The organism is Lysobacter sp. M15, from assembly GCF_022662515.1.
Lineage (GTDB): Bacteria > Pseudomonadota > Gammaproteobacteria > Xanthomonadales > Xanthomonadaceae > JAKPBU01.
The window spans coordinates 115,344-172,006 of the sequence record NZ_JAKPBV010000006.1 but is presented as its reverse complement, the minus strand read 5'-3'; the positions used below and the strand labels follow the sequence as shown (position 1 = coordinate 172,006).

52 protein-coding genes (1 of these 52 only partly in view) are annotated in these 56,663 nt (G+C 65.2%); 29 read left to right on the top strand and 23 right to left on the bottom strand.

Annotated elements, in window-relative coordinates:
* Nucleotides 1-40: 40 nt before the first annotated feature.
* From MC380_RS05980 to MC380_RS05965, 4 genes are all read left to right on the top strand, one after another.
* On the top strand, nt 41-343 hold the full coding sequence (locus tag MC380_RS05980; RefSeq protein ID WP_242163636.1) for a DUF3892 domain-containing protein: 303 nt from the start codon (nt 41-43) through the stop codon (nt 341-343).
* 29 nt (nt 344-372) lie between these two features.
* Complete coding sequence (locus MC380_RS05975) at nt 373-732, top strand: hypothetical protein (protein ID WP_242163634.1); 360 nt, start codon at nt 373-375, stop codon at nt 730-732.
* A 73-nt stretch (nt 733-805) separates the two neighbouring features.
* Nucleotides 806-1,717: a Pycsar phage resistance system effector protein PycTIR gene (gene pycTIR / locus MC380_RS05970; RefSeq protein ID WP_242163632.1), complete on the top strand. Its 912-nt coding sequence runs from the start codon at nt 806-808 to the stop codon at nt 1,715-1,717.
* A gap of 3 nt (nt 1,718-1,720) precedes the next feature.
* Nucleotides 1,721-2,416 (top strand): adenylate/guanylate cyclase domain-containing protein, encoded by a 696-nt coding sequence (locus MC380_RS05965; RefSeq protein ID WP_242163630.1) that lies wholly within the window; start codon nt 1,721-1,723, stop codon nt 2,414-2,416.
* A 77-nt stretch (nt 2,417-2,493) separates the two neighbouring features.
* On the opposite strand, the gene MC380_RS05960 is transcribed toward MC380_RS05965, so the two are convergent.
* Nucleotides 2,494-3,240 (bottom strand): hypothetical protein, encoded by a 747-nt coding sequence (locus MC380_RS05960; protein WP_242163628.1) that lies wholly within the window; start codon nt 3,238-3,240, stop codon nt 2,494-2,496.
* Nucleotides 3,241-3,369: 129 nt separating this feature from the next.
* Nucleotides 3,370-3,585 (bottom strand): helix-turn-helix transcriptional regulator, encoded by a 216-nt coding sequence (locus MC380_RS05955; RefSeq protein WP_242163627.1) that lies wholly within the window; start codon nt 3,583-3,585, stop codon nt 3,370-3,372.
* A gap of 119 nt (nt 3,586-3,704) precedes the next feature.
* Between MC380_RS05955 and MC380_RS05950 the strand changes: the two genes are divergently transcribed.
* The 5 genes from MC380_RS05950 (at nt 3,705) to MC380_RS05930 (ending at nt 6,950) form a co-directional block, all read left to right on the top strand.
* Nucleotides 3,705-4,091 (top strand): hypothetical protein, encoded by a 387-nt coding sequence (locus tag MC380_RS05950; protein WP_242163625.1) that lies wholly within the window; start codon nt 3,705-3,707, stop codon nt 4,089-4,091.
* Between the two features lie 171 nt (nt 4,092-4,262).
* On the top strand, nt 4,263-5,264 hold the full coding sequence (locus MC380_RS05945) for a transglutaminase-like domain-containing protein (protein WP_242163622.1): 1,002 nt from the start codon (nt 4,263-4,265) through the stop codon (nt 5,262-5,264).
* Nucleotides 5,264-5,956 (top strand): hypothetical protein, encoded by a 693-nt coding sequence (locus tag MC380_RS05940; RefSeq protein ID WP_242163621.1) that lies wholly within the window; start codon nt 5,264-5,266, stop codon nt 5,954-5,956. The genes MC380_RS05945 and MC380_RS05940 overlap by 1 nt, the downstream gene beginning before the upstream one ends.
* A complete protein-coding gene (locus tag MC380_RS05935; RefSeq protein ID WP_242163619.1) occupies nt 5,937-6,353 on the top strand; it encodes a hypothetical protein in 417 nt (138 codons plus the stop codon). The genes MC380_RS05940 and MC380_RS05935 overlap by 20 nt, the downstream gene beginning before the upstream one ends.
* Before the next feature lie 432 nt (nt 6,354-6,785).
* Nucleotides 6,786-6,950, top strand: a complete 165-nt coding sequence (locus tag MC380_RS05930; RefSeq protein ID WP_242163616.1) for a hypothetical protein — start codon at nt 6,786-6,788, stop codon at nt 6,948-6,950.
* 324 nt (nt 6,951-7,274) lie between these two features.
* Here the strand turns inward: MC380_RS05930 and MC380_RS05925 are convergent, their stop codons facing one another.
* The gene (locus MC380_RS05925; protein WP_242163614.1) at nt 7,275-8,150 is read right to left on the bottom strand and encodes an alpha/beta hydrolase; all 876 of its coding nucleotides are present in this window, start codon (nt 8,148-8,150) and stop codon (nt 7,275-7,277) included.
* A 482-nt stretch (nt 8,151-8,632) separates the two neighbouring features.
* Between MC380_RS05925 and MC380_RS05920 the strand changes: the two genes are divergently transcribed.
* From MC380_RS05920 to MC380_RS05910, 3 genes are all read left to right on the top strand, one after another.
* Nucleotides 8,633-9,139 carry a transposase gene (locus MC380_RS05920; RefSeq protein WP_242163612.1) on the top strand — a complete coding sequence of 169 codons (507 nt, stop codon included), beginning with the start codon at nt 8,633-8,635 and terminating at the stop codon, nt 9,137-9,139.
* 447 nt (nt 9,140-9,586) lie between these two features.
* Complete coding sequence (locus MC380_RS05915; protein WP_242163611.1) at nt 9,587-10,456, top strand: LytTR family DNA-binding domain-containing protein; 870 nt, start codon at nt 9,587-9,589, stop codon at nt 10,454-10,456.
* A gap of 85 nt (nt 10,457-10,541) precedes the next feature.
* Nucleotides 10,542-11,702, top strand: a complete 1,161-nt coding sequence (locus MC380_RS05910) for a peptidoglycan DD-metalloendopeptidase family protein (RefSeq protein ID WP_242163609.1) — start codon at nt 10,542-10,544, stop codon at nt 11,700-11,702.
* Between the two features lie 91 nt (nt 11,703-11,793).
* On the opposite strand, the gene MC380_RS05905 is transcribed toward MC380_RS05910, so the two are convergent.
* Nucleotides 11,794-12,294, bottom strand: a complete 501-nt coding sequence (locus MC380_RS05905; protein WP_242163607.1) for a GNAT family N-acetyltransferase — start codon at nt 12,292-12,294, stop codon at nt 11,794-11,796.
* A gap of 403 nt (nt 12,295-12,697) precedes the next feature.
* On the opposite strand from MC380_RS05905, the gene MC380_RS05900 reads away from it, so the two are divergent.
* The 4 genes from MC380_RS05900 to MC380_RS05885 all read left to right on the top strand — a co-directional run bounded on the left by MC380_RS05900 (nt 12,698) and on the right by MC380_RS05885 (nt 19,294).
* Nucleotides 12,698-15,220, top strand: a complete 2,523-nt coding sequence (locus MC380_RS05900; protein WP_242163605.1) for a TonB-dependent receptor — start codon at nt 12,698-12,700, stop codon at nt 15,218-15,220.
* Nucleotides 15,214-17,388, top strand: a complete 2,175-nt coding sequence (locus tag MC380_RS05895; protein ID WP_242163604.1) for a prolyl oligopeptidase family serine peptidase — start codon at nt 15,214-15,216, stop codon at nt 17,386-17,388. The genes MC380_RS05900 and MC380_RS05895 overlap by 7 nt, the downstream gene beginning before the upstream one ends.
* Before the next feature lie 272 nt (nt 17,389-17,660).
* Nucleotides 17,661-18,230 (top strand): sigma-70 family RNA polymerase sigma factor, encoded by a 570-nt coding sequence (locus tag MC380_RS05890; RefSeq protein WP_242163602.1) that lies wholly within the window; start codon nt 17,661-17,663, stop codon nt 18,228-18,230.
* 2 nt (nt 18,231-18,232) lie between these two features.
* Nucleotides 18,233-19,294: a FecR domain-containing protein gene (locus tag MC380_RS05885; protein WP_242163600.1), complete on the top strand. Its 1,062-nt coding sequence runs from the start codon at nt 18,233-18,235 to the stop codon at nt 19,292-19,294.
* Between the two features lie 166 nt (nt 19,295-19,460).
* Here MC380_RS05885 and MC380_RS05880 read toward each other — a convergent pair whose 3' ends face one another.
* Together MC380_RS05880 and MC380_RS05875 are read right to left on the bottom strand one after the other, a co-directional pair.
* Nucleotides 19,461-20,429, bottom strand: a complete 969-nt coding sequence (locus MC380_RS05880; RefSeq protein ID WP_242163599.1) for a transporter — start codon at nt 20,427-20,429, stop codon at nt 19,461-19,463.
* A 531-nt stretch (nt 20,430-20,960) separates the two neighbouring features.
* Nucleotides 20,961-24,356, bottom strand: coding sequence for an autotransporter outer membrane beta-barrel domain-containing protein (locus tag MC380_RS05875; RefSeq protein WP_242102510.1), 3,396 nt, complete (start codon nt 24,354-24,356; stop codon nt 20,961-20,963).
* A gap of 599 nt (nt 24,357-24,955) precedes the next feature.
* Here MC380_RS05875 and MC380_RS05870 point away from each other — a divergent pair.
* On the top strand, nt 24,956-25,684 hold the full coding sequence (locus MC380_RS05870) for a 2OG-Fe(II) oxygenase (RefSeq protein ID WP_242163597.1): 729 nt from the start codon (nt 24,956-24,958) through the stop codon (nt 25,682-25,684).
* Nucleotides 25,685-25,917: 233 nt separating this feature from the next.
* On the top strand, nt 25,918-26,937 hold the full coding sequence (locus tag MC380_RS05865) for an alpha/beta hydrolase (protein ID WP_242163595.1): 1,020 nt from the start codon (nt 25,918-25,920) through the stop codon (nt 26,935-26,937).
* A 270-nt stretch (nt 26,938-27,207) separates the two neighbouring features.
* Here the strand turns inward: MC380_RS05865 and MC380_RS05860 are convergent, their stop codons facing one another.
* From MC380_RS05860 to MC380_RS05845, 4 genes are all read right to left on the bottom strand, one after another.
* A complete protein-coding gene (locus MC380_RS05860; RefSeq protein WP_242163593.1) occupies nt 27,208-27,681 on the bottom strand; it encodes a PaaI family thioesterase in 474 nt (157 codons plus the stop codon).
* Between the two features lie 220 nt (nt 27,682-27,901).
* Nucleotides 27,902-28,783: a sterol desaturase family protein gene (locus MC380_RS05855; RefSeq protein WP_242163591.1), complete on the bottom strand. Its 882-nt coding sequence runs from the start codon at nt 28,781-28,783 to the stop codon at nt 27,902-27,904.
* 18 nt (nt 28,784-28,801) lie between these two features.
* On the bottom strand, nt 28,802-29,089 hold the full coding sequence (locus tag MC380_RS05850; RefSeq protein WP_242163590.1) for a hypothetical protein: 288 nt from the start codon (nt 29,087-29,089) through the stop codon (nt 28,802-28,804).
* Nucleotides 29,090-29,143: 54 nt separating this feature from the next.
* Nucleotides 29,144-29,767, bottom strand: coding sequence for a hypothetical protein (locus tag MC380_RS05845; RefSeq protein ID WP_242102516.1), 624 nt, complete (start codon nt 29,765-29,767; stop codon nt 29,144-29,146).
* 189 nt (nt 29,768-29,956) lie between these two features.
* Between MC380_RS05845 and ompR the strand changes: the two genes are divergently transcribed.
* The 3 genes from ompR to MC380_RS05830 are packed head-to-tail and all read left to right on the top strand — an operon-like array spanning nt 29,957 to nt 32,783.
* Nucleotides 29,957-30,676: a two-component system response regulator OmpR gene (ompR, locus tag MC380_RS05840; protein WP_242102517.1), complete on the top strand. Its 720-nt coding sequence runs from the start codon at nt 29,957-29,959 to the stop codon at nt 30,674-30,676.
* Nucleotides 30,673-31,938: an ATP-binding protein gene (locus MC380_RS05835; RefSeq protein WP_242102518.1), complete on the top strand. Its 1,266-nt coding sequence runs from the start codon at nt 30,673-30,675 to the stop codon at nt 31,936-31,938. Before ompR ends, MC380_RS05835 begins: the two co-directional genes overlap by 4 nt.
* A gap of 47 nt (nt 31,939-31,985) precedes the next feature.
* The gene (locus MC380_RS05830) at nt 31,986-32,783 is read left to right on the top strand and encodes an alpha/beta hydrolase (protein WP_242163588.1); all 798 of its coding nucleotides are present in this window, start codon (nt 31,986-31,988) and stop codon (nt 32,781-32,783) included.
* A 195-nt stretch (nt 32,784-32,978) separates the two neighbouring features.
* Here MC380_RS05830 and MC380_RS05825 read toward each other — a convergent pair whose 3' ends face one another.
* From MC380_RS05825 to MC380_RS05790, 8 genes are all read right to left on the bottom strand, one after another.
* A complete protein-coding gene (locus tag MC380_RS05825) occupies nt 32,979-33,467 on the bottom strand; it encodes a VOC family protein (protein WP_242163586.1) in 489 nt (162 codons plus the stop codon).
* 643 nt (nt 33,468-34,110) lie between these two features.
* Nucleotides 34,111-34,542 (bottom strand): hypothetical protein, encoded by a 432-nt coding sequence (locus MC380_RS05820; RefSeq protein WP_242163584.1) that lies wholly within the window; start codon nt 34,540-34,542, stop codon nt 34,111-34,113.
* Nucleotides 34,539-34,871, bottom strand: a complete 333-nt coding sequence (locus MC380_RS05815) for an autorepressor SdpR family transcription factor (protein ID WP_242163582.1) — start codon at nt 34,869-34,871, stop codon at nt 34,539-34,541. The genes MC380_RS05820 and MC380_RS05815 overlap by 4 nt, the downstream gene beginning before the upstream one ends.
* Nucleotides 34,872-35,046: 175 nt before the next feature.
* Complete coding sequence (locus MC380_RS05810) at nt 35,047-35,871, bottom strand: nuclear transport factor 2 family protein (RefSeq protein ID WP_242163580.1); 825 nt, start codon at nt 35,869-35,871, stop codon at nt 35,047-35,049.
* A gap of 342 nt (nt 35,872-36,213) precedes the next feature.
* A complete protein-coding gene (locus MC380_RS05805; RefSeq protein ID WP_242163578.1) occupies nt 36,214-37,002 on the bottom strand; it encodes an SDR family oxidoreductase in 789 nt (262 codons plus the stop codon).
* A 116-nt stretch (nt 37,003-37,118) separates the two neighbouring features.
* Complete coding sequence (locus tag MC380_RS05800) at nt 37,119-38,120, bottom strand: NADP-dependent oxidoreductase (protein WP_242163576.1); 1,002 nt, start codon at nt 38,118-38,120, stop codon at nt 37,119-37,121.
* A 215-nt stretch (nt 38,121-38,335) separates the two neighbouring features.
* Entirely contained in the window at nt 38,336-38,914 is a 579-nt protein-coding gene (locus MC380_RS05795; protein WP_242163574.1) for a TetR/AcrR family transcriptional regulator, read from the bottom strand.
* A 291-nt stretch (nt 38,915-39,205) separates the two neighbouring features.
* Nucleotides 39,206-39,724 (bottom strand): methyltransferase domain-containing protein, encoded by a 519-nt coding sequence (locus MC380_RS05790; protein WP_343223544.1) that lies wholly within the window; start codon nt 39,722-39,724, stop codon nt 39,206-39,208.
* A gap of 492 nt (nt 39,725-40,216) precedes the next feature.
* On the opposite strand from MC380_RS05790, the gene MC380_RS05785 reads away from it, so the two are divergent.
* The 3 genes from MC380_RS05785 to MC380_RS05775 all read left to right on the top strand — a co-directional run bounded on the left by MC380_RS05785 (nt 40,217) and on the right by MC380_RS05775 (nt 44,555).
* A complete protein-coding gene (locus tag MC380_RS05785; RefSeq protein WP_242163572.1) occupies nt 40,217-41,329 on the top strand; it encodes an ABC transporter substrate-binding protein in 1,113 nt (370 codons plus the stop codon).
* 115 nt (nt 41,330-41,444) lie between these two features.
* Nucleotides 41,445-42,251: an arginase family protein gene (locus MC380_RS05780; RefSeq protein ID WP_343223543.1), complete on the top strand. Its 807-nt coding sequence runs from the start codon at nt 41,445-41,447 to the stop codon at nt 42,249-42,251.
* Nucleotides 42,252-42,482: 231 nt separating this feature from the next.
* Nucleotides 42,483-44,555: a GxGYxYP domain-containing protein gene (locus MC380_RS05775; RefSeq protein WP_242163570.1), complete on the top strand. Its 2,073-nt coding sequence runs from the start codon at nt 42,483-42,485 to the stop codon at nt 44,553-44,555.
* Nucleotides 44,556-44,686: 131 nt separating this feature from the next.
* Here the strand turns inward: MC380_RS05775 and MC380_RS05770 are convergent, their stop codons facing one another.
* Nucleotides 44,687-46,060: an amidohydrolase family protein gene (locus MC380_RS05770; RefSeq protein WP_242163568.1), complete on the bottom strand. Its 1,374-nt coding sequence runs from the start codon at nt 46,058-46,060 to the stop codon at nt 44,687-44,689.
* Nucleotides 46,061-46,342: 282 nt separating this feature from the next.
* Between MC380_RS05770 and MC380_RS05765 the strand changes: the two genes are divergently transcribed.
* Complete coding sequence (locus MC380_RS05765) at nt 46,343-46,993, top strand: glutathione S-transferase family protein (RefSeq protein WP_242102532.1); 651 nt, start codon at nt 46,343-46,345, stop codon at nt 46,991-46,993.
* A gap of 56 nt (nt 46,994-47,049) precedes the next feature.
* Here the strand turns inward: MC380_RS05765 and MC380_RS05760 are convergent, their stop codons facing one another.
* From MC380_RS05760 to gcvA, 3 genes are all read right to left on the bottom strand, one after another.
* Nucleotides 47,050-47,544: a nuclear transport factor 2 family protein gene (locus MC380_RS05760; protein ID WP_242163567.1), complete on the bottom strand. Its 495-nt coding sequence runs from the start codon at nt 47,542-47,544 to the stop codon at nt 47,050-47,052.
* A gap of 190 nt (nt 47,545-47,734) precedes the next feature.
* The gene (locus MC380_RS05755; protein WP_242163565.1) at nt 47,735-50,515 is read right to left on the bottom strand and encodes an alpha-L-rhamnosidase; all 2,781 of its coding nucleotides are present in this window, start codon (nt 50,513-50,515) and stop codon (nt 47,735-47,737) included.
* A gap of 197 nt (nt 50,516-50,712) precedes the next feature.
* The gene (gcvA, locus tag MC380_RS05750; protein ID WP_242163563.1) at nt 50,713-51,612 is read right to left on the bottom strand and encodes a transcriptional regulator GcvA; all 900 of its coding nucleotides are present in this window, start codon (nt 51,610-51,612) and stop codon (nt 50,713-50,715) included.
* A 160-nt stretch (nt 51,613-51,772) separates the two neighbouring features.
* On the opposite strand from gcvA, the gene MC380_RS05745 reads away from it, so the two are divergent.
* The 4 genes from MC380_RS05745 (at nt 51,773) to MC380_RS05730 (ending at nt 55,571) form a co-directional block, all read left to right on the top strand.
* Complete coding sequence (locus MC380_RS05745; protein ID WP_242163561.1) at nt 51,773-52,375, top strand: LysE family translocator; 603 nt, start codon at nt 51,773-51,775, stop codon at nt 52,373-52,375.
* A 21-nt stretch (nt 52,376-52,396) separates the two neighbouring features.
* A complete protein-coding gene (locus MC380_RS05740) occupies nt 52,397-53,260 on the top strand; it encodes a nuclear transport factor 2 family protein (RefSeq protein ID WP_242102537.1) in 864 nt (287 codons plus the stop codon).
* A 323-nt stretch (nt 53,261-53,583) separates the two neighbouring features.
* Nucleotides 53,584-54,777: a c-type cytochrome gene (locus tag MC380_RS05735; RefSeq protein WP_242102538.1), complete on the top strand. Its 1,194-nt coding sequence runs from the start codon at nt 53,584-53,586 to the stop codon at nt 54,775-54,777.
* Nucleotides 54,778-55,037: 260 nt separating this feature from the next.
* Nucleotides 55,038-55,571: a nuclear transport factor 2 family protein gene (locus tag MC380_RS05730; protein ID WP_242102539.1), complete on the top strand. Its 534-nt coding sequence runs from the start codon at nt 55,038-55,040 to the stop codon at nt 55,569-55,571.
* Nucleotides 55,572-55,774: 203 nt separating this feature from the next.
* On the opposite strand, the gene MC380_RS05725 is transcribed toward MC380_RS05730, so the two are convergent.
* A protein-coding gene (locus tag MC380_RS05725; RefSeq protein ID WP_242163559.1) for a DUF2268 domain-containing putative Zn-dependent protease crosses the window boundary here: on the bottom strand, nt 55,775-56,663 show its 3' portion. The gene runs 62 nt beyond the window's last position; the window shows 889 of its 951 coding nt (coding positions 63-951); its start codon lies beyond the right edge, outside the window; the stop codon is at nt 55,775-55,777.

The window sequence follows — 56,663 nt, the reverse complement described above, 5'->3', positions numbered from 1 at the left end:
CCTCGCTACAACACTGCTACCAACCAGCATAGGGGGCGACATGGCTAAGTGGGCGGATTACGGCATTTCGGCTGTTCGGTACAACGCGGCGCATACGCACATCGACCGTATACGGGCTCACCCGGACAACGAGGACACGATTGGGGCCGGCGCGGAGTACGACCGCGCAACCATCGTCAAAGCGATCAAAGATGGGGTCACGTTCGTGACCATCGTAATGAGTGGAGGAAGCTGGCAGAAGGGCCAACCCGTCTACATCATCAGAGTCAACGGGGTCGAGTACATCAAGACCGTAGACAACGGGAAGGAACGGGACAACCTCGAAAACTTGCCGGAGTTCTGACAGACGGGACCTCGGGCTATCTTGCGCACATGGCCAATCCGCGACTGACGCCCGGGCAGCTTGACCTCGCCCGCACCCTGCTAGATGACGTGCGAGCCCGGCTTGTAGACCTGAGCGGCGGCGACAAGGAATTGCTCTTTGCCTACCGCCGCAAGGTCTACAAAGAGCTGATGCACGATGAGCGCAGCAAGCCTATGGTCCGGCTTCGCTTGAAGCAACTCAAGATGAAGGAGCAGCAAGGGCTTTGCCCGCTCTGCAACAAGCCCCTGCCTGAGCGAGGGGCGGTGCTGGACCGTACCCGGGCCGTCGATGGGTACACGCCCGAGAACACCCGCCTGATTCACGCTGCCTGCGACGTGGCCCATCAGGCGGCGAAGGGGTACACCTGAGTCAGAAGCAGACCTTGAACGAAGGGTTCCAGCCCTCCATGCTGAGCGAACGTTAGGCGCCACGGGGGGCGTGATGATCGAGCGATTTCAAGGGGACGAGGGACGGCGGCGCTTGGTCGCCGTGGTGACGGAACATCGGCTGGTAGCGAATCGCCAGGAGCTTGCGGAGCGGCTGGTAGCCGCGGGCGAATTGATTGAAGTTCCGGCAGGCACGGCCGTCATCAATCAGGGAGACCAAACATCAGACGTTTTCTTCATCGTCGCCGGCAAAGTTGAAGTCCGGGTCAACGGTAAGGTCGTTGCAAACCGGTTCCCGGGCGATCCTATCGGCGAAATGGCCGCCATTGAACCCTCGCAGCCGCGAGCGGCGTCAGTCATTCCCCTTGAGACGACCGTCTTACTCAAGGTCAGCGAGGCCGAGTTCTCGGCGGCTGCTGAGCAGTTCCCCGACGTGTGGAGGCGAATTGCGGCAACGCTAGCCCGGCGACTCGCTGAGCGGAATCACTTGGTGACTGCCCAGCGCGAACGGGTCCGGGTGTTCATCATGTCCTCGGCGGAGGCGCTTCCCATCGTCGACTTGCTCATCAAGCAATTCGAGCATGACCCGTTCTTGGCGGTGGCGTGGAAGAACGGCGTATTTCGGGCATCGAACTACACGCTGGACGAGCTGGAGGCCGAGTTGGACGACTCGGATTTTGCTATTGCCGTGGCGCACGCGGACGATGTTGTTATCACGCGAGACGACGAATGGCCGACCATCCGCGACAATGTCGTTTTCGAGTTGGGCCTGTTCATGGGCCGGCTTGGGAGGCGTAGGGCCTTCCTGATGGAGCCACGGAACGCGGACTTGAAGCTGCCGAGTGACTTGGCGGGATTGACGACCATCCCCTATCGCTACGAGAAGGGGAAAGATGCGGAGCATTACATCGCGCCTGCGTGCGCGAGGCTACGCGAGTTGATAATGGCTGCCGGAGCGAAGGACTGAACAATGAGCCTAAAGAATGACCTTGAAGCTTACTGCGGTGACGTCTTTCGCTCCGCATGGACGACTCGCGATGGAACGGTGGTGCCGGATGAGAATTCAAAGCTAGGGTTGAAGAACGAAGCCATCAAAATCGACGGCACCGTGCTGTATGCGGACCTCGCCGATTCGACGCGGATGGTAGATAACGAGATCGCTGGCTTTGCTGCAGAGGTGTACAAAACTTTTCTCTACTGCTGCGCAAGGATCATTCCGCATCAGGGCGGTAATGTGACGGCCTACGATGGCGACCGAATCATGGGCGTATTCATTGGAAAGAGTAAGAATACCAGCGCTGTGAGGGCGGCGCTCAACATAAAGTGGGCGGTCGATGAGATAGTGATGCCAAAGATGAAAGCGGTGTACACAACCAAGAGCTTTCAGGTAAAACATGTCACGGGCATAGATACCAGCGAATTATTTGTCGCGAAGACCGGCGCACGCGGCGCGAACGACTTAGTTTGGGTAGGCCGCTCGGCTAACTATGCAGCAAAGTTGTCTGCGCTCGATCCGAGCTACACGTACATTACGCCGGATGTTTACAATGCGATGCATGATGACGTTAAGTTTTCCGACGGAAACCCAATGTGGGTCAAGATGATTTGGACCGAGTTCAATAACTCGTACATCTATCGTTCCAGCTATCGGCAGAGCTTCAGCTAGGGAAAGATCCACCGCGCGACCTAAAGGGGACGGGGCCAATTAATCCGTCACATTCCCGCTCGCACAGGAAAAAGGTGTCAGGGACAGTTTCCAATGGAAGGTGAATTCGAGGGGCCGGACGCTCCACCCGCACGACCGTAGGCATCGAGAACCCGCTGGATGTCCACGAATGGGTCTTCCTCCACATGGGGGCCCAGCAGGGTGACGTCCGCGAAGTTGGTGTCCAGCAGGTGTTGGCGGATCGCGTCAAACTGTTCTTGCCACAAGTGGATGAAGATGCGTTCTACATCCGCGAAGTGAGGCTCAAGCTGCTTGGCGATATCGGTACCCAGTGAGACAACTCGACGGTTGGCAGTTCCGATGCCGAGATACTCGAAATGCGCGGGGCGCTTCGGTGGAAGTGACAGGACCAGGTCCTTGCGTTCGCCTAAGCCGTCATCGTGCGCCATCATCTTGTCGCGCAGGTGCATGAGGTACTCATGCAGGTCCAATGCTTCCGTGCTTACTTGGGTTTTCAAGTGAGCAACCGCCCATGATCTTCCTAGCAGCTTTCGCGCGTCACTCCGCTTGAACGGCTTGCCATAGATGACGACCGCGCTCCACCAGAGCGCTTGGCTGACGGGGGAGTCTTTGTCGTCCCACTCGTCCTTGCAGCACTCCCGGATCATCGCCAGTGCGCTGGTCAGGTCGCGTCGCGTCCAGGTCAGGATCGCGAACCTTTCGATCGCGCTCGAAGACACGCGAAAGTTCCCACTCCATTTGTAGGCGCCTGCCTCGTCTAGTACTGAGCAGGGGAACGGCGGTTGTGGGTTGGCGGCGTTCATTCATTTTCTCGGGACGACACAGTTCGCGAAGCCAGCAAGGGCGTGTGATGAGCTCAACGATCGACTTAAGAGAACCGAGGCAATCAATTTGCGGTGACGTGCGGGCCAAGACCCGCCCTACGGGGCTGATTACAGCCCCTTGAACATCTCGCTTAGCGGCATGCGCAATGCCGTGCCCAACACTTCGATGGCATCGATGGAGAGACGGGCGGCGCCGGTCTCGATTCTGCTCATGTAGGCACGGGTGTAGCCGCACTTGTCGGCCAGGGCCTCTTGGGAAATGCCGCGTTCCTTGCGCAAGTCTTTGATTCTTTTTCCGAACCGCTGGCGCAAGGGGGCCTTCATGCCCACCTTGTACCGGTTGTGTTCTAACCGTTACACATACCAAGTGTTACATGTATACTAATCGTATCCATGGGTACTCGCCCCGGATAAGGAACCCGCGCAGCAAGGGAGTGCAGCAAATGGACCTTGGCATAGGCAACCTCGCAAACCTGCTCGACATCCTCCACGACGACACCGTCCCCAACCGCCCCCACGCCGTACTGGCGCTGTGCTCCTTGAAGGACCTGAGCACCATCGACCGCAGTGCCACCCGCCTGGGCGACCTGTGCGGCCTACGGGCGACGGAACTGTTCCAGGTCGCCGCCCACCTGTCCGGCACCGCGGGCGTGGACCGTGCCGACGTGTTGCGCCTGCTCGACCACGCCGCCACCGCCCTGGAAGAAGCCGAACACTGGGCCACCCTGGCCACCAGCGCCCGCACCTTCTACCAACACCCCAAACGCGCCCGCCACACCGCACGCGCCATCACCGCCGCATGGCCGGCGCTGCGCGACAACCCTGGGTAAGCCAGGGAACGGGGGCGATTAATTTGAAGTGGGGTGCGGCGCATCGCCATACCGATGGCGGGTCAAGACCCGCCCTACGGGGTTAGGATTCTGGCTGTCGCTGCTCGACGGATAGACAGGCTCGTTTCGGCGGGACTAGGATGTCGATGAACAGGGGGATGCAGGGAACGCATGGGGGCTCGAGTTCGCCGCTGGACCGCTTGGGGGCTGGGTTCGCTGTTTGCGTGCCTGGTTTCTGTCGCGTGGGCGGCCGGCGACCTCGCCCCGCTTCGTGCCCAGTTTCAACTGCCCGATGATCAGGTGAACTACGCTGCCGCCAAGCTGATGGTGGATCACCTTATTGACCCGAGCACCGATACGGCAGCAGTGCGCCGCGAACTTGACGTATGGGAGCGAGCCGTTCGCGGAACCGTGCCCGCTAACCCCACGGCGCGCCAAGTGCTCGATGCGTTGCTCAAGACCCTCTATGAGCCGGGGCCCTGGAATCAGGGCAGGCCGTTTAGCTACGACTTGTCCGACCCTCTGGGTAAGAACCCAAAGAACAAGCAATTGGCCACCTACTTGGCTACACGCAAGGGCAATTGCGTGTCCATGCCCATCCTGTTCGTCATCCTGGGCCAGCGGTTGGGCTTGCCAGTAGCGTTGGCCACGGCGCCCAACCACGTCCTGGTCAAGTTCGCCGACGACACGCAGCAGATGTGGTTGAACGTGGAGGCCACCGCGGGTGGCTTCAAATACGACAGCAGCTACCAGCGCGAAACGGGGATCTCGGAAGCGGCGTTGGACAATGGGCTGTACCTGCGACCCTTGTTGCCGCACGAGGGCGTGGGTGTCATCGCCAGTAGCTTGATGGAGCACTACGGGGCACGGAGGGACGCCGACGAACTCATGGCCGTGGCCGACTTGGCGCTGACCGCGAACCCCAAGGATCCGGTGGCCATGATCTGGAAGGCCAATGCCTACTACCTCCAGACGCAGCAGCGCATCACGTCCAAGTATCCCAACGCGGCGGACGTACCCCCGGAACTCCATGGGGAATACCGTCGCCTGACCCAAGAAAACCTGGCGTGGTTTGCCAAGGCCGAATCACTGGGCTGGGCGCAGAAGACGCCCGAGCAGGAAACGAGCTATCTTCAACACATCCAGCGCGAAACGGCGCGAAGGGGGCAGTGATGCGCAAGACCATTGCGGGACTGTTGGCAGCTGGGTTGTGCGTGTTGGCGTTTGACGTGTCAGCGCGGTTCGTTTCTACGGATCCTGTGCAGCCTAAGCCGAACACGGGCGAGAACTTCAATCGCTATTACTACGCCAATAACAGTCCCTACAAGTTCACGGATCCTGATGGTCGGGAAATCCGAGCTGTTAATCCCAGGGATCAAGCCCGCATCGAAAAGATGGTTAACTCAGTGGCTGTAGGCGTCTACAAGTTCGACAAGGGTGGCTCGCTGCAGCAAGTGCAAAGCGCAGGCGATACATCACGCTTTTCGCAGCATTATTCTGACCGTCTCAATCAAGCGATCTCTAGCGACAAGACGATCAACGTCCAGATCGCCGATACCTATGAGAATGCGTTTACCGGCGAGAATATTCAGGTGCAGGGCGGTTTAACCCAGGCGCTTGGGAACGGTCTATCGGATCAGAACGTTGTAGTCACAGGTCAGAGCTACACTGGGGATATGCAGACTTCGACCGGTGCACCTTTAACGCAGACGCCAGGCACCATCCTCATGCACGAGATGGTGGGCCATGCCATTCCCGGTGCAGTTGGCTCTGAAACGGGAAATGCTGTCAGCAACGAGAACAATGTAAGGATTCAGCTCCCCGATGCTGATCTGAGGATGCGGGATGAAAGCCACATTGAATAACTGGCTGCCGGTCCTTCTGCTGTCTTTACCTGCATGCATTGGCAATGCTTGTGCCGTGGAAAGGACTCGCCCCTCCATAGAGGAACGGGTCCAAAGCGCCGAACTGGTGGTCGTAACCGACGACATTGAGTTGCTGCCGAATACGGGTCAGGAGTTCGACAAATTCTTCCGGGTCAGGGCCCGGGTGGCAAGCGTTCTCAAAGGGCAGGTGGCAGTCGGTGATCGCATTGAAGTAGTGGTGGACAACACCATAGCGGAACGCCGGAATGACTGCTGTGTGCCGGGCAATGTCTATGTCTTGTTCCTGCGCGAACGAGCCGGCAAATACCATTTCGTCGGCAGCCCGTCGGGGGCAGTCCTAGTTGAACTTAAAGGGCGCAAAGTCGCCGCGCCATAACCAATCAAAGGCTCAACGAATACACCACGGTATTGCAGGCTGGCGGTATGACCCAATCGAATTTTCCTGCTGCACATGCCGCTGGCCTATCAGCGGAGAGTGCTGTCATGGGGGCCGCCGCTCGCACATCCACGGGGGTTCCTACGCCGGCTTCAAATTTTGGCGTGCAATACCAGGACGCCAGTGGTGCCACGGTCAAGTCCTATAACTTCCTGCTCGATCAGAACGGGACGCCTTGATGAAAGCGAGGCATTGCATCTTGGCGATTGCCCTCGCGGCTGGGGGGCATGTGCACCTACCGGTACTGATCGACAGGGTGACGCACTCCAAGATGCAGCCATCATTGAACGATCTGCTATCCCGCCATATACCGGATACATTCGCACCTGGATCCAGTTCAAGGTAAAGGTAAAGGCAAGCGGAGCGGAACTAGTGGTTTTGCTGCCGCACTTCGAAGACGGCAAGAGGATTCCGGAAGTCGGCGAGACCTGCCAGATCCGCTACCACGCTGAAGCGATTGAGGGGCAGGTGGGCGACAAGAACGTTCAAGAGGCGACTGCTAATGTCGTCGATCAGATGGAATGCGAGAGGGGCTAAGATTTTGAGTCGGACCTATGCCAGTAGCGCAAGTTCAGGGAAATAGGGGTCAGAGAACAATTTCACATTCACTGCCGCAGGAATTAGTTTTCTGACCCCTGCTTTTCGGAGATTGACGGCCGCGCCTTCAAGCAAATCGACGCCTCGGCCAGAGCGATGCCGAGCCGATGTAGAGCCCCGGTAATGGGGCCAGGCTCATTCTCTTGGCAGTGCTCGCAGGACGTGGTGGAATTCAAGGAAAGACCAGCACCGACATGCGCGTTGTCGGATGCAAGGATCGAGGTTGTTGTCCGAGGGACGGTCGCCACCAAGTGCCAGCAGGCATCACCCGCTACGCCGTTCTTTCGCCCTTCCTGTGGTACGCCCGATAAAGTCGAGCATCAACGACGCGGCCACGGCCGCATGCGTCTCGAGCAGCAGGTGGCCGGCGTCGAGGACATGGGCTTCCATCCTCGGCAGCGCGCGCATCCATGACAGCACCTCGGCGAGATCGAAGTAGATGTCATGCCTTCCCCAGACCATCAGGACAGGGGGCTGCCAGCGCTCGAGGTACTGGGCGATGGCGTCGAAGCGGGCGGCGTAGTTCGCATAGTCCGCAATCAGCGCGCGCTGCGTGTCCATATGACCCGGCAGGTTCATCACTCGCCAATCCTCTTCCCAGGGTTCGGCGGGGATCCGCTCGGCCACGTCCGCCGGAACGCCCGAGATATACGTGTCGCGCGTGCCTGCCAGGGTCAGATGCGCGGTGGCCGCCGCTTCGTTCTCCGCGCTGGGCTGCGCCCAGTAGGCTTGCGTCGCGGCCCAGCCCGGTCCCCAACCAGTCCGATGCGCGTTGGCGTTCTGGACGACGAGGCCCAGCACCTGCTCGGGCGCCTGCATTGCGATCTGCAGGCCCACCGGCGTTCCCCAATCATGCAGGTAAATGAAACGCGGCCCGATGCGCAGCCGGTCCAGCAGCTCGGAAATCGCGTCACCGATGGCGGCAAACGAGACCGCCGGCAGCGCGTCGGACTCGCCATGGCCGGGCAGATCGGGCGCGATCACGCAAGCGGACTGCGCCAGCGCGGGCATGAGCTCCCGGAACATGCGCGCCGAGTTCGGCGTGCCGTGCAGCAGCAGCACGGCCGGCCTGGACGTCTCGCCCGCCGTGGCGTACGCCAGCTCAGTACCGCCCGACAAACGAAGTCGTTCCATTTTCATGGATTGCCCTCCATCCGGAATGCAGGGCCGTTGATAGGTGTTGCGGCGTTACCAGTCGGTGAGAATCACAGCAACGCTGGCTAACAACTCGTGTATGGGCTTTCCCTGCAACAGAACAGATTGATCGTCACAGGCGCACGTTTCGGCGTAGCGCGCCGTTCCGCATGCGCTGCGATCTGCAGCATCGCCGCCATGCAGCGCGTGCAGCCTCAATGCACGTAGTTGAACGCGACCACCGGCGTCGCGGAGTTGGTGGTGTTGCGGCCGCGGATCAGGCGCGCGCCGAAGATAATGCCGAAACGCGTAAGGCGGGTTAAAACCTGCCCTACGGGCGACGCAATCCGCGGGGACGGGTGGAGCCAGCAAAGCCGTAGGGCGGGTCTCGACCCGCCATCGTCGAAGCGACGGAACCGGAATACTCCGACGCCCCTTCCAGCGTTCGTCCGATGGTGGCGGCTTCCGCCACGCGGCATGTTGTCTCCATGTCCAACTACCGACGCGCCTGGGTACGGGGCGGCACCTACTTCTTCACCGTGAACCTGCTGGAGCGTCGCCGGCGATTGCTGGTCGACCACGTCGACCTGTTGCGCGGCGCCTTTCGCGAAGCCAAGGCGTCACGCCCATTCTCTGTGGTCGCATGCGTCGTTCTGCCGGATCACCTGCATTGCATCTGGAGCCTGCCCCAGGACGATCTGGACATCGCGACGCGGTGGCGGCACATCAAGACGACTTTCTCGCGCTCTATACCACCTGCAGAACGACGTTCGCAGCGACGCATGGCGAAAGCCGAACGCGGCGTGTGGCAACGGCGCTACTGGGAACACCTTATCCGCGACGACGACGACTTGCGGACGCACATCGATTACATCCACTTCAATCCGGTCAAGCATGGGCATGTCGCCCGGGTGGCGGATTGGCCGTATTCCTCGTTCCATGGATATGTGCGGCTTGGGGTGTTGCCGGAGGATTGGTCGTGGGATTCGCAGTGACGTGCGGGCCGTCGCCATACCGATGGCGGGTCGAGACCCGCCCTACGGGTTCGCGCAAGCCGTCGGACACCGGCCTCCACCCAAATCCGTTTGCGGTTGATGTGTCGGAGCCTTGCGCGCAAGCCAAATTGGGTCGCGGTTGGTATGCCGGAGCCTTGCACGGAGACCACATCTGCCAACTAAAGGGGACGAAGGTAATAAAGTCCTTATTCGCCTCCGTCCCCTTTGCGTCCGACCACGTGTTGGCAGCATCATTCCGCCGTTGTTCGGCCGATTGACATTGGTACCGCGCGCGTCCGATCGCGTCACCGGTCGCCCGCCGCGTCCGCGCCGAGTTGCTATGATCGGAGCGAGCAAACGCCGGTGCGGGAATCGTCCCGCCGCCGCGCACGCGCGCCGCGCTGGAGCGTCCCGCCGCGTCGCGCCGACTATTCGATCCGGAATCGCATGCGGCAACGCGCCTGGCATCTTCGGTGGAACGCGGCCGTCCTCGCCGCCATCGGTCTGGCGTGGGCCGTCGTCGCGCTGGTGTTCGCCGCACAGGGCTACGCGATCAGCGCCTACCGGGGCGCGCCCCAGCCGTGGTGGCCGTCGCTAGGGTATTCGCTGGCGATCTTCTCGGTGTGGGCCCTGCTGACCCCGGCCATCGTGCAGGCCGTGGCCCTGATCGAGGCGACGGTGGCGCGGCGTTCCGGCCGCGTGCTGGTCTACGTCGCCGGCCTTCCGGTCGTGTCGGCGCTGCATGTCGCGTTGTTCGCGCTGCTTTACTGGCCCGTCTACAGCGACGGCGGGCGCGTGCCCACGCGTGCGGCGATGGCGGCGCGGATGTTCGTCCAGAACGTGGACACCAACACGCTGTTCTACCTGCTGGTCGTCGGTGTCGCCGTGGTCGTCGCGAGGCGTCGCCAGGAGGCGCGGCCCGCCGTGACGCCCACGGCCGCGGCACCCAGCGATGCGGCCGAACCGGCCCCGCTGCAGGTCAGGACCCGGGGCCGGCTGCAGCTGGTGCCGCTGGCGCAGATCGACTGGATCCAGGCGGCCGGCGACTACGCGGAAGTGCACGCCGGCCGCCATGCGCACCTGCTGGACGAGTCGCTGAGCTCGCTGGCCGAGCGGCTGCCGGCGGCGGAGTTCGCGCGCATCCACCGGCAGAGCGTCATCCGCGTCGACCGGGTCAAGGAGGTGCGCAGCCTCGGACGCGGCGACGCCGCGGTGGTCCTGGCGAACGGGACCGAGCTGCGGCTGAGCCGTCGCTACCGCGCAAACCTGCTGGGCCGGCTGCCGCGCCCCGCGCCCGCCGATCCCGCTCGCCGGTAGCGGTGGTCCCGCTCGCCGAAAACCCGTAGCGCGGCGGCACCGGCGGCGACAGCATCGCCGCACCTCCACTGCGGGACCCTGCGACATGTCGATCCGGTTCACTGCGGCCTGCGCCGCTGCCCTGGTGTTGTTGTCTTTTGCGGCTGCGGACCGGCCGCTGCACGCGCGCGAACGCCCTGCAGCGCCGGTGCGGCAAGCGGTCGACCTGCAGGTGCCGCATGTGCCGACCGCGCTGCGGACCGGCGATGAGCGGCGGCTGGTTTACGAACTGCACCTGACCAACTTCGCCGCCCAGCCGCTGACGCTGGCGCGGGTGCAGGTGCTCGACGGCGACACGCACTCCGTGGTCCTCGACCTCGCCGACGCACCGCTGCATGCCGCCGCCGCGCTGCCCGGCGCGCCGGAGGCCGAGCAGCGCGCGCGGTCGATCGCCGAGGGTCGCCGCGCGATCGTGTACCTGTCCGTCCCGGCCACCGACACGCGCCAGCGCCTGCTGCACCGGATCGAACTGTCCCCGCCCGGTGCGTCCGCGGCGCCGATCGAGGTGGTGGGTGGCGCGGTGCGGGTCGCGCCGGGTGCGGCACCGGTGCTGGGTGCGCCGCTGCGCGGCGGGCCATGGGCCGCGTTGTACGACCCGGGGATGGAACGGGGCCACCGCCGCGTGATCTATGCCGTCGACGGCCGGGCGCGCATTCCCGGCCGGCACGCGGTGGACTGGATGGTCGCCGGTCCTTCCGGCCGACACGGTGCCCGCAACCCGTGGGCGGAGAGCGACGGCTTCGGTGCGGACGTCCTGGCGGTCAGCGATGGCGTGGTGGCCGCCACGCGCGATGGCGTGCCCGAGCCAGAGAAGGGCGCGGTGCGCGCGCCCGTGGCCCTCGCCGACGCGCCCGGCAACTACGTCGCGCTCGACATCGGCGGCGGCCGGTACGCCTTTTACGAACACCTCGCCCCGGGTCTGGCTGTGCGGCCCGGCCAGCGCGTCCGCCGCGGGCAGGTGATCGCCCGCGTCGGCTCCACCGGGTCGGCGAGCCGGCCGCACCTGCATCTCCACGTCAGCGACGCCAGCGCGCCGCTGGCGGCGGAAGGTCAGCCGTTCGAACTCGCGGGCTGGCGCGCTCTCGGCGCGTACCGCTCAATCGACGCGTTCGACCGCGGCGAGTCGTGGGTCGAGTCCGCGGCCCCTGAAACGCAGCCCGCAGATGCCGGCTTCCCGACGCCCAACGCCGTGGTCGTTTTCGATTAGCGGTGCGCGAAGCGGAAAAACGGGGTGAAAACAGGGCTCGGAGTTGATTTTCCCGGTGAACCACGAGAAGCGCGACTCTGGCCCCTGCTCTTCATAGTTGGCTCGCGACCGCCTCTGGTGCGACGGCAGCTGGATCCGGGATTTCGAGCGTCATATAGGTGCTGTTCGGGTCCTCGACGTACGTGTCGAACGGCGCGCATTCGACAAAGCCGAACGATGCATACAGCCGCCGCGCCGGCTCGAAATAGCCCATCGAACCTGTTTCCAGGCTCACGCGCTGGAACCCGGCCAACCGCGCCTCGGCAAGCAGATGCTGCAGGATCGTGCGTGCCACACCTTTGCGCAGATGCGCGCGGGCAGTCCGCATCGACTTGATCTCGGCATGCGCATCGTCCAGTCGTTGCAACGCACCGCAACCCAGTAGCGCATCGCCTTCGTGAAGAGTCCACACGCAGACGTCCGGTTGACGCAGGCCGGCCAGGTCGAGCGCGTGCTGACTTTCCGACGGCGCGGTCGCCTCCATCGCAGCGCGGTGCTCTTCCAGCAGCGCGATAAACGCCGGACTGTCGAGGTCGGCTCGTTTGATCAGCATGGAGTCGTCCTCTGCGACTATCTGAAGGATTCGCAGGGTAACAAAGCAAGCGATGGGGACGGAGGCAATTAGCCCGCGTCGTCGCGACCGAAAGAGGGCCGGGTCACAAGCTGCGCTAGTTTCCTCCGTCCCTTGATTCGGTAACCCTCATGAATGTCGGGTCCTTTGGCTCCAGGCGCGGACTCACCCGCAGCCCCGTCTGAAGGAATGGCGCATCATCGAAACGGAACCCTACCCGCGTCGGCAGATGCCCTCCGGTCGCAAGCAGGTAGGGTTCTGGCGCCAGGCGACGCCATCAACAGGACAGCAGCTTTGCTGCAACTTTTGGGGGTGAACGCAGATGCGCTTTTCTCGAATGGGGATGGGTCGCCGAACATTGCTTGCACTGGCAATTGGCTGTTGTATGCAGGTGGCTCTGGCCCAGGGCCTGGAGACGCAGCGCAACTACGATCTTCCCGCTGGCCGGCTGGTCGAGGCGCTCGATGCCCTCAGCGAGCAAAGCGGTCTGCAGATCGTGTACGACCAGGCGATTCTCTCGAAGAGCAACGCCCAGGCGATTCGCGGCGTGATGACCGCGGAACAGGCCCTCAAGGCGCTGCTGCAGAAGCAAGGGCTGGAATTCGAGCATGTCAGCGAACGGACCGTGCGCGTAAAGGTGGCGACCCCGAGCAGAGCGCCAGCGCCGCCGCCACCGCCACCGCGCCAGGCGCAAGAGGCAGTAGTCGATCTGGACAAGATCACCGTCACCGGCTCGCACATTCGCGGGGTCCATGCGAGCGCTTCACCACTGCTGACGTTCGACCGCGAAGACATCGAGCGGAGTGGGTATACCTCCTTCGGCCAGTTCGTCGAGAGTCTCCCGCAGAACTTCGGTGGTGGCGCAAGCCAGGACACCGTCGGCACGGACGGCAGCGTTGGCAACGACGGCTTTGGCAGCGCGGCCAACCTGCGTGCGCTGGGCCCAGGCGCAACGCTGGTGCTCATCAACGGCCAGCGCCTGGCATCCGGCGGGAACTCGGGGCAGTTCGTCGACATTTCCATGATTCCGCTGTCCGCCATCCAGCGAGTCGAGGTGCTGACGGATGGCGCTTCGGCGCTCTACGGCGCAGACGCCGTCGGTGGCGTCATTAACGTCATCACGCGTGACGACTACGAAGGCGCCGAAACGATGCTCCGCTACGGCAATGTCACCAACGGTGATGCGCCGGAGGTCCTGGCCAGTCAATCGATCGCCGGTAGCTGGGCCACGGGCAACGCGATGCTGGTCGCCGAGTACGGTCGTCAGGACCCGTTGCGCGCGGGCGATCGCGATTTCGCTTTTGCCGCGGATCCGGATACGACGCTCCTCCCGCAGCAGCGGCGCAACAGCGTGTTCGGAAGCATCAGTCAGCAGATTTCAGGCAACCTATCGGTCTTCGGCAATCTGCTCTACACCAGGCGCGACTCGGAGCACGAGAAAGTTCTTCTCTTTCCCGACACGCTGCATGATCGTCAAACGGCCCGGAACACCCAGCTCACCGGTTTGATCGGGCTTCGCCTGGACACGGACAACTGGAACGGCGAGCTGGTCGCCAATCGCTCGGAATTCTCTTTCGATTCCGAGCTCAATCGTGAGGGCGAGATCACGCGGTCGGACGTTGACACCGATGTCAGCGCGATCGACGCCCGGATCAACGGCGCAATCGCCCGCACATCCGCCGGTGACATCAGCGTGGCGCTCGGGGCCGGCTATCGACGGGAAAACGTCGACACGATCTTCGACGACGTGCTGCCTACCCGAGACGTGCACGTGGCCTTCGGTGAGCTGTTTGTTCCGATTGTGGGACAGGGCAACCGGATGCGCGGCATCGAAGCCCTGGAGCTGAGCATCGCGGGTCGCTACGAGAAGTTCAGCGACTTCGGCAGCAAGCTAACGCCGAAATACGGTGTTCGATGGAGCCCGGTGCAGGGGCTGGCTTTGCGCGGCACCTATGGGAAGTCGTTCAAGGCCCCGACGATGGCCCAGCTTGCCGGCGGCACCGAGTCCTTTCTCGCCTTTATTCCGAGCGATTTCGGGATCAGTGTGCCTGGAGACCCGTTGATTCTCGCGCGCACTCAGGCCGCTCATCCAGACCTTGATGCCGAAGAGTCCACCAGCTGGACGGTCGGCTTCGACGTTCATCGGCCTGGCTCGCCCTTCAGGCTGAGCCTGAGCTACTACAACATCGAAATGAGTGGGCGAATTTCGGATCCCTTGGTGGCCGGGTTCGACGCTTTCTTCAATCATCCAGAGGCGTTTGGCGACCTACAGGTCAGGAACCCCTCGGCAGATTCCATCAACCAGCTTCTCGCCGGCGCGACATCGTTCCTGGATCTCACGGGCGGCGCGTTCTCGCCCGATACGGTCGGCATGTATGCCGATCTTTCCCTGACCAACCTGTCTTCGGAACGTCAGCGCGGATTCGATCTGGAAACGAGCTACTTGTTCGACACCAGGTGGGGCCAGATCGACGCCTCCCTGAGTGCGAACTACATCACCAAGTTCGAGAAGGCGGTCACCTCGACCAGTCCGGCCGTCAATGCACGCAACGTGTTATCCGCCCCGGTCGACTTTCGCCTGCGCGGCGGTGGAACATGGACGCGAGGGGCTTGGACGTCATCGCTGTTCGTCAATTACACCGACGATTATCGGGTGAGCGACGAACCGGGGACGGCCAAGATCGACTCCTGGACCACGTTCGATGCCAACGTGCGCTACGCCCTTGAATCGGAAGAGGGCGCCTTCTGGCATGGGTTGAGCTTCACGGTCGGGGTGCAGAACCTGTTCGACCGCAACCCGCCGTACGTGGCCACGCCGGTATTTCTCGGTAGCAACCCCGGCTATGACCCGACGAACGCGGACCCGCGCGGTCGGTTCGTGTCGTTGACGGTGGCGAAGTCATGGTAGGCGCAGGCCGGATTGCGCAGCGGATCCGGGTCCTGCTGATCGCGTCGCTTGCCTCCGGATTTGCAATGGCGTCCACACCAATGAGTCGCAAGGATGCTGCTCAAGCGGGAGGATTCGAAATTGCCGACTACTTCCGGTTGCAACGGGTATCCGAACTTGCACTCTCCAGTGATGGCGAGTGGCTGGCCTATATCGTCGAGGGGCAGTCGCTGGAGAAGAACGCGAGGACGCGCGAAGTTCGTATACGACCACTCACTGGACCCGAATCGGTCGCCCCCGAATCGGTGGCCGACGCGAGTGCGATCGCCTGGATCCCCGGCACCCATCAGCTCGCCTTTCTCTCGGATCGGGAGAGGGTGACGCAAGTGTTCTCCTTCGATGTGCAGACCAAGGAACTCCAGAAGCGTACCGCCAGCGATTTACCCATCGAGAGCTTTCTGTTCGCGCCTGACGGGGCGTCGATTGCCTATTTGGCGCGACAAACCTCCAGTACGGAGGCCTCCCTCTATACGCGATTTCGAGAAGACAACACGGGCATCGTCATCGATCCGGCGACCACAAGCTCCCACGACTTCGTCAATCCGAACTGGCACGGGCAAGTACGGCGATCGAATCCGACACTGTGGTTGCGCAGATCCGGGAAGCCCGCAGTGCGCATCCCGGTGCCTGGCGATCCGTCGGACAATGACGGTGCGTACCACTGGTCGTCTGATAGCCGATGGCTGTCGGTCACCTATCTGGCTACCGACCTGCCCGCAGCCCAGTTGCGCGATGAGCGCACGAGCCTGGGCGTATACGCACCGGGTACGGGAGCGTTTCGCGTGCTGGCGGAAGCAACGCCTCGCGAAGGCCAGAAGTTTGGAGAGAGCTTTGCGGGCGGCGAGTGGATTCCCGGGAAACGACGGATGCTCGTAAGGCGGGTCAAGGAGAGCGAACCTTGGGTCAGTTGGGACTTTCCTGAGTGGACCGTCGCCGATCCATTCGCGGAGCTGCCGCGAGATTCCTCGAGATGGCATGCCACGGAAATCTATCCCAGTGGCTTGAGGTTCACTGCCATCGACGACTCGAAGGTACTTGTCGAGAACACCGTGCAGGGGGTGCATTCCCTGTTCGCTCTGCTACCTGGGGGCCTGCGCCCGGCAGAAGTGGTTTCGACCCTGGACGGAAGCAGCTCATTGGTAAGATTCAGCGCGGACGCCAAGGCCGCGGTCTTCGTCAATGAGAGCCTCACGCGCCCGCCCGAGATCTACGCATGGCGCGAAGGTCGGCCGCCACGCCCGATCAGTGACCTCAACCGGTCCATCGCCGCGAAGGTCCACTTCCGTGCGCGAGAGGTGCGCTGGTCGGCAGCTGACGGGCAGACCATCCAGGGATGGTTGCTCGAACCGCCGGCGTCGGCCGGATCGCGTCCATGGCCGCTCCTGACGCATGTGCACGGGGGTCCCGACTTCCCGTACCCCAATGCATTCCAGGCCTATTTTCACTATTGGCCATATGCCCTCGAGGTACTGGCGGAGCAGGGGATTGCGGTCTTCCTGCCCAACTACAGAGGGACGCATACATTCGGCAAGGTGATCGCCCAGGCGCAGGGCAATGAGCCGGTCGACGACATTGTTACGGGCATCGACCGGCTGATCGCCGACGGAGTCGCTGATCCGGAGCGGCTGGCGCTATCCGGTCACAGTCACGGCGCGGTGGTCGGACCGCAGGTCATGGCCCGAGCGAAGCGCTTCCGTGCCGCAGCGTTTGCTGAAGGCAGTGCCAACAGTGTCGTGATGTACGAATTGATGAGCGAGCAAGCCAATCGTGAGATCCACGATCCTCTGATGGGCGTCAGTCTGTACGAGGCGCCGCAGCGCTACATCGACGATTCGCCTGATCTGCACTTTTCTGGAGTACCAACGGCGACCCTCTTCGAGGGCGGTGCCTACACCGCTGCAATCCATATGCTCGGTTATCCGAAAGCAGCCCGCCGGGCAGGAATGCCGACGAAGTTCATCATCTATCCCAAAACCCAGCACAACATAGCGCTGCCAAATCTTCAGAGGGAGTCCGCATCCCGATCCCTGGAGTGGTTCAGGTGCTGGTTGGCCGACCTTGATCGACGGAACCATGGCGCGCTGAGGCCCATACGCGATCAAGCACCGATCTGCGGCGTAACCGACTGAACTGCAGCGTCTTTCGAGTTGGGTTCCGGCTATCACGATGGCCGCTGGCGCGCACTTCGGGGGCGTCCGGAAATCCTCCTCCGAACGGGATGCTGCCGGCCCACTCTCGGCATTCCCCATGAAAACCTCGGGGTGGGGCTGGATTAGCCGCTTTTTGTCCCGCACCCATCGGGGCGCTCATGGCTTCCCAGGCGCAGTCGGGCATGGGAAGGTAGGGTCTGGCCCTGCCTGGCCGCCTTTCACCGTGGAAGGCGCAGAAGCGGGCGGTTCAAATGGTGCATGGGCAGGTGAAGCCGGGTGCGGACATTGAGGGCATCGACCGCGATGTTGCCGCCGGTGAACCGCGGCACCTTGAGGTCTGGTTACAACAGCTGCGCCCGGCGCTCATGGCATTCCTGCGCCGCAAATTGCACGACCCTGCCGATGTCCACGATGCCCTTCAGGAAACCAGTCTGCGTGTATGGAGCTACGCCGCCCAATCAGAAGTAAGGGCGCCGGTTTCAGTCTGCTTTCACATTGCAGGGCGCGTGGCGATCGACTTCGCCCGGGCCAAAAAGCGTGCGCCCTACACCGAGCAACCTGACGCGCTCGAGCAGAGGGTGGCTACGGAGCCCGGCCCGGAGCGTTCTGCCTCGGCAGCGCAGACGCTGGAGCTGGTGAAAGAAGTGATCGGTCGTTTGCCGCCGGGTTGTCGGCATGTATTTCTGCTCAGTCGCAGCAATGGATTGAGCAATCTCGAGATCGCGAAGCGCTGCGGCGTTTCCATCAAGCTGGTGGAGAAGCAGATCAGCCGCGCACTTCGAGAGCTGCGCGAGCATGCGCGTGTATGGGAAGGAGAATGACGATGACAGGGGCAGCTGTCGGCGACCTGCAACGCATCCAGATCGATTCCCAGGCGCGGGAGTGGCTCCGGAATGTCCAGCGCGGCGATATGAAGCAGGAAGAGCTCGAGGAATTCGGCCGATGGATGGCGGTGGCCGCGCATGCGGAGGCGTTTGCCGTCAGCGAGTGGAGCGGTGCCTGCATCGACGCGCTTGATCATCGACCCGACCCGCAATGGCGCCGCTGGAAGCAGGAGGCGATGCAGCGGGCAGTGCTCGGTACGCCCAAGGTCGAAGCGCTGGCCAACTGGAGCGACCTGGTGTTCTCGCCAACGTCGCGTTCCCGCGAGCGCGCAAGCACAGGATTCCTCAAGGCTGCGCTCGCTCTGGCGGCCACCTTGGCGGTAGTCGCCGTAGGCCTGCATTGGCAGCAGGCCGCAACGCCGAACGTACTGCATTACCAGGCTGACGAGACAACGCGCGCAGTGCTGCTGCCCGATGGGACGCGTCTCACCCTGGACGCGGGCACGGCTGTCGACTACGTGAGGCTTGGCGATACGCGCCGTCTTGTGCTGCCCGCTGGCCGCGTGTACCTCAATGTAACCAAGGATCCTCGGCATTCACCCTTCGTGGTGGCTAGCGGTCAGGTCGAGACGGTCGTCTTGGGCACGCGTTTCCAGGTCAGTCAGACCGCTGAACGTACAGAGGTCGTACTGGAAGAAGGAAAGGTGCTCATGCAGCGTTCCGGCAGCTCGTTGTCCACGACGCTTGCGCCGGGTCAGCGCGGTTGGTGGACGGTAGGGGCCTCCAGTTTCCAGACAGCTACAGCGAATCCATCCTCAACCTTGGCGTGGACACGCGGGCGTCTGTTGTTCGAGAACGTGTCCCTGGCCGAGGCCATCGTCGATGTGAATCGATATTCCAGACACGTCAAGATCGAACTGGCAGAACCGAAGCTGGGAGAGCTCAGAGTTAGCGGCAGTTATATGGCCGGCGACCCGGAACTCGTCGTCGCGGCTTGGGAAGCAACGATGCCGGTGCGAGCGAAGCACGTAGGCAATCGGATCCAGTTGATGCACAAATGAAGATTGGGCTTTAAGAGGACTGGACTGAAGGGAGCGGAAGGGGCAAGCCGCGCTGATCCCGTCCGTCCACTCCGGTTTGGCCCCCCGTCACAGGCGCACCTTTCGGCGTAGCGCGCCGATCCGCAGCCTCTGCGATCCGCGGCATCGCCATCTGGCGTCCCGCCGCTCAATGCACGTAATTGAACGCGACCACCGGCGTCACCGAATCGATGGTGTTGCGGCCGCGGATCAGGCGCGCGCCGACGAGGATGCCGAAGCGGGGGCTGAAGTTGTATTCCACCGCAGGCGCCAGGTACCAGGCTTCGCTGGAGCCGGATTCGAAGCGCAGCGGGATGGGCGTGGGGTCCTGTTCGCCGTCGCGGACCACGCCGCTGACCTTCGTGCTGTCGCTATGGCGGTAGGCCAGGTCCAGCGCCAGCACCCAGTTCCGGGTCAGGCTGTATTCCCAGGCGGCATTGACGTTCCAGCTGTCGCCCGGGCGGGCGTGGCCGCGGAAGCCTTCCGGGGTGCCGTAGACGCTGACGTCGCGCAGCCCGGCCTCGCGCGAGCGCGTGGCGCCCAGGTTCAGGCGCATGCGCAGGATGCGGCCGGTGGGCATCCACAAATAGGTCTGGGTATTGAGCTGCAGCAGGGTGCTGTGCGCGCCGCCGCCGAAACCGTCGACGCCGCTGGGATCGAGCCGGTCGTACTTGCCCGTCGGCAGGGTGTGTTGCAGCTGCAGGGAAACGGCGGGCAGCCAGCTGCCTTCCTGGTACTGGCGCAGGCGGTACTGCAGCAGCACGCTGGAATCGGCGAGTTCGGGGCCAGCGCTGTGCATGCCGTCGCCGCCGCCACCAACCTTGTTGTAGCCGAACACCGGTACCAGGCCGACGGTCAGCGCGTCGGTGGCGCCGTAAAGCATGAAGGTGAGCGAGCCGAAGCTTTCCGCGTCTTCGGAGATCACGTCGTAGAGATAAGGCTCGATCAGGTAATGGCCCTGCGGCAGGGTGACGGCGCTGTTGGCGATGATCGGCCCGGTCCACCAGGCGTCGTCCAGGGACTGGCGCAGCGGTGCATCCGCAGCGAGCGCGGGGATGGCGGCGGGCAGCAGCAGCGATGCCAGCAGCAAGGCAGACAGCAAGTGGCGTGGCGGCATCGGTCCGTGTGCGGTGGCGGAGCCAGCCCGGATTCTGCCCGCGCGGCGGCGTTGGCGGGCGCGAACGCGCGATTCCTGCTGACGGCGTGTTGGCAACATGTTGCATTCCCCGAATGGCGGCGCGGCGGCCGTTGGCGTGCCGGGCATGCTGGCAGGGCAGCGGGCGCGGAACTATCAAGTTCTTTCGCTGTTAACCCGACGGGGATGGAGTAAATCGAAGGGCGGCGTCACCCGGCTGAGTGGCCGGTGCCGCTTGCGGGCGCAGGTTTAATGGGAGGGAGCCCACATCGGCAACAAAAAAGTATCAGGGACGATTCATGATGCGCAGCGCGGCAGAAGATGTTTGGGATATTTGCTGCCTGAGGAAGGGGAAAATGCGTCAGGGGTGATTCCAAACTGGGCCTCTCGGAAACTGTCCCTGACGCCGTTCTCCCTTTCGGGCATCCGGTGCTCGACCTCAAATCCCGGCTGCGGCCTTTGGCCCTGCCCGGGGCTCTGCTACCGCTCGTTAGGCCCTGCGCGATCGTCCTGCTACCAGTTGAAGCGCACACCGGCCTGCGCGCCCCAGTCGCGCTCCGTGCCGTTGCCGGTCGCTCGCGACGCCTCGAAGAACACGCCGGCGCGCTTGCCGACGCCGAGGTTGGCACCCAATGCGAATTCGCCGCCGGCGCCGGTGCGGTCGACGGTGTCGGGGACGATGCTGCCGCCGTCGCGGGAGGCAGTGATGCGTGGGTCGTCGCCGAAATCCTGTCGTGCGGCGGCTCGGGCGTAGACGTCGCCGCGTAGCCGCTGGCCTTGCAATGTGCGGCCGATGGCGACGCCGGCGCGGACGTAGGAGGCGTCGTAATCGTCGTGGCGGACGAGCACGCCGTTGCTGGTGGTGTGCTCGCTGCCGTTGACGCGGCCGACTGACAGGCCGACCTGCGGTTCGATGTACCAGTCCTGCGCGACGTGGATTGGAAAGCCGCCTTCGGCATGGAGCCGGTGCGCACGCGTGTGGTAGCGGCCGCGGATTTCGGCGCCGGTGGAGTCGCGCGCGGCGTAGAGGTTCTCCAGTGAGGCGGTGTCCGCACCGACGAGCACATAGGCGCTGCTGTCGAAGATCCATGTGCTGTACAGGCCGAAGCTGGTACCGGTGAGTTCCCCGTCGCCGCCGGTGTAGTCGGCATTGGCGCGGACGCGGCCTACGCTGATGCCGGTGTAGTTGTCGCCGGCATCGAGCGCGAAGCGGCGGTCGGCGCCGATGGTGAAGCCGGTGTAGTCCTGCTGGTGCTTGCGCGCGTACGCGGCGTCTGCGGTCAGGCGACCGCCATCGACGCGTGCCCAGACGCCGCCGGCCTGCGCATCGCCGTGACCGCGCGCCAATCCCTGCATGCGCCGCTGGCTGCCGGATTCGGCGAGTGTCCACAGGTTGAGGACACTGTCCACGGCTTCGGCTGCGGTGAGGACGGTTTCAGAAGGGCGGATGTCGATGTCCGGACCATCGCCATCGCCGCCACTGTCGCCGTCGCCATCGCCGCCACTGTCGCCGTCGCCGCCATTGTCGCCATCACCATCACCATCACCGCCACCGTCATTGTCGCCATCACCATCGCCGCCACCGTCGCCATCACCATCACCGTCGCCGCCATTGCCGCCATCGCCATCGCCATTACCAGAACCCTGGATCTCGATCCCGGTCAGCATGATGGTGCTGCCGTCGGCGTCCAGTTCCACTTGCGGCGTATAGGTGAACTGCACCAGCGCGTTTTCGAAGGTGCCGCTCCACTGGCGGTCGAGGCCCGCTACTGCCGCGAACGCGGCCGCGCCGCCGGCGGCGGCGCTGGCATCGACGATGACGATCGGTGTCGTGGCCGGGATCGTGGTGCCGTCGCTCAGGGTGGTCTGATTGACCCATGAGGTGTCGTCGAGCACCGGGTCGTAGACGATGGCGATGCCCTGCGCGCCGGTCGCGGAGAAGTTGCTGATGCCACCGCCGAACACGATGCGGTCGGCGGTGGCGGTGCCGGACTGGCCGGTGATGTCGCTGAGCAGATGGAAGCGCGCGCCGTCGCCGAGCGCGACCGTGCCATTGCCCGTGCTGCTGTCGATGACCAGCGTGCGGTAGCCATGCGCGGGCACCGCGCCAGGTTCGAAGCCGCCCCAGTGCGCGGCCATGTCGATCGTGCCGCCGTTGCCGAGGGTGAGCGTGCCTGCGCCGACGTCGTTCGACAGCGTGCCGGCGCCCTGCGGCATCCACGCAGCGCCGTTCGCAAACGTGAGATCGGCGCGGCCGACGCTGTAGCTGGTACTGGTCTGCACGCCGCCGACCAGGCCGCGCAGCCAGGAGTCGGAGGTGTCGAAATTGATGTCGACCGAGCCGATGTTGTCGTTGACGGCTTCGGTCGCGGTCGCGATGTCGCCGTCGAGCTGCACGCGCTGACCGCCGGCCTGGTTGACGGTGACGCTGGCGTCCTGGATATCGATCGGTACGCTCCAGATCGAATACGCAGCGCCGGTGCCGAACGGGCTCGTCGACACGGTCAGTCCCCCGGCGACGTTGACGGTGCCGAAGTTGCGGATGCCGTACACGTCGCGGTCGCGGTCACAATCTGGGTGGTCGGGCGGGTTGCAAATGGCGGTGACGGTGAACGACACCGGCGCGGTGGGCGAGGTGAACTCGATGTGGCCGCTGCTGACCAGGCCGTAGGTTTCCGCCTCCGAAGTGACATCGACGTTCACTGCGCCCTCGAAGCGCATGAGCGCACCGGGGGAGCGGTCATTGTTGAGGCCGGAGGGATTGCCGAACGGCGCGTAGCCGTTTTCATTCCCTTCGCTGAACACACGCACGTCGACGTCGCCGTGCCAGATCATCCACGCGTTGCGGTGTTGGTTGGAGATGCCATGCGCGGAGCGCGTGCCCGTCACGCTGACGGTGGCATCGCCGAAGACCTCCATGTCGCCCTGGTTGCGCACGCCGAATGCGGTCGAGCCCGAGGCAGCCGTGGTCAGCGACAGGTTGCCGTTCACCGTCAGCACGCTGTTGGTGTTGTCGTTGTAGATCGCATGGGCGTTGTCGCTGGGCCAGATCGACAGCGCCGAGATGGTGGTGTCGCCGTTGAAGGTGATGTTGCTGCCTTGCGAGTTGTAGACCGCATCGAGCGTGCCGCGGCTCTCGGCGAGGATCGTGGTCGGGCCGTTGAAGATGATGGTGCTGGCTCCCTCGGCCCAGACCCCGCGCGCAAAGCCCTGCGTGCGGGCGTGGAAGTCGGTGGCGCCGTTGAAGACCGTGGTGCTGCCGCCGCGGCCGATCACCGCTTGCGCGCTGTTGCCGAGGCCCATGCCGTGATCCGTGTCGTCGGCGTTGGCGGAGATCCTGGTGTTGCCGTTGACGGTGACCGTATTGCCATCGTTGAGGATGCCGACAGCTGAGCCACGGACGGTGCTCTCGCCGCGGATCGCCGACAGCTCCAGCCAGCCGCCGCCGGCCACGTCCAGCACCACCGGCGGGTTGCCGCGGGTCACGGACATTGCATGCAGGTCGACGTCGACGCCTTCCAGCGCCACGCTGTCGCCGTCGGCGAACGCGTAATGCAGCATGCCATCGTCGTCGATGGCAATGTCGTAGCCGGGATCGTAGCCGCCGCTGCCGCCGTCGCGATCGTGTTCGGCGACGCCGGTGATCGTGTCGTTGTAGTCGACCGCATGCACCGCGCCGGGTCGTGCGAATGCGCCGGCAACCAGCGCCGTCGCCACGGAGAAAGACAATGTCTTCAGGCGGCGCTGCGACTCTAGGCGACGGGCTTCGAGCCGCGCGTTGTCGATCAGGGATTGTTGCCAGAGCGGCGGGAGTTGCGATTGCCGGATCGCTTGGTACGTGGTGCTCGGTTGGTACGCGGTGCGTGTTGCAAGCAGGCGCTGATCGCGCCTCGACCGTGGATCGGACATGGATCTCCCCAAAATGGTGCAAAGGACTGCATTGCTGGTGCATGCAGTCCGAAATTTCTCCCTTCAGAAAACTAGCATAGTGCCCGCAGAACTGATCGATACGAAGGTCGTTGTGTGACCGCGTTCGCGTGCAGCGGTATGTGGTGAGCAAACGTTGCAAGGGAAGTTCCACGCGCTAGGGCGACGTAGAAAAGCAGCGATCAAGGTTGGGCTTCTGATGCGCGGACATCCCGGCGGCGGGCCGCGCGCGCGCGGCGCAGTGCCCGCCCGATGGCGGATCACTACCTAAACGCGGACATCTTCAGGGCAGATGGCAAATCCGGAAGAGGTGTCGTGGACAATTCCTGAGCTGGTGAGTCCCGGCGCAAGAATCGGATATCACCCATCGTGTCTACCCCGGATCATGGAAGTGCTTGGAACGCATCTCTCGACCAAGTCGATAGAGGGCCTTCCACCGGTAACGCCGGCGCCGCAGTCGCGCGCAGTTCGAACGTAGCGCGCGAAGTCCCCAGGCGACAACGCAACCGGAACGCGTCGCATCACGCACTGGAGCATGCATGAAAGCAGGCACAAAACCCGCGGACGCAACCGAACGTGACGTGCGCTGCCTTGCCGGCAGTGCAGGTATTGGCAATCGCATTGATACGCTGGATTGGACCCAGATCGCCACGGATCTGGACGAGCAGGGCAACGCCCTGATCCCGGGCCTGCTCTCGCCAGGCGAATGCGACGCTTTGGCAGGGCAATACGACAACGACCATCTCTACCGGAGCCGGGTCGTCATGGCCCGTCATGGCTTCGGTCGCGGCGAATACAAGTACTTCCGCTATCCCCTCCCCAACATCGTCCAGCAGTTGCGCGCCGCGTTCTATCCACAACTGGTGCCGGTCGCCAATCGCTGGCACCAGGCCCTGAACATCGATGTGCGCTTTTCGGACAGGCACGAGGCATTCATCGATCGGTGCCACCATGCCGGCCAGGTGCGGCCCACGCCCCTGATCCTCAAGTACGGCGCAGGGGACTACAACTGCCTGCACCAGGATCTGTACGGCGAACATGTGTTTCCGCTGCAGGTTGCGATCCTGCTGTCCCAGCCGGAGCACGACTTCACTGGCGGCGAGTTCGTGCTCACCGAGCAGCGCCCGCGTATGCAATCGCGCCCGATGGTGGTTCCCTTGCAGCAGGGCGATGCTGTGATCTTTGCGGTGCACCACCGCCCGGTCAAAGGCACACGTGGCGCGTATCGGGTCAACATGCGCCACGGCGTCAGCCGCCTGCGCTCTGGTCATCGCCATACCGTTGGCGTGATCTTTCACGACGCGACTTGAGCCACGCAAACTCCCTAAGATACGCCGGGCACGGCGTTTGCGTCTCCCATCGGATCGTGCCGCGAGAGGAGGCCAAAAGCCCGCTGAGGCAATCAGTCGGGGCCGTGGGTTCGATCGGCTCCATCAGCCCAGCGTCTCTGGTTCAGGTCCTCCACGATGCTTGGTTGGCGGATGCGGCCCATGTGTTCTCGTCGTCCGCACGCCAAGGTTCGTGCCGGCCTTAGGCGGCGACCATGACGCCAGAACTGCAATGCAGACAGGATATGTCGCCGGCGTCCTTCGGAAATACCCGGTTACAACTGGCGCGGCAACACCGCTTGCACCTGTTCGCGGCGCCCGCCATCGTCCGGACCACACGACGCGGAACTCCCGGCCGCAGCAGAAGCCGAGCACCTGCCATGTTCAAACAACTCATCACTGTGATGTGCCTTCTTGTGGCGCAGTGCGCTCCCGGTATCGCCAGCGCAGCGGAAAGCAATGTGCCCGCGGGCACGCGGGTGCTGGCCGACATGGCGTACGGGCCCGATCCGCGCCAGCGCTTCGATGTGTACATCCCCCCCGAGGCCAGGAATGCCCCCGTCCTGTTCCTGGTGCATGGCGGCGGCTGGCGACGCGGATGGAAGGATCATCCCGGGCTGATCCCCAACAAGGCCGATTGCTGGCTGCCGAAGGGCTACATCCTGGTGTCAACGGGATACCGGCTGATTCCGGATGCGGACCCGTTGGCGCAGGCGCGCGATATCGCCCGCGCGCTGGCGGTCGCCCAGAAGGAGGCGCCGGCCTGGGGCGGCAATCCGGATCGCTTCGTGCTCATGGGTCATTCGGCGGGCGCGCATCTGGTCGCGCTGCTGAGCGCAGATCCCGCTGTGGGCCAGCCCTTCGGCGTGCGTCGGCCGCTGGGCGCCGTGTTGCTGGATAGCGGCGCGCTGGATGTGGTCCGGATCATGCGATCGCCACGCCACCCGCGCCTGTTCGACGAGGCATTCGGTGAGGATCCCGCGTTCTGGCGCGCTGCATCGCCGCAGCATCGCCTGACCCCGGCCGCGCTGCCGATGCTGGCGGTCTGTTCGACACGCCGCCCGGACGACCCTTGCAAACAGGCCCGCGCGATGGCGAACGAAGCCACCCGCCTGCGCACGCGCATGGAGGTCCTGCCGGCGGCTCTGTCGCATATGGCGGTCAATCGCGATCTGGGAGTGCCGGGCGCGTACACGCGGCAGGTGGATGCGTTCATGGAAAGTCTCTTGCACTGAGCACTCGGCTGAAGTGAGGCGACCCGCGGCCGCCCCGATGCGTTTGGAGTAGGCGTATCGATCCGCACTCCAGCGCGTTCGTGTCGCCCGCAAGCTTGGAGGTCGCGCTTGTGCGATGCGCTGCCTTGGCGGCAAACAGTTCCGGATCGAGCGCCCCGTGGGCTGTACGCCGAAACGGAGTGCTCAGGCTCGGTCAGATGTCCGCGGGTTACGAAGCCACGACACACGATCCACGACCGATTGCGGCGCCTGGGTTTCATCCCGGCTGCTTCATGCGACCGCGCCGCTCCGGTCCGGTCGATCGTGTCTTACCACGGCGGGCATCGCGCCTTTACGGTGACTGATCGCGGCAATGGTGCCTTGCGCAACCGCGCACAGAACCTCGCCATCCCTCCCCAGGCTTAAAACGTCGCAACGGCAGACGGCCTGCATGGCGCCCGCATGGACGACGCTCGCCCGGGCGATGAGCACATCGCCGACAGCTGGACGGACATAGTTGATCTTGAATTCCGAGGTGACCACGGACGGCCCCAGTGCATACCCACCGGCGAACGTGAGGGCGTTGTCCGCCGCGTAAGAGATGACCCCGCCGTGTACGAACCCGTACTGCTGTTTGAGGTGCTCCAGGATGGGAACATGCAGCTCGACCATGTTCTCCGAGAACCGCACAACTTCGGCCCCAAGGAGTTCACTGAATGGCTGAGCCCGCAACACCCGTTGCGCGGCTTCAAGAGAGATGGACATCGCGTTGGACCATTGGAGAGGAAGTGTGGTGACTGCTGGCAGGCTCGACAGGGCAGGGGCGCGCTCCAAGCCATGGCCTGGCTCGACCCAATCGGCAGCGCTCGATCCACGTGATGCAGGAGGCGCAGAACCTGCGCACCACCGAGACGGGCGCGGCGATTACGGGCACACGTCGCCTTCGCGCTGCCCGCGCCTAGGTAGCCGGGCGGATCGAAGTCGGTCAGTGTGCGTCGGTACCCGTCGGTGCGGCGGGAGGCGTGCTCTGGAAGGGTTTGTATTCCGGCGGACCGAACAGGACCTTGACCCGCTGTCCCCAGCCGCGCGCCTGTCGCATGTCGCGGAACATCGTGGTCCAGGCGTGGAAGGCGATGCGCACCGGATTGTAGGAGTGCAGTGGGCTGGTCAGGCCGTATCGCGGCGGTTCCTCTTCACGCTCGCGGCGGAAGCTGCCGAACAGGCGGTCGAACACGATCAGGATGCCACCGTAGTTGCAGTCGATGTAACCCGGGTTGCTGGCGTGGTGCACCCGATGGTGGGACGGCGTGTTGAAGATGTACTCGATCGGGCGCGGCAGCCTGCCGATCAGCTCGGTGTGCAGCCAGAACTGGTACAGCAGGTTGCCGGCCACTGCCGCCACCACCAGCGGTACCGGAAAGCCGATCCACACCAGTGGGGCAAAGATCACTGCTGCGCCGGTGATCTTGCCCGTCCAGCCGAGCCTGTAGGCCGCAGACAGCGTGTACTGGTTGGAACTGTGATGCACCGAGTGGTTCAACCACAGCCAGCGCACGCGATGATCGGCGCGATGCATCCAGTAGTAGCAGAATTCCTGCCCCAGGAAGAGCAGCGCCCAGTGCCACCAGCGATCCATGGGGAAGGTCGCCACGCGCCACTCCCAGACGGCGTACAGCACCACGCCGACGACGCCAGACTTCAGCATCAGGTTCACCGCGATGCGGCCTGCGGCGTCGCCCAGCGAGGCCCAGTAGGCTTTCCAGTCGTGGTCGCGGCCGATCCGCCGCAGCAGCCAGCCTTCGACCGCTGCGATCAGCGCCAGCAACGGCAGCGGCGTCAGCACCAGCGCGAACGGTGACACCTCCATGGCCCCAGCCCCTGACGTTTAGCGGCGGAACCGCTGGCGCGCCATGCTCGCGGCTTGCTTGAGTTCGTCGCTCGACAGCCTGCCGTCCTGGTCGGCGTCGAGCTGGTCGAAGCCCTTGGCCACGCGCGGCAGGCTGGCATCGGCCTCCTCGCGGTCGATGTAGCCGTCGTTGTTGGCGTCGGCGGCTTTCAGCTTGTCCATCATGGCTTGCCTGGCTTGCGCCCTGCGATCGCTGTTCTGCGCGCATGCGGTGGTGGACAGGGCGAGCAGCACGGCCGCGAGTACGTAAAGGCTGGATTTGGACATGGAAAGGTCTCGTGGGTTGAAGAAAGGTGGCCGTCCCTGGCCGGGGGAGGACGGTTAGTTGCGACAGGCGATGACGTCACCGGCCGCATTGGTGCAGCTGTGGCTGTGGGTGACAACGCCGTTGTCGAGCGTGGTCGAACCGTTGTAGCTGTTGCCGTTCCGGCCCGTGGCGCTGGTACTGCGGCTGCCGTCGACATTGCCATCGGCGTCGCGCGTGATGTTGCCGCTGGTGTTCGCAGTGCCGCCATTGGCGCCGTTGACCGAAGCGCTGCGCTGACGGCCGGCGCTACCGTCGGCGTTGCGGTAGGCGCTGTCCTGACGCTGCGCGCTGCCGCCATCGGCGCCGTGCACGGATGCGCTGGCCTGGCGACCGGCGCTGCCGTCGGCATTGCGATAGAAGCTGCCCTGGCGCTGCGCGGTGCCGCCGTCGGCACCGATGGCGTAGGCACGGCTGCGTCCATCGACGTTGCCCTGGCCGTCGCTGTACACATTGCGACCTCGGGCATAGGCCCCGCGTTCGCCGTGGCCGGCGGCACGCGTCGCGGCGAAGCGGCCGCCCTCGGCGGAATGGGCCACGCCACGGCCGCGGACGCGACCCTGCGCGGACGCGTCTGGAACCGTGGAAACCAGGGCGCCGGTCAACGTCAGCAGCGCAAGAAGCACTGGAGTCTTGTTCATGGGTGTCTCCTTCCGGTAGGTGCGACGCGTCGTGCATCGCGGTGGGCACACGCTAAGCCGCCGGTTGGGGAGGGATGTGTCGTATTGGCCATCGGATGTGTCGGGAACGCCGCACGGAAACATCCGATTACAAACTTGCCGGCGGGGGGCGTTTGCGCGGAGCTGCGGCCATCCCCGATAGTGGATGCCATGGACGAACCACTCGCGCGCATCCTGCTGGTCGACGACGACATCCGCCTGCGCGACCTGCTGCTGCGCTATCTCGAATCGCAGGGCTTCGAAGTCAAGGGCGTGGGCGACGGCACGCAGATGCAGCAGGCGCTGGACCGCGGCCATTACGACCTGATCGTGCTGGACCTGATGCTGCCGGGCGAGGACGGGCTGGAGATCTGCCGCCGCCTGCGTGGCCAGGGAGACCCCACGCCGATCGTCATGCTGACCGCGAAAGGCGACGAGATCGACCGCATCGTCGGCCTGGAAATCGGCGCCGACGACTACCTGCCAAAACCGGTCAATCCGCGCGAGCTGCTGGCGCGGATCCGATCGGTGCTGCGGCGCGCGCGCCCGGTGCCGGGCGCGCCGCAGGTGGAAGGCGGCGAGATCCGCTTCGGACCGTTCCGCCTGGATCTGGGCCGGCGCGAACTGAGTCGGGATGGCGAACCGCTGCGGCTGACATCGGGCGAGTTCGCGGTGCTGGCGGTGCTGTTGCGGCACCCGCGCCAGCCGCTCAGCCGCGACCGCCTGATGAGTCTGGCCCGCGGCCGCGAACACGATGCCTTCGAGCGCAGCATGGACGTTACCGTCGGGCGCCTGCGCCGCGTTCTGGAGGATGACCCGCGCAACCCCCGCATCATCCAGACTGTGTGGGGCGTGGGCTATGTGTACGTGCCGCCGGGAGGCTCGGCATGATCGCGCTGCCCCTGCCGCGCAGCGTGTTCTCCCAGCTGGTGCTCGTGATCGGCCTGGTGCTGCTGGGCGCAGCGGTGCTGGCCGTCGCGCTGGGCCGCGAGCTGGCCACCGGGTCTGCGGCGGGACAACTGCTGCGTGCGCTGGACGCGTTCGCCGACGTCGCCGAGGAACTCGCGCGCAGCCAATCCCGGGACCGCGCCGCGCAGCATTTGCGCGAGGCCGGCCTGGAGGTGCGCGACGGCGTTCCGCCCGCGCGGGAAATGCGCATCGCGCCGTTCATGCGCGAAGTGCTGGAGCAGGCGCCGCAACAGCTCGGCCCGGGGCGCGAACTGAGGCTGGGTGCCGTCGGCAAGGCGAATGTGGTGTGGGTGAAGCTGGATACGCGACCAGTGCTCTGGGTTTCGTTCGCCTTCGATCGCGGTGGCAAGCGGGCACTGCGCTTCTCGCTGCTGATGCTCATTGTCGGTGCGGCGCTGGTGTGGCTGGCGGCCGGCTACTACGCGCGCCGCCTGGTGGTGCCGCTGCGACGCCTTGCGCATGCGGCGCCGGCGCTGGTGCGCGGCGAATCGCCACCGCCCGGGATCATGGCCGGGCCGCGTGAGGTCGAGGAACTCTCGCGCGCATTGACCGATTCCAGCAAGGATGTGCGCGAAGCAGCCGAAGAGCGCACCCTGATGCTCGCCGGCATCTCCCACGATCTGCGCACACCGTTGACCCGGCTTCAATATGCCCTTGAGCTGCAGCCCGGCGCCGATCCGGAACTGCTTGCAGGCATGCATCGCGATATCGCCGAGATCGACGCCATCCTGTCGCAATTCATCGCCTATGCGCGCGACGGCCGCGACGAAGCCAGCGAGACGCTCGACCTGGCGGTGCTGTGCCGCAACGCGGCCGGCGCGTCGGAGCAGGCATGGCAGGTCGAAACCCCCGTGTACGCGCCGATGACGGGGAAACCGATGGCCTTGTTGCGTGCACTGGAAAACCTGCTTGCGAATGCGCAGCGGCATGGCGCGCCGCCGTACAGGCTGCGGCTGGCACGCGAGGGCGACGCCTGGCGCATCGACGTGGCCGACCAGGGGCCGGGCCTGCCGGAAACGATGGCCGACCGCGTGCGCCAGCCGTTCGTGCACGGTGACGGCGGCGGCACCGGTCTGGGCCTGGCCATCGTGGATCGCGTGGCGCGACAGCATGGCGGCGCGCTGCTCCTGTCCAGCAACGGGCCCCGCGGCCTGCTGGCAACGCTCGTGTTGCGCGGCAGCTGACGCGTGCAGACTGAACCTGCGCACCACGAATGAAGGAAACAGTACGCATGCCCATCGGATTTTCCCGCAGGCGCCTGCTGCAAGGGGCAGTTACAGCACTGGGCGCCGCCGTGCTGGGCACCAGCGTGGCCTCCAGCGAGCGCAGGACCTATTGCCTGCTGCACGGCTCCACCCATGGACCTGGTGGTTGGCGCTGGCTGGCGCGGGAGCTGCGTCGCCTCGGGCACCGCGTCGTCACACCGAGCGTGCCGTATGAAGATCCGGCTGCGAGCACCGAGCGTTGCATCTCCGCCATCGATGCGCAGCTGCGCGAAGTGTCGGTACGCGGGCCGCTGGTCGTGGTTGCACATTCGATCAGCGGTCTCCTGTTGCCCGCGATAGCGGCCCACAACCACGCGGCACAACTGATCTACATCGCCGCGGCCGTTCCCGCCGCTGGCTTGAGCTTCCGCCAGCAGTTCGAGCGCACGCCGGACATGTACTGGGCGGACTGGGTGGAAGCGGGGCATCGCAGTTCGAAGGACGAGGCGATCGCGCGCCAGTTCCTGTACCACGACTGCGACCCGGCGGTCGTCGAGGAAATCAAACGCCACCGGATCCAGTTCGCGGCGAAACGGATCTGGCAGGATGTCTTCGCGGACCGGCATCCGGCGATCCAGGCCCGCTATCTGGTCTGCGCGCAGGACCGCGTGTTCCAGCCGGCCTGGATGCGCAGGACTGCGCGGGAAATCGTTGGCGTGACGCCCGAGACATTCGATTCGGGCCACTGCCCGCACCTGGCTGCGCCGCAGGCGCTTGCGCAGGCCTTGGCGCGCGATACCGGACCTCGTGCAGGGAAGGCGTAGCGTTGATGAAAATGGGGCCAGGCCCGGTGCCATTGCGCAGCGTTCGAGGGATGGCGTGCGCCGCGAAGGGCGCACGCACCTATGGATCTTCTCCAAGGCTTGGCGATTGCTGGTGGCCCGGATTGACCAAGCGGGAAACCGGCCCAGGTGCACGTCCTCGAAATCGGAGTATGCGCACGCATGCCGGCTGCGCAGTCACTTGCCTTGCACTGCGGCCTCGATCGCGGCGATGTCGATCTTCTTCATCTGCATCATCGCCTCGAACGCGCGCTTGGCGATGGCCGGGTCGGCGTTGGTGACGGCGTCGAGCAGGACGCGCGGCGAGATCTGCCACGACAGGCCCCACTTGTCCTTGCACCAGCCGCACATGCTTTCCTCACCGCCGTTGTCGACGATGGCGTTCCACAGGCGGTCGGTTTCGGCCTGGTCGACGGTGGAGATCTGGAACGAGAACGCCTCGCTGTGCTTGAACGTCGGGCCGCCGTTCAGGCCCACGCAGGGAATGCCCATGACCGTGAACTCCACCGTCAGGATGTCGCCCTGCTTGCCGTCGGGGTAGTCGCCGGGCGCGCGGTGCACCGCGGTCACCGCACTGTCGGGAAACGTCTCGGCGTAGAAGTTGGCCGCATCCAGCGCGGTCCCGTCGTACCAGAGGCAGATCGTGTTCTTGGCGGGGTTGGTCATGGCAAGGCTCCTGGGTGAGTGAAGGGGCGCCAGAACGGCCGCCTGTAGTCCCTCGACGGTTGGCCGACCGTGAAATCGACAAGGAAGTCCGTCCCACGCATCCATGCCGGCGTAGGGCGGGCATCTGCCCGCCACCTTGGAAGCCGGTGCAAGGCGGGATCCCAGGGCCAACCAGAGCCCCGCACCCGCCAGCGCCTCACGCACCGACCGCCGAGCATTGGGCGCAAGCCTCGGAGCTCGGCCTTCCGGCCAATTTGATTTGCGCGCAAGCGAAATCCAGTCGCGCGCAAGCCGAACCGGCTTGCGATTGGTATGCCGGTGCCTTGCGCGCAAGCGAAATCCGGTTGCGCGCAAGCCAAATCGGCTTGCGATTGGTATCGCGGTGCCTCGCGCGCAAGCCAGATCCGGTTGCGCGCAAGGCTTTTTCGCTTGCGCGCAAGCCTCGGCGGTTGGCGTTCGGACCAATCTGGTCGGCGCCTGGAGCTCCGCGCTTTGCGCGCAAGGGTCCAGGGCTTGCACGCAAGCTTCGGGACCTTGAGACAGGCTCCCGGTCAGGTGCGCTCTCACCTTTTCGCTGGACCAGGGGACCCTTCGTTACGGCCCGGCGTTCCACTGAGCCCTGCGATGTTTCCCGACGCCCGGCTCAGTCGCTCGTCGACGTCCGGAAGGCGATACCCGTGCGCACTGTGTAGCCGAGCATGAACGCCATGCCAGCGGCGACGACCGCGACCGAAGCGATTTCTGCGCCGCGCCGCGGTGCGAACGCCCACAGCGCGGCGAAGGCGAGGCCCGACAGCGTCATCGCCCAGCCGCCCACACGCAGCACCGATTGCGCCGCCGTTGCTTGGCGAATGGAGCGGGGCGGTCCATCGAGCATCTTCGGCATGGTGTTGCCGAAGGCCGCAAGGCCGAGGCCGATCAGCACCATGACCCCGCGGGTCACGGTTTCCCCGTCGATCATTCCCTGCTTGCGGGCATAGCTCAGCAGCAGGGCGCCGCCGACCTGCACGCCCGCGATGATGAGGGCACTGACGATGCGTTTCCTGGCGGTGCGGGAACTGGGTGTGTCGTTCATTCGACGGCTCCTTTTTGGGCCTGTTCGGGTGCGATCTGTTCGGCGGCATCGGCTGTCGCGGGGCTTCCGGCACCGGCGCCGAACAGCCGGGCGAAGCCCAGGAGCGCGTCCTCCAGCACCGACAACTTCAACTGATAGATGATGCTGGTGCCGATCCTGCGCGCCTCGATCAGATCCGCCTCGCGCAGCACCGTGAAGTGCGCCGACATGGTCGGGCGCGACACCGGGAAATGGTCGGCCAGCTCCCCCGCGGCCATCGGCCGCTGGCGCAGCAACTCGAGCACCTTGCGGCGGGTCGGGTCGGCCAGAGCCTTGAAGACGGCGTTCATTGTCGCTATTTAGCTAAGTATCGAATATAAAGTCAAGCAGAGCTTTGATGCTTGGCCAAGTGCTTGTTAATTCTGGGGTTCTGGGACCCGCGTGGTCAGACCATCACCTTTCGCTTCGCCCACCAGCAACATCGGTGACGCGTTTGCGCGCCATCCCGGCGGCCCATCAGGCAGGCTAGCGCTCCTGGTCCGCCAGATGCCATGTGTCGAGAATCAGGCCGTCGCGCACGCGGTTGATGGTGAGATGGTCTTCGATGCGTCCGTCCGGGAAGCGGAACTCCTCGATGTCCGCAACCCACTCGCCGAGCGCCACCGAGTCGGTGATGCGCACCTGTGCAGTGGGCCCGTTGGCGAACATCTCACGGTGCGCGCGCGTGCGGCTGGCCCGATCGAAGACCTTTGGCGATGGCGCGCCGCCCAATACGCTGGGATCGCGGCGCGGATGAAAGTGTCGGGCATCGTCGTGAAACAGGCCCACAAAGCCATCCGCGTCTGCGCGATTGGCCGCGATCTGCAACTGCCGCGTCACGGCTTGTGCGTCAGCACCCAGATCGGGCGTGGCATCCTCCACCATGGCGATGTGCCAGATGCGATCGATGGCGCCATCACGCACGCGAAAGGCCGTGAGCACATGGTCGGGAGGCGTGTGGTCGGGTAATGTGATGGCCGCCCGCGACACGACCAGCTCCCCGAGTGAAACCATGTCGACGATCTCGTGCCGGGGCCGTGGCTTCTGGAATTCGTCGCGGAAGTAGTTGCGAACCCGATCGTGGGTCCCGACCTGGTCGGAAAGCAGTCCCACCAGGCGATGCGGGCCGTTGGGTCGCTCGTATATCTGCACATCGGGCGACAGCACCGCAAGCAATGCATCAGGATCGGCGCGGTTTCTTGCTTCGAAATGCTTGAGCACGATCGCTTCGGCGACATTGGGGGAGGCGATAGCTGCGAGTGCAGCGGGTGCACACAGCCATGAAGCGATAAGCAGCAAGAGGGCGCGCATGGGTTCGATTCCGTGATGTCTGGGCGTCGCCATTGCCTTTGGAGGGCGGCAGGGGCAGGGCAATAACCTCCCGTCCTTGCCATAAGAAGGCCTTGGCAAGGATTCCCTATAAGGCGGAAAGCGGCGGAGTTGGGTCTTTCGGGATGCTATGGGGAGCTCGAAAGACCCACAACGAGAAAAAGCATCACCAGGCATAAGTGCGGTTTATGTATAAGCCGCCCATCCCCGCCGTTGGGCAATATGGAGCCAATCCAGCTTATGGGCTCGAGCTGCGGGCAATGTCCGCTGCGACCTCCGCAAGGCAGCCCGCTTTAGTCGAACGTTGGTTCGTTGGAGAGCGTTTTACGTGGCCGTGCGATATCGCTCCGCGACATGCGCCTGCCTGATGTCCGAAAGCAGGGTTTGCCGTGCTGCATCCAACGCGTCCCAGCGCGCGGCGGCCTGCAGTGGCGGGATGGTCACCAGCTCGCGGCGGTCGAAAGCAACCAGCGCTGCGTCCACCAATTCGCCCACTTCCATCAAATCGGGGAGCGCATTGATGTCGATGCCCGCACGCTCCCAGATCTCCGTGCGGGTACCCGCGGGGAGGACTGCCTGCACATAAACGCCCTTGGGCGAAAGCTCCAGGCTCAGGCCCTGGGAGAGGAACAGCGCGAAGGCCTTGGTCGCACCGTAGACCGACATGCCGAACTCCGGCGCCAATCCAACCACTGAGCCGATATTGACGATCGCGCCTTCGCCGGCCCGGGCAAGCCGCGGGGCGATTGCATTGGCGAGTCGGACAAGAGCGGTGGTGTTGAGCGCGACAATGCGAGCGACATCATCGGTCGCCTGATCGATGAAGCTGCCGGACTGGGTTGCCCCGGCATTGTTGACAAGGATCCCGATGCGGGAGTCGTCGCGCAGGCGCGTTTCGACGGCGGCCAGATCGTCGGTCTGGGTGAGATCGGCCTGGAGGATATCGACTGCAACTCCGTGTTCTTCGCGCAGCCGAGCCGCAAGGGTTTCCAGTCGTGATTTGTCTCGGGCAACCAGCACGAGGTCGTGGCCGCGCCGTGCGAAGCGCTCGGCGTAGGTCGCACCGATACCGGACGACGCGCCGGTAATGAGGACTGCAGGAGTAGTGGTCATGGGTTGGCTCTCTTTTGCGGGGAGGTGTTTGGTGAATGTATGAAGAGAAATGCGGCGTGCGACAGCGCGGCGTCCGAGCGTTCAAGCCGCACGAGGCGTCGGTGGCGGCGTTCTGACTATTTGACCTTGAGAACGACTTTGCCTTTCGAGCGACCGGATTCGACGTAGGCCAAAGCCTCGTTGGCTGACTCAAAGGCGAAGCTGCGATCGATCACCGGGCGAATGGCGCCAGCCTCGACCAGCCGGCCAATCTCCCGCAGCTGTTGGCCGTTGGCCCGCATGAAAAGGAAGGAGTACTTCACAGACCTGCATTGGGCTCTTCTTCTGACGCCGGCACTCAGCAGGCGAATGACAAGACGGACCAACCACGACGCCCCAATGCGGGTCGCGAATGCCGGGTCGGGAGGGCCGGAGATCGAAATGAGCGTCCCGCCTGGTTTCAGGACACGCAGGGACTTCTCCAAGGCGCCCGCGTCCTGGCTATGCAGAACGACGTCGTAGTTCCGCAGGACCTTCTCGAAATCCTCGTTCTTGTAGTCGATGACGGTGTCCGCGCCCAGGCTCTTCACCAGATCGACGTTGGCACTGCTGGTCGTCGTGGCGACCGTGGCCCCGAGCTGCTTCGCCAGCTGGATGGCGGAAATGCCTACACCGCCGGACCCTGCTTGGATGAAGATCTTTTGCCCGGCCTGCAGATTGGCTCGTTCAACCAGCGCCTGCCAGGCGGTCAGGCTCACCAACGGAAGCGATGCGGCTTCTTCCATGGTGATGTTGCCTGGTTTCGGCGCGACATCGTTCTCGTTCACGGCGACGAGCTCCGCGAAGGTGCCGATGCGCAGATCCGAAGGCCGCGAATAGACCTCGTCGCCTACTTTGAACTGCCGAACACGAGGGCCAATGCGGGTCACGATACCTGCCACGTCATGGCCCAGGACGAGCGGCATGCGGTAAGGCAGCATGAGCTTGAATTCACCGCTCTTGATCTTGGAATCCAACGGATTCAAGGCTGCCGCGTGAACCTGGATCAATACTTCATCGTCCCGGAGCACGGGCTCGGGCACTTCGCCTAACCGCATCGGTTCCTTCTTGCCGTAGCGATCGATGATGAAAGCTTTCATGGTGTTTTTCTCTCGTAGATGCATCGAGTTGTGGCAAATGACGAATGCGGTGGTTCGCTTGCGCAGGGCATGTCCCGGCCATTGACCCCAAGGACGCTTGGAGCGATGCGATATGCGCCTGCTTGCCTTTATCGCTGGCATGAATCGGAGCGACATCAGAGTATGACGAACATCATATTTCGTGGCGGCAAATAGGTCGCGGAATGCCCTCTGCGTTAGTCGTTGGAAATGAGATGGTTCAGTGCGGCCTTGCGCAACGCATCCGAGAGCCGCGGATCATCGACGGCGCGAGCCAATATCAACGCTCCGACCATGGTGGAGGCAGTCACCATGGCGCGTTCGTGCACACCGGGTTCTCCCCAGTCGGGAAACTGGCGTGCGATAAGGTCGATCATTTCCTTGATGCGGCGCGTGGCGGCTCGTCGTACTTCTGGCGTCTGGCGGGGCATCTCCGAGCCGAGGGCGGCCGTCGCGCACCCCGTTTCGATACTGTTTACGTGCATTTCAGAGAGGTAGGCCTGCACCATCGCCTGAAACGTCTGCCCGGGAGGCACGGCCGCAGCCACGCTCTCCATCGCCTGCACGGCTTCGCTACCCGCACGATCCGCCGCCTCGGCCAACATGGCCTCGCGCGAAGCGAAATGGGCATAGAAGCCGCCGTGGGTCAGGCCAGCGGCCTTCATGATGTCCGCAACGCCAGTGCCGTTATAGCCGCTACGTCGGATCGCACGCGCCGCTGCCTCGACGATGCGGTCGTGAGTGGCTTCCTTGGATCGGGTGGCCGTCTTTCTCATATTACACGCATCATATAATGTCTGACGCCTGATGCAAGCGGAGGGCGACGAACGGTAGATGTGGGTCGCGGGATACCGGTGGGTGCCTGGCGGCAGTGACTTCCTGTGCCGTTGGTCGATTTGCCCTGCAACGGCGTTTTAGCCTGGCGAAGCCAGCCCTGCCTATGTGTTCGAGCTGCTGGTAGTGTCCGCGGTGACGTCCGCAAGATCGTCGCCGAACTGGTGTGCGGGCGTGCGGCCAATCGCCCGCCAGCCGCGTGGCGGCATCGGCGGGCAAGCGGCCCATGGGGTTCACCGGCAACCGGCGCTGACGATCCACGCCCGCGAGTCGAACCACACGCCGTCATCGCGATGATGTTGCGCGACGATTGCGCGGAGTCGCGCCCGCTCGCGCTCGGCGGAAGCCGCATCCAGCGATGGCGACGCTTCGCGCGTGGCCTGGAATCGCCCGATCCATTGCAACGCGGCTTCGACGCTGTCGCCGTAGTACACGGGTTCGTGCACGTCCTGGAACGTCGCATCCGCGAAGCCGGCTGCATCCAGAATCCGCTCGACAACCGCGGAGTCTGCAAGCGAGAACGCGGCCGAGGACTGCGGACGGTCTCCCTGGATCGCCAGGGACCACTCGTTGGCCTCGAGTGCCTGCCACACCATCATGACCAGACGGCCGTCGGCCGCCAGCGCGCCACGGACGTTGCGCAATGCCGTGATGGGATCGGCGAAGAACATCGTGCCGAACCGACTGATCGCGACGTCGAAACCCTGCGCCGGCAACGGATGCGTCTGCGCGTCGCCGTGCTCGAATCGCACGTTGCGCACCCCTTCGGCTGCGGCAAGTTCGCGTGCGCGGGCGAGGCGGCAAGTTCGCGGGCGCGGGCGATCATCGGTGCCGAGTTGTCGCTGCCCACCGCGCGGCCGGCCGATGCGGCGCGCGCCGCATCGCGGGTGGTCTTGCCGGCTCCGCATCCGATGTCCAGCACGCGCTCGTGGGCATGAATCGCGCACGCACGGCGGAACGCGCGGTCGTGCAGCTGGAGCTCCGCATCGTAGTCCACGGCACGGACGCCGCTCGTTGCGCGCTCGTCTGGCGAAGTCGTTTCGGGAAACTCCATCATTCTTCCCTGCGTCCTGTCGGCCTCGAGTTGGCAAGCGTAAGGGAAACGGGAACAGGTTCGGTGTTGCGCGAGAGACAAGGCATCCGGGATCGGCGCGGGTACCCCGCATGGCCGGTTCGCTGATGCCCGCTTTCACTCAGCGATCCGGCGATACTGCAACCGGATCGCTTCCCGGAAACGCCCAGGCATGAGTTCGGAATCATCATCCGCAGCAAAGCAGACTGACGCATCCGCCGTCCGGATCGGCGCGCTGGTACCGCTGAGGCGGCCTGGCTGGGTGGAGGCGGGCCAGCACCTGCTCGCTGGGCTCGAGCTGGGCGTTTGCGAAGTCAACGGCGCCGGCGGAATCGACGGAAGGCCACTCGAGCTGATGGTGCGAGACACCGCCGCTGATCCGCAGCGGGCCGCGGCGGCCGTGGATGAATTGGCTCGCCTGGGCGCGGTTGCCTTGGCGGGGGAGTATCACAGCGTGGTCGCTCGCGCGGTGGCTGCCAGGGCCGACGCGCTCGGCCTGCCCTTCCTGTGCTCGTCGGCGGTGCTCGACGCGCTCACCGAACAGCCAACGCACTGGGTCGCGCGCCTGGCCCCGGCGCAGTCCCGCGGCTGGCGGATCTACGCGGATTTCCTGCTCGGCGCGGGCCACAGCCGGATCGCCGTGGCAGCCCAGTCGAGCGTCTACTGGGCATCAGGAACCCGCATTCTGCGGGACACCCTCGCGCCGCGCGGCGGCACGGTGATCGAATTCGACATGGGTGCGCTGGGCGCCGCGGCGGTGTGCGACGCACTCGTCGACAACCGCGCGACAGCCCTGCTTCTACTGGTCGGCACTCCGGAGCCGGCAGTGTCGATCGTCAAAGCCGTCCGCCACGACCCGCGCCTGGCCGGGATCATGATGGGCGCGCCGGCCGGGCAACCGGAGTTCACCGAATGGGCGAGGTTGCTGGGTGACGACGGCGCCGCGATCCCGTTCCTGCGCTATCTGCCCGAGCGGCTCGGGGCACTCGGGGCCCGAGTCGAGACGGCACTGCGTGAGCGGCTGGGCGAAGTACCCTCGTTCGTCGCCTTCGAAGGCTACGACACCATCACCGTTCTCGCCGATGTGCTGCGTTCCCACGGCGTGGACCGGCCGCGCATCGCCGAATCATGGCCGGGTGTTTCCGTCGAAGGCACGCGTGGCCAGATCACGTTCTCGCGCACGCCAGGCATCGGCGTCTGGCAATGGGCCTGGCCGCCCATCCAGGTCGTCGATCGGGATCCGGTGCAGCCCGATCGCTTCCGGATCCTCCACGCCGCACCTTAGGGTGCGCCCTGGCGCACCTCCGGGCGGTGAGCCAGCCAGTCCGCGTAAGGCGGGTCAAGACCCGCCCTGCAAGAGCGGACTTGAAGCAGGATAGTGTCGGTAATCGCTGGAGATCATGATGCAAAGTGCGGATCACAAGTTCGACCTGGTTCTGTCCTATCCGCAGTGGCAGGGATCAGGGCGTTCGCAGCATCTGCGCAGGGGCGCACTGGCTGCGGCTGAGGTCTGCCGCCGGTACGGGCCGCTGGTGCAGGTTCCCGATGCCGGAGCAGGCGAGGATGTCGGCGGGATCCATCGCTGGACCGCGATCGTCGAGCAGTTCCGTTCGGCCAAGGCGATGCTCGACGAGAAGCAGCCGCGTTCCGTGTTGACCGCTGGTGGAGACTGCGCCTGCGACGTCGCCGTGATCGATTATCTGCATGGACGCTACCCGGACCTGACCGTGCTCTGGGTGGACGCGCATCTGGATGCCAACACGGCAGCGACTTCGCCCAGCGGCAACTTCCACGGCATGCCGGTCGCCGCGATCATGGGCTCGGCCCCGGCCGATCTGCGGGCGCTGCTCTCAACGCCGCTGCCGCCCTCGCAATTCCGTTATGTCGCGGCGCACGTGGGCGATGATGGCGACTGGGAATTCCAACGCAATAACGCCTTGTCGTGGCTCGATCCCGATCGACCGGTTTCGGGGCCTATCCATGTGCATTTCGATCTGGATGCGCTCGATCCCGCCGCATTCCCGCATGTGGCCTATCCGGAGGGCAGGCTGTCGATGGAAGCAGGCCTGGCTGTGGTGCGCGGGGCCGCCGCCGGCTGCGCGCTGGTCGGGCTCACGATCACCGAATTCGCGCCCGCCGACGGGCGCGGTGCGATGGAGGGCAGCCGCTTCCTCGAGCGGTTATGCGAGGCGGCGGTCGCAGGCTGACGCTACAAACAGAACAGGTACGGCTCGCTCTTCCCACATCACTGGAAACGCGTTTTCGTTCGCCTCGTTTGACCGATCGCATGTTCGTTGCGAACGAAAATATGTCAGCGGCAACCGTTACCGGTGCGCTGATGCCATGTGCCATCGGTGCGCTGCGACTGCCACTCGTGTCACGGAAGCGGGTGTTTGCGATTCCTATACTCGGTCGCTGTCTACCCCCGGAGACAGCGCATGATCACACGCAGGCAGTTCCTCGCCACCAATGGACTGATCGTCGCCGGCACGGCAACCGGCGCGGTGAGGAGCGGCTTGTTTGGGCCGAGCCCGCAGGCGTTGGCCGCACCCACCGCAACCGCGTCGGACTCGGGCATACGGTGGACGACCGGCCGGCTGCTGCCGACGTTCGCCGAGCCGGTACATCTGCATGCGGCGAGCGTTGCGAGCCTGCCGGGCGAGGATCAACTCCTGCTCACCACCCTGCAGGGCCTGGTGAACCGGCGCAAGCCCGCGCTGTATTTCGTCTACGACCGCGGCGCGGACACGCCAGACGAACGCTGGCTCGCCGGCTTCGACCAGGACCAGGTAACCCTGCACGCCGACGCGTTGTCGTTGATCGCCGCGTATCGCGATCGCGCCGCGGGCGCGATCGTGTACGACCCCGAGGTGCCGGATTCGATCAACATCGCGACCACCCTGGCCGGGCTCGAGAACGCGGTAGTCGCCACCGCGGAGCAGGCGGCGCGGTACGGGTTCCCGATCATCGAGGACCTGCGCGCGCGCTTCGCCGGCCAGGACAAGGTGCAGATCTACCGCTGGCAACTCGAGCACCTGTGGCCGCGTTGCGAACACCGGCTGCTCGCCGGGTTGCCGCCAACCCGCGTGGTCGACGTCGAAGGCGTCAGCTGGCGCGAAGTCGCGCGCGAGACGCAGGAAATCCGGGATTCCTCCAACCGCGCGTTCCTGACCTTCGACCTCAGCCAGGAACTGGGCGGCGAAGCGGTGTACCTGCGCTTTGCCGATGCATTCACGTTCGATGGCTGGGGCGCCTCAGTCGGCGGCCTGGTCGCAACCGCCGATGGCGCGGTGATCGCCGAGTTCATTCCCGGCACCGCCGACGAGGAACCGTTCCTGTTTTCCGGTAATTCCGCGATCGGCGGCGACCAGAACCGGTTCGCCGATGGCGGCAACTATTTCGTCTACCGGCTCCAGCCGCCGGCGGGAACGACATCCTTCACCGTGACGGTCGACATCTGGAACCAGTACCTGGTGACCGCGACCGACACCGCGCCGTCACGGCGCGAGCCGGTCGCGTACTTCCGCGACTACGTCGTGGCAACCAGGGCGATGGTGGTGTGGCTCGACCCCAACGGCGAGCCCGGCGAGCTGCTGGCCGAGATCTTCGACCGCACGGCGAGCACCACGCCGTACCTGGGCTGGTTCTCCAACGACGTGGCAGGGGAATGGGGCGGCGTCGATCTGGCGGCGGCGCATCGGGTCGAAGTGTTCGCCGCGGATTTCTACATGAACGGCACCGTGCATGGCGGCGTGCATGCGGACATCTCGACCCGGCCGAGGCGATTGCGGCAGGCGCCGGTGGAGAACAGGATCTATCTGACCCTGACCTTCGGCGAAGGCGACAACCTGCAGTTCTGCCAGCGCCATTTGCGCGAGCTGTGGGACCACCCCGATCGGGGCAGGGTCCCGACCAATTGGACGATCAGCCCGGTGCTTGCAGACGCCGGGCCCGCGATCTACCGCTATTTCCAGAAGACCGCGACCGCCAACGACCTGCTGATCTGCGGGCCGTCTGGCGCCGGCTATACCTACGGCGGATCCTGGCCCGGTGCGAGCTTCGCCGACTACGCCGATGTCACCGAGCGCTATCTGCGCCGCACCGGCCTGGATCTGGTGTACGCCTACAACAATCGCAACGACAGCGACAACGGCTGGGTTCCACTCGACGGCGCGGTCCTGGAGACCTACCGCACGCGCACCAGCCTGCGCGGCATCATCCAGTCCTGGGAGACGGGCGGGATCCTGGGCGCCGGCGAGCTGCCGGTGATCGGCAACTACAGCAAGCCGGGCAATGCGGCCGAATACAAGCAGGCGCTCGACGCGCACGTCGGCGAGTGGAATGGCGAATCACCGTTCTTCATCGCGGCCGGCATCAATGCCTGGAACTGGAACCCGCACGACATCGTCGAGCTGGCCGCGCTGGTGGCCGAAGACGATCGCTACCGGATCGTGCTGGCGGACACCTTCTTCGATCTGCTCAGGCGCGCGCCGAACCCGCAGCCGCGCTAGCGGCTTCGTCGGCGCAGCCCGGTAAGCGAAACGCATCCGGCGCCCTGACGCTGGTGCTGCGAACCACCGGGGCGCGGCCTGCGGCCCGGGGTGCGGCGAGCGCATCCGCACGCGAACGCGAGTCGCTCGGCTCAGTCGGCCGTGGCCCTGTAAATCATGTGTCCCTGGCGAAACGCGCACCGCACCCTGGCGAAGTTGCGCGGATCGTCTGCCGGATCCGCGTCGAGCACGACGATGTCGGCGTCCATGCCCATCGCAAGCGTGCCGCGTCGATCGCTCTCGCGCCACGTCTTCGCTGGCTCCGTCGTGAGCGAGGCGAGAATCTGCATCGGCGACAGGCCGGCGTCCGCCATCAGTGCGTATTCCTGCGCGGGGTCGTAATCGGTCATGTAGCCGACGTCGGTGCCGAAGATCACGCGCCCGCCGGCGGCGACGAACGCGCGAAAATGGTCGATCGTCATCTTGATCAGGCCCCTGGCGACATCGTCGGGCACCTGCTGCTTTTTCAACTCGTAGCCGAGCAGCTTCAGCGTCGGAATCATCGCCATGTCCGCATCGACGAACTGGCGCAGGACCTCGTCCGGCCACGGTGTCTCGGCGCCCAGCGTCGTATGCGCCAGGATATCGACGCCGGCGGCGATGGCGGTGCGCACACCCTCGATGTCGGTCGGATGCGCGATCACCAGCTGATCGTGGCGATGGGTCTCATCGGCGGCCGCACGCGCGATGGCTACGGGCATGCGCTTGATGGTGCCACGCTCGTCGGTGGGCGGCGCAACGAAGAGTTTGGTTGCATCGGCGCCGGCGGCGACGTTGTCGCGGACTACCTGGACCGCTGCCTGAGCGGTTACCGGCTGAGGCAGGCGATCGCGCACTTCCTTCGGGACGTGCGACAAGTAGATGGGGATCCCCTGTGGCGGAAACACGGGCAGCCCGACGGTCAGTATTCTCGGCCCGGGCACTTCGCCGCTTTCGATCCGCGCGCGCAACGCGAGCGAGTTGTCGCGATCGAATGCAGCGGTATCGACGACGGTGGTATAGCCGTAACGGGTGAGCATCGAGGTCAGCGCGTCCTTCAGCGACGCTCCGGACTTGTCGCGCGCATTGGTGAACGCCTCGCCGATGAAATGCACGTGGCTGTTCTGAAAGCCGGCAGTGACGATGCCGCCGCTGCATTCCGAGACGGGCGTTCCGCCCGGAATCGCGATCTCGCCAGCGCCCACTGCGGCGATCTTGCCGTCGCGCACGAACACCGCGCCGTTCTCGATGGGTCTGGCATCCGCTGCGACGTAGAGCCTGGTTGCCTTCAACGCCCAGGTGGCGTTGGCGTCGCTCGCGAGCCCGGGCGTAGATGCGACCAGCGAGGCGAGAACGGCGAGATGCGCCGCGTGCCGGATTGCGAGCATGGGAGAGTTCCGGATGACCGCGTCGGCGGCATGATTGCAAATCGGCACCTGCGTTGCCACCAACGGGAGATCTGCATGGGGTACGCCCTGTCGCACCACCCTGGCCGCCGGGCCAGCGAATCCGCTTAAGGCGGGCTTGAGCCCGCCCTACGCTCAACAGCCAGAAATAATGTGCTCGGGAATGTCGTTTTCCGCGAACCCAGCTCGTCGTTCCCATGCCAGCAAACGAGGTCGGATCGAACGATGACCATAGGGGTGCGCCCTGGCGCACCACCCGGGCTCGCACGACAGATCAGCCGAAGGAGGGGCCGCGATGCGCAAAGCCCTGGCAACCAATCACCCGACGCCCGATGGCGTCATGCAATCACCTGGAGCCTTGCAATGACCCCCACTATCACCGCCTTTGCAACGTCGCCCGATCGCGGCAAGGGTCTGGCGCGCGACATGCGCGTGCGCTGGGCGCTCGAAGAAGTAGGCCAGCCGTACGACGTGCGTCTTGTTTCGTTCGAGGAGATGAAGCAGCCCGCGCATCTGGCGCTGCATCCTTTCGGGCAGATCCCGACCTATGAAGAGGACGATCTCGTCCTGTTCGAGTCCGGGGCGATCGTATTGCATCTCGCCGAGCGCCATGCGGGCCTGCTGCCGGACGATGCGAATGCCCGGGCGCGCGCGATCTCATGGATGTTCGCCGCGCTCAACACGGTGGAGCCGCCGATCGTCGAGCGTTCGATGATTGGACTGCTGGAGCGCGATGAGACCTGGTACGCGCAGCGCCTGCCGGCTGTCGAGGGTCGCTTGCGCAAGCGGTTGGGCGAACTGTCCCGCCGCCTGGGCGATGCCGACTGGCTCGATGGCGCCTTCAGCGCCGGCGATCTGATGATGGTGTCGGTGCTGCTCAGGTCGAAGAGCTCGGGAATCCTGGACGAATATCCGAACCTCTCCGCCTATGTCGCCCGAGGCGAAGCGCGGCCCGCCTACCAGCGTGCGTTCGCCGCGCAACTGGCGGTATTCGAGACGCAGGGCCGGGCCTGAGGCAGCGTCGCCCGGGTAAGCGACGCGCGGCTGGGTTAGCCATCAGCCTGCAGGCGCTACGGTTCCGGCACGCGCGTCAATTGGGTGTACGCGATCTGCCAACGGCCTTCGCGCCTGGTCCAGACATGCGCGATCCGCAGCACGCGACGGTGCTGCGCACCATCCTGTGTCCATGCCAGGTGCAGCAGGCCGCGGACCAGGGCGGTATCGCCCCACACCGCTTGCGCAGACTCCTCCACGACGTATCGGTCGATCCTGAATCCGGGCAGCCTGAAGTCGTCGAGATACGATTGTTTGGCCTGCAGCGAGGAATCCGAGTTGACGAGGATGTAGTCGCCGGCGACGAGATCCGAAAGTGCCGCGATGTCGCTTCGCATCGTCGCCTGTCGATATGCGCTTACGGCTTCGGCAAGTTCCGGCGGCATTCCGGCGGCGCCGTTGTGCGATGCCTGTGAGGCAAACGTCGCGGTGGGCACCGCCAATACCGTCGCAGCCAGCGCCAATAAAACCAGGCGCAGCAGGCCGATCGCATATCCGCCTCTGTTCGGCATGATGGTTTTCCTCCAAATCGGTCCGCGAGACATTCGTCGTGTCCGGCCGGCACAGACTCCGGCACGAACGACTCATGGACTGAGTAGGGGAAACCCGTATCGCGTTCAAGAACGCACTTCCGGGTAACCACAGGAGGGAATCCGCTACTGAGGCCACACCCGGCGTGGATGCGGGCGACGCATTTCCGTATCAGTCGTCCCGCGCGCCGGCGGTGAAGACGTAGCGTCCCGATCCGACGTCGATCGCCACGGCATCGCCATCCATCGTGGCCGAATGCACGCCGTTGGCGGCGTCGAGCGGAACGCCGGACTCGCGTACCACCGCGGCGCTGGCGGCCGGAATCCGAACGGTCGCCGTCGTTCCCACCGGCACCTGCGCTACCAGCTGCAGTCCCCTGGCCGTGCGCTGCCAGCTGCACGACACCGCGCCGTAGGGCGTGGACAGCGAGGCGCGCGCCGATGCCAGCTGGCCGGTGAGCCGCGGCGCGATCGAGATCCTGCGCCAGCCCGCGCGCTCGTCCGGCCGGATGCCGGCGACGTCGTGGTAGAACCAGTCGTCGATCGTGCCCAGGAAGTAGTGCCCGCGCGAGCGCGCCTCGCGCGCCCAGTGTTCCCACATGGTGGTGGCGCCGTTGGCGAGCTTGTAACCCCAGCTCGGGTAGCTGGTCTGCACCGCGAGCGCGTAGGCAAGGTCGGCATGGCCGTATCGGGTGAGGACCGGCAGCAGGTACTTGGTGCCGAGGGCGCCGGTATTGAGATGGGTGCCCTTGGCACGCACGTCGGCGGCGATGCCGTCGGCGACCCGCTGGGCGGCCGCCGCGTCCGGCGCCAGCTCGAACGCGAGCGCCAGTACGTTGTGCGTCTGGCGGTAGCCGCGATCGCCGATGCCGCGGTAGTGGCCGGTTTCGGGATCGAGGAACTCGGCATTGAAAGCGGCTTGCACCGCCCGCGCCCGTGCCGCGAAACCGGCGGCATCGGCGGAACGGCCGCGCACTTCGGCGATGCGTTCCATCGTCCGCAACATCCGGTATAGAAAAGCGGTTGCCGAAACGCGGGTGTCCTCGGGCGCATTTCCGCCCGCGGGGCTCGCCTCGGGGCTGACCCAGTCGCCCAGGCGTGAGTCGGCGATGCCACCCGGAGAGCGCGCATACTCCAGGTCGACATAGGCCTTCATGCCGTCGTAGTGCGTATCGAGCACCCGCCGGTCGCCCTGGTACTGGTAGAGCCACCAGGGAATGAGCACGTAGGCCGAGTGCCAGGGCGGCGCGGTGCCCCAGTCGCCCCAGTCCGCAGAACTGGGCGCGATCACCATCGGCGCTCCGTCCGCGCGACGACTGTCGTGGACATCGCGCATCCATTTCGCAAACAGCTCACCGGTGTCGAGATTCATCAGGAACATCTCGGCGCCCAGAGCCGCATCGCCGGTCCAGCCGTTCTTCTCGAACATCGGCGTATCGGTGGGAATGCCGTGCAGGTTGTTGTACAGCGTGCGCACCACCGCTTCGTGCGTGGCGTTCATCACCGGCTCGGCGCTGGTGAACGACCCGGTGCGCGCGGCGGCGGTATGCACGACAAGCGCTGTGAACGCCGACAGCGGCGGCGCGCCGCCGGGCCAGCCGCCGACCTGGATGTACTGGAACCCCTTGTACGAGAAGCGCGCGTTCCAGCGCTCCGGCGCGCCGGTGCCCGCGAGCACGAACCGGTCGGTCTGGAATCCGGATCCGAATCCACCGTTGTTGGACACGTCGACCAGGCCCGAGGCGAGCAGCTTCTCGCCGTACTGGAACCGGATCGTCGTGCCCGCTGGGCCTTCGGCGACGACGCGCACGTTGCCTGCGACGACGCTAGGGAAGCCGATCACATAAGTCCCGGGCACCGGTTCGGCGATCGACGTGGCGGGCAGCTCCTCCGCGATCCGGATAGGCGGCTGGCGCTGGGCGATGAGCTCGCCGCGGGGCCCGCGGCCCACGCTGGCCGCGGCCCAGCCTGCGTCGTCGAAGTCCGCCGTGTCGTAACCGGGTTGCACGTGGGCGGCATCGTAGGTTTCGCCGGCATACAGATCGTCGAACCGGGTGGGACCGTCGTGGATGCGCCAGGTGTCGTCGGTCACGACATCCTGGATGCGGCCGTCGGCGTACTCGATCCGCAACAGCGCGCGCACCACCGGTTCGTCGTGCCAGGGCGCCTGGTGCCACCGCCACACGTTCGCGCCGGTCATGCCGTAGAACCCGCGGCCGAGTTCCGCGGCGATCGCATTGCGCCCCTGGGCGAGCCGCGCCGTCAGGTCGACCGCGACGTACTGGACCGTGTCGTCGTAGTCGGTGAATCCGGGTGAGAGCAGATCCTGGTTCACGGGTCGGCCGTTGACCCGGAAGTCGGCGTATCCCCCGGCCGCGTAGTACAGCGTGGCCGCGGCGATGTCGCCGTCGATCTCGAACGCGCGGCGGACCAGCGGCGCAGGCATTGGTGGCGCCGCCGGGGGACGCGCATCCGTGGCGGGCGGACGCCGGTTGCCAATCCAGCGTGCTTCGCCCCAGTCGCCGTCGTCGAACAGGCCGGTACGGAACCACGAGGAAGCGCGGGCCACGCCGGCATTGGTCCGCACTTCGACCGTCCACGTATAACGCGTGCCCGGTGCGAGCGCAGGCCCGGCGTACTCGACTTCGATGGAAGCATCTCCCGCCACCGCACCCGAGTCCCACTGCATTCCATCGGGCCCGCTCACGACCAGCCGGTAGGACGCCTGGCGCACGTCGCGCGTATCCGAGTCGATGACCCACGAGAAGCGCGGCCGCGCCACGTCGATGCCGAGTGGCTCGGCCCTCCTCTCGACCGCGAGCGCGCGCAGGGCGAGCGATGCCTGACGCGCCGCAGTGGCCGGGAAAACGGCGATGACGAGCGCGAGGCATGCGATCAACACGCGCAGGCCAGGTGTGATGCGCTGCGCCGGACTGGGGGCACATGCGGCCACGGTATTGGCGATGCATGGCTCCGCCCTTGGGATGCGTCTATGCACGATGTCTCCCTCGTTGCCCGTCAATCGATTGCGTCTCGGCTCAGCGCAACCGCATGCATGCCATCTCGCATCTCGGTGGCTGTGCACAGGATTGCATACCGCGCAACGCGCATACCTCGACCCGGACAAAACGGGGCCAGGTGAACGCGTGCTCAGCGCGCGTCTTGTCGTTCTTGGCAGCACGCAGCGGCTTGCGCGAGCAGCCAGGCGCGGAAGGCGCGGATTTTTTCGCTGGTGCGCAGCGTGGTCGGATAGGTCAGCCAGTAATCGCGCTGGTCGCGCACGACCAGTTCGAACGGCTGCAGCAGGCGGCCGGCCGCGATGTCCTGCTCGAAGAACAGCGGCGAGCTGAGCGCCACGCCGTGCCCGGCGATCGCGGCGGTCACCGCGTGCTGCTCGACGTCCAGCTCGACGCCGGGTTTTGTGGTGAGTTCGGCGTCCGCCAGCCCCGCGGCGGCGAACCAGGCGCGCCACCAGCGCTCGCGGCCGAAACGCGGTAGCGCCAACATGTCCGCCGGCGTGCGCAGGCGTTCGCGCAGCGCCGGACTGCACAGCGGGGTGAACAGGCTGGGCAGCAGGAAGTCCGCATCCAGGCCGGGCCACTCGCCGGCGCCGATGCGGATCCCGACATCGAACTCGCCCCGGTTCAGGTCGACCAGTTCCACTGTGGTGTCCAGCCGCACCGCGAGCCTGGGATGCGTCAGCTGGAACGCGCCCAGGCGCGGGACCAGCCACGCCGACGCGATCGTCGGCAGCGCGGTGATCGCCAGCTCGGTTTCCACGCGTTCGATCGCCTGCGCGAACGCCGTGCGCAATTGCTTGAACGCATCGAGCACCGCGGGCGCCAGCCGGTGCCCGGCCGGCGTGAGCACCACCTGCCGCGGCTGGCGATGGAACAGACCCAGGCCCAGGCGCCGTTCCAGCTGCTTGATCTGGTAGCTCACCGCCGCCTGGGTCATGTGCAGCTCGTCCGCGGCCCGGGTGAAGCTGCCCAGTCGGGCCGCGGCCTCGAAGGCACGGATCGCGGGCAGGGGAGGCAGCACTTTTGACATAAGGGCACCTTATTTATGAGAGATGGATTTCTCGTTGTGTACGTCGCGGCGCGGACCCTAGGATCGCTGTGATGCAGCGATTTAGCCCCGGACGCGTCCACCACACCCAGCTTGCGGACGACTATGTGCCAGTAGCCCTGCTAGGGCAAGGCGGCCTGCGATGAACGCCGGCTCCGGCCTGCTCTTCGCAATGGCATTGGCGGCGGCGGTCGCCATGCCTGGGCCGAGCACGGCCGCCGCGGTGGCCCGGGTGCTCACGAGTGGCCTCGGTGGCGCGGTCCGGCTGTGCGCCGGGCTGGTGCTGGGGGAACTGTTCTGGCTGTCGTGCGCCATTCTTGGAGTGGCCGCACTGGCGGACCGCCATCAGGGCCTGTTCGTGGCGATCCGCTACGCAGGCGTCGCCTACCTGCTGTGGTTGGCATGGAAGCTCTGGCATGCGCCGGCCGTCGCAACCGCTGCGGGCGATCGCGACGACGCGCGCCTGCCGTTCGCGGGTCTGGCCATCGCCCTGGGCAACCCGAAGACGATGCTGTTCTACGTCGCGCTGCTGCCCGGCATCGTCAGCCTCGACGACCTGTACTTGCGCGATGCGTTGCTGCTGGGCGCACTCGCGATCTGCGTGGTTGCCGGCGTGCTTGCCGCGTACGTGCTGGCGGCCGAGCGCCTCCGCCGCCACCTCCATTCCCCCGTTGCCTTGCGTCGCGTCGGCCGGGGCAGCGCACTGCTCATGACCGTGGCGGCGGGCGCGATCGTCAGCCGCTAACCACCCAAACCGGAGTACATCATGCGAATCCTGATCCTGTTCATCGCCATGCTGGCGGCGCCGCACGCGCTCGCCACCGAAACCACCGCGACCAATGCCGAAGAGACGGTCGTGCTCAAGGATTCCGCCGCGCTCAATAACGCCGATCTGGATGCGTTGATGGCGGTGCTCTCGCCGTCGTTGCGCATCTACAGCCCCTCCACCGAGCCGCACACCCTGGTCGGGCCGCTGTCGGAGCGGATCGGCACGCGCGAGCAGGTCCAGCGCTACTTCAGCGAAGCCTTCAAGCAAGGGCCGCAGGGGCGCCACGAAGTCGTGGACATGGTGTCGCTGGGTGACCTGGTGTTGGCCCGCGTCGAGTTCCAGCTGCCCGGCGAATCGACGATCCGCCCCATGATCACCGGGTTCCGCGTCCGCGATGGCCAGATCGACAGGATCTGGCATATCGCGCGGTTCGACAGCGAACCCGCCGGGTCCGATGCCGCGCAGGCGGTGATCGATCGTTTCAACGGGGCGGCGGACCGCAACGATGTCGAGACGTTTCTCTCCCTGTTCGCCCCGGACGCGCGCAACTTCCATTTTCGCGCTGCGCCCGACACGCTGGGCGGCGGCCCGTCGAAGAGCATCACCGATGCCGCCAGCCGCGAGCGCGTGTTCCGCACCATGTTCACCGAGCGACCGGCGCGGATCGAAGCGCTCGACGGCTTCGCCTTGGGCGAATGGGTGGTCAGTCACGACCGCGCCACGCAGCAGGATGGTTCGGTCAGCGAGGGTCTGTCGCTCTACCGTGTGCAGGGCGGCCGGATCGTCGACGACTGGTACCTGGCCCAGCAGGCGCGCCCGTCTTCGCGTTCGGCGTTGAATGCGAAACAGTCGGGCGAGTGATCTGGGGCCGGCGCCGGTCGATCGTCACTCGCGCGTGATGCCGCCCGGGCGCCGTGAGTGACGGACATTCATGGTGGGTGGCGTCATCCACCCGGGACGAAGAGAGGGGTTCGCGTCAACCTGCTCCGCAAGCTGGGAAAGCCGCTGCGTTGCCCCTGCGTCGACCAGCTTTTTGCTGCACCCAATCGATCCGATGCGGCCGCCAAAAAGGGCTGTCAGGCCCCTCATTTTTGTTACTAAATCCCAACAATTGGCATCGCACCCTTTTCACTTCAGGGGGCGAATGCTCCGCAGGGTTCAGGGCACCCGCGAGGAGGCCTGCGATGAACCGTCCCGTCCATGAGCCGGGGTCGCCCCGGATCCTGATGGCCGCGTTGGCGGCTGCACTGACCGGCGGTTGCGGCGCGAACGCTGCCGGTGATTCTCCCACCGCAACGCCTGCGCCATCGTCTTCCCCTGCGCTGGTCGCGCAGGGCAAGCAGATCTTCCGTTTCGAAACCTTCGGCGACGAACAGCTATGGACCGACAAGCTGGCGCTGCATACGGTCGTCGAGACCAGCGTCGATCCCACCACTGCGCTCAAGGTCGGCTTGAAGGTCGATGCCGATGCGCTACCGCCGGGGATACTGGAATCCGTGGACCTCAAGAGCCCGGCGACCACCGTCGCGCTGCTCAAGTTGAACGCCGTCGTCGGGTTAAGGGCCACGGTCGATGCGGACAATCACATCACCCGGCTGGGTGTGACCTGCGCCCTGTGCCATTCGACCGTCGACGACTCGGTGCAGGCGGGCATCGGCCGGCGCCTGGACGGCTGGCCGAACCGGGATCTCGACGTGGGCGCGATCATCGCGCTGTCGCCGAACCTGCCCGCCGACAAGAAGGCGGTCTATACCAGTTGGGGACCGGGCAAGTACGACCCGCGCTACAACATCGATGGCAAGAACACGCCGCTGGTGCTGCCGCCCGCCTACGGCCTGGCGCACATCCGCAACGAGACCTATACCGCGGAAGGCCCGATCTCGTACTGGAATGCCTACGTTGCCGTGACCCAGATGGGCGGGCAGGGTGATTTCCACGACGATGCGCTGAACATCCACATCGACCACGACCCGGACCTGGTCACGGACAAGCTGCCCGCGTTGCGCGCCTACCAGCACAGTCTGGCGGCGCCCGCGCCGCCGGCCGGCAGTTTCGACCGCATGGCCGCCAACCGTGGCCGCGCGGCCTTCGGCCGCAACTGCATGGGATGCCACGTCGGTGCGACGGGGACGGACAACAACGGCGGCAAGCTGCACGCGCCGGAGGAGACCGGCATGGATGGCGCCTATGCCGCCCGCACGAAGAACAAGGCGTACCGGACCACGCCCTTGCGCGCACTGTGGCAGCACCCGCCTTATTTCCACGACGGAAGCGCAGCCACGCTTCCAGACGTGGTCGCGCATTACAACCGCCAGCTCGAACTGGGCCTGGCGGAGAATGAGCAGCGCGACCTGGTCGAATATCTGAAATCCCTGTAACCCGGCCTCTGGACGCAGAGGAGACCGGGGTTGCGATCGAAGGACAGTCTGCGGCGTTCTTGCGGATCGGAAAGCGGGCAAAAACATGTCGGCTTGAATCGTCGGGAGGCATGAGTTGCGGGAAGCATGTCTTCCCCGCCGCATGCCTTCACGGCTCGCACAGTCCCTGTTCGTCGCCCTCAACCGGCCTTCGTCGGAAAGCCCTTGGCGACGGGAGCCGGGCTGACTGACAGTGGCCAACCCCGAAACAGGGATTCGCCATGCGCCGCTTCCTCCTGCTTGCCTTGCTGTCCTGCACCGCCGTCCCGTCCGCCGCCGAGCCGCCAATGCGCGAAGCGCCGATCCATCTCACGCCCGGCGCCGCGCCGGCATCTCCGGAGCTGGTGGCGACGCTGGCCGAGAAGGACAGGCAGTTGTTCGATGCGGTGTTCGGCTGCAAGCCGGAGCTCTTGAAAACGCTGGTGGCGGAGGACTTCGAGTTCTTCCACGACAAGCACGGGCTGACCACGCAATCCGGTGCGCAGTTCGTCAAGGACATCACCGGCATGTGCGCGCGGCAGGCGGCCGGTACCGATTTCCGCGCGCGCCGCGAGCTGGTGCCGGGCAGCATGACCGTCCATGTCATCGGCAACTACGGCGCGATGCAGATGGGCACGCACCGCTTCTTCGCGTTGCGATCCGGCGAACCGGACCGTCTCACCGAAACCGGAAAGTTCATCGACCTGTGGAAGCGTGAGGGCGATGCGTGGAAGCTGGCGCGCGTGATCAGCTACGACCACCAGCTGGCGGAATGAGCCGCGCGAGTGGCCCCGAGTTCCCTTGCATTGAAGCTGCGGATGGAAGGGCGGAAAGCGATCGATGGCCGGCGCCGCCAGTCAGTTGTGTCCGTGCCGCTTCTCGGGCGGATTCTCGCGTGGATACCCTCTGGGTCGTCGCTCGAGCGAACGAGTGGGCGACCACGAGCCTGGATGTGCCTGGCAGCTCGCCCGCTTGCGCCTCAGAGCGACATGCCAGGCTGCCAGCCGCTGTCCGCGAAAAATGCCTTCGGATCGGCCATGCGCAGGATTTCGCCGACCGCGCGTCGCTTGTCCGGCGCATTGCGGTAGTAGGCCTTCACGATTCGATAGCCCACCCAATAGCCGAGATCGCCGGGCGTCTCCGCGGTGGCGTTGTCGAGCCATCGCGACAGGTCGGTGTCGTCCATGTCGGTGACGAACGCGGTCTCAATCTGTTTTTCGCGGCCGCGGGTGAGCGGCCCGAAATGGGAATACGCGACCTCGCCGGAGATCAGTTCGGCGATGAACTCGGCGGCGCCCTCGGCCAGCGAACGCTCGAGCACGGTCGGCTGCTCCAGCGCCGCGGTTTCCGCTGCGAGTTGCACATGGGCGTACTCGTGCGCGATCACGTGCACGAACCGGTCCTCTACGTCGGGATTCATCCACTTCACCGCGCACAGGGCTTCCAGTCCGATCTGCAGGCCGGTGTCGGGATAGCCGATGCCCACGGGTTTGCCGCGGCCCACGGCGATGGTCACCGGTGGCATGCGCGCTTCCGGGTACAGCGTGCGCAAACGGTCCAGGGCCAGCGTCAGGCGCTCGCGCACCTGCGGCAGCACGCGCATGCAGCGCCTGGCTTCCACGTACATTTCGGGCTTGCTTTCGAGGGTTTCAGCGATGCGTGCGCCGGTGACCCTGCGCAGCTTGGCGAGATGCCCGAGCCCCTCGGATCCGGCGTCCAGATAATCGCGCTGCAACTGTTCGGCGGTCGGATGCCCGTTGGCGTCGTCGTAGATGCGGTAGAAGCGCGCGACGTCGTCGACCACGACCATCGGCGTGGCTGCGCCGGCATCCTCGGTTTCCGCGGCACGGATCTTGGCCGACGCGGCC

Excerpts from the sequence above, each read along its gene's own strand:
- MC380_RS05775 (WP_242163570.1), top strand. The coding sequence starts at position 42,483 with ATGATCACACGCAGGCAGTTCCTCGCCACCAATGGACTGATCGTCGCC.
- MC380_RS05950 (WP_242163625.1), top strand. The coding sequence starts at position 3,705 with ATGGACCTTGGCATAGGCAACCTCGCAAACCTGCTCGACATCCTCCAC.
- MC380_RS05900 (WP_242163605.1), top strand. The coding sequence starts at position 12,698 with ATGCAGGTGGCTCTGGCCCAGGGCCTGGAGACGCAGCGCAACTACGAT.
- MC380_RS05820 (WP_242163584.1), bottom strand. The coding sequence starts at position 34,542 with ATGAACGACACACCCAGTTCCCGCACCGCCAGGAAACGCATCGTCAGT.
- MC380_RS05875 (WP_242102510.1), bottom strand. The coding sequence starts at position 24,356 with ATGTCCGATCCACGGTCGAGGCGCGATCAGCGCCTGCTTGCAACACGC.
- MC380_RS05885 (WP_242163600.1), top strand. The coding sequence starts at position 18,233 with ATGACAGGGGCAGCTGTCGGCGACCTGCAACGCATCCAGATCGATTCC.
- MC380_RS05785 (WP_242163572.1), top strand. The coding sequence starts at position 40,217 with ATGAGTTCGGAATCATCATCCGCAGCAAAGCAGACTGACGCATCCGCC.
- MC380_RS05940 (WP_242163621.1), top strand. The coding sequence starts at position 5,264 with ATGCGCAAGACCATTGCGGGACTGTTGGCAGCTGGGTTGTGCGTGTTG.
- MC380_RS05850 (WP_242163590.1), bottom strand. The coding sequence starts at position 29,089 with ATGTCCAAATCCAGCCTTTACGTACTCGCGGCCGTGCTGCTCGCCCTG.
- MC380_RS05805 (WP_242163578.1), bottom strand. The coding sequence starts at position 37,002 with ATGACCACTACTCCTGCAGTCCTCATTACCGGCGCGTCGTCCGGTATC.
- MC380_RS05925 (WP_242163614.1), bottom strand. The coding sequence starts at position 8,150 with ATGAAAATGGAACGACTTCGTTTGTCGGGCGGTACTGAGCTGGCGTAC.
- MC380_RS05910 (WP_242163609.1), top strand. The coding sequence starts at position 10,542 with ATGTCGATCCGGTTCACTGCGGCCTGCGCCGCTGCCCTGGTGTTGTTG.
- MC380_RS05880 (WP_242163599.1), bottom strand. The coding sequence starts at position 20,429 with ATGCCGCCACGCCACTTGCTGTCTGCCTTGCTGCTGGCATCGCTGCTG.
- MC380_RS05965 (WP_242163630.1), top strand. The coding sequence starts at position 1,721 with ATGAGCCTAAAGAATGACCTTGAAGCTTACTGCGGTGACGTCTTTCGC.
- MC380_RS05810 (WP_242163580.1), bottom strand. The coding sequence starts at position 35,871 with ATGCGCGCCCTCTTGCTGCTTATCGCTTCATGGCTGTGTGCACCCGCT.
- MC380_RS05800 (WP_242163576.1), bottom strand. The coding sequence starts at position 38,120 with ATGAAAGCTTTCATCATCGATCGCTACGGCAAGAAGGAACCGATGCGG.
- MC380_RS05780 (WP_343223543.1), top strand. The coding sequence starts at position 41,445 with ATGATGCAAAGTGCGGATCACAAGTTCGACCTGGTTCTGTCCTATCCG.
- MC380_RS05795 (WP_242163574.1), bottom strand. The coding sequence starts at position 38,914 with ATGAGAAAGACGGCCACCCGATCCAAGGAAGCCACTCACGACCGCATC.
- MC380_RS05975 (WP_242163634.1), top strand. The coding sequence starts at position 373 with ATGGCCAATCCGCGACTGACGCCCGGGCAGCTTGACCTCGCCCGCACC.
- MC380_RS05830 (WP_242163588.1), top strand. The coding sequence starts at position 31,986 with ATGCCCATCGGATTTTCCCGCAGGCGCCTGCTGCAAGGGGCAGTTACA.
- MC380_RS05865 (WP_242163595.1), top strand. The coding sequence starts at position 25,918 with ATGACGCCAGAACTGCAATGCAGACAGGATATGTCGCCGGCGTCCTTC.
- MC380_RS05905 (WP_242163607.1), bottom strand. The coding sequence starts at position 12,294 with ATGCTGATCAAACGAGCCGACCTCGACAGTCCGGCGTTTATCGCGCTG.
- MC380_RS05890 (WP_242163602.1), top strand. The coding sequence starts at position 17,661 with ATGGTGCATGGGCAGGTGAAGCCGGGTGCGGACATTGAGGGCATCGAC.
- MC380_RS05825 (WP_242163586.1), bottom strand. The coding sequence starts at position 33,467 with ATGACCAACCCCGCCAAGAACACGATCTGCCTCTGGTACGACGGGACC.
- MC380_RS05895 (WP_242163604.1), top strand. The coding sequence starts at position 15,214 with ATGGTAGGCGCAGGCCGGATTGCGCAGCGGATCCGGGTCCTGCTGATC.
- MC380_RS05815 (WP_242163582.1), bottom strand. The coding sequence starts at position 34,871 with ATGAACGCCGTCTTCAAGGCTCTGGCCGACCCGACCCGCCGCAAGGTG.
- MC380_RS05945 (WP_242163622.1), top strand. The coding sequence starts at position 4,263 with ATGGGGGCTCGAGTTCGCCGCTGGACCGCTTGGGGGCTGGGTTCGCTG.
- MC380_RS05960 (WP_242163628.1), bottom strand. The coding sequence starts at position 3,240 with ATGAACGCCGCCAACCCACAACCGCCGTTCCCCTGCTCAGTACTAGAC.
- ompR (WP_242102517.1), top strand. The coding sequence starts at position 29,957 with ATGGACGAACCACTCGCGCGCATCCTGCTGGTCGACGACGACATCCGC.
- pycTIR (WP_242163632.1), top strand. The coding sequence starts at position 806 with ATGATCGAGCGATTTCAAGGGGACGAGGGACGGCGGCGCTTGGTCGCC.
- MC380_RS05955 (WP_242163627.1), bottom strand. The coding sequence starts at position 3,585 with ATGAAGGCCCCCTTGCGCCAGCGGTTCGGAAAAAGAATCAAAGACTTG.
- MC380_RS05845 (WP_242102516.1), bottom strand. The coding sequence starts at position 29,767 with ATGAACAAGACTCCAGTGCTTCTTGCGCTGCTGACGTTGACCGGCGCC.
- MC380_RS05935 (WP_242163619.1), top strand. The coding sequence starts at position 5,937 with ATGAAAGCCACATTGAATAACTGGCTGCCGGTCCTTCTGCTGTCTTTA.
- MC380_RS05730 (WP_242102539.1), top strand. The coding sequence starts at position 55,038 with ATGCGCCGCTTCCTCCTGCTTGCCTTGCTGTCCTGCACCGCCGTCCCG.
- MC380_RS05760 (WP_242163567.1), bottom strand. The coding sequence starts at position 47,544 with ATGCCGAACAGAGGCGGATATGCGATCGGCCTGCTGCGCCTGGTTTTA.
- MC380_RS05835 (WP_242102518.1), top strand. The coding sequence starts at position 30,673 with ATGATCGCGCTGCCCCTGCCGCGCAGCGTGTTCTCCCAGCTGGTGCTC.
- MC380_RS05920 (WP_242163612.1), top strand. The coding sequence starts at position 8,633 with ATGTCCAACTACCGACGCGCCTGGGTACGGGGCGGCACCTACTTCTTC.
- gcvA (WP_242163563.1), bottom strand. The coding sequence starts at position 51,612 with ATGTCAAAAGTGCTGCCTCCCCTGCCCGCGATCCGTGCCTTCGAGGCC.
- MC380_RS05745 (WP_242163561.1), top strand. The coding sequence starts at position 51,773 with ATGAACGCCGGCTCCGGCCTGCTCTTCGCAATGGCATTGGCGGCGGCG.
- MC380_RS05855 (WP_242163591.1), bottom strand. The coding sequence starts at position 28,783 with ATGGAGGTGTCACCGTTCGCGCTGGTGCTGACGCCGCTGCCGTTGCTG.
- MC380_RS05740 (WP_242102537.1), top strand. The coding sequence starts at position 52,397 with ATGCGAATCCTGATCCTGTTCATCGCCATGCTGGCGGCGCCGCACGCG.
- MC380_RS05980 (WP_242163636.1), top strand. The coding sequence starts at position 41 with ATGGCTAAGTGGGCGGATTACGGCATTTCGGCTGTTCGGTACAACGCG.
- MC380_RS05860 (WP_242163593.1), bottom strand. The coding sequence starts at position 27,681 with ATGTCCATCTCTCTTGAAGCCGCGCAACGGGTGTTGCGGGCTCAGCCA.
- MC380_RS05765 (WP_242102532.1), top strand. The coding sequence starts at position 46,343 with ATGACCCCCACTATCACCGCCTTTGCAACGTCGCCCGATCGCGGCAAG.
- MC380_RS05735 (WP_242102538.1), top strand. The coding sequence starts at position 53,584 with ATGAACCGTCCCGTCCATGAGCCGGGGTCGCCCCGGATCCTGATGGCC.
- MC380_RS05915 (WP_242163611.1), top strand. The coding sequence starts at position 9,587 with ATGCGGCAACGCGCCTGGCATCTTCGGTGGAACGCGGCCGTCCTCGCC.